This is a genomic window from Aliiroseovarius sp. S2029 (assembly GCF_023195575.1).
GTDB classification, from domain to species: Bacteria; Pseudomonadota; Alphaproteobacteria; order Rhodobacterales; family Rhodobacteraceae; genus Aliiroseovarius; species Aliiroseovarius zhejiangensis.
Map to the genome: position 1 here is coordinate 1 of NZ_JALPQE010000003.1, position 56247 is coordinate 56247.

Here is a 56247-nt window from a genome sequence, read left to right on the forward strand (position 1 = left end):
GCGGTTGTAGCTCAGTTGGTTAGAGTACCGGCCTGTCACGCCGGGGGTCGCGGGTTCGAGCCCCGTCAACCGCGCCACTTCACCACATCGTCAGCCCGTGGTCCGGGCGATATTCTGCCTTCGTTGGCGACCAATAGTCAGGGAAGCAGGATTGTGACGGGCATGGAGAAGCGGGGAATGATGTCGATCTTCGACGACATGCCATTTCCGATCGTCATCATTTTCTGCCTGACCATCGGTCTTGCCCCCTTTGCCCCGCCTCATATCTGGGAAAAGCTGGTGATGCTGTTCTCCGGCACTTTGGTGCGCCCCTTGGACATTCTGGACCTGCTGATGCATGGCGGGCCGTGGGTGATCCTGCTGATCAAGCTGGCGCGGTATTATCGGACCGGTCCGACATCGCGCGAAGGATAAGGATAGGGGGCGGCCCGACACGCCGGGTGCCGGACCAGAGGTTCGCGACCGCTTAGCTCAGCTCCGCCAGAATGCGCGCCCAGCTACGGATACCCTTGTGGAAGCTTTCCAGGTCATATTTCTCGTTCGGGCTGTGGATGTTGTCGTCATCCTTGCCAAAGCCGATCAGCATTGCATCGACGCCCAGAATATCCTTGAAATACCCGGCTATGGGGATCGAGCCACCACACCCTGCGAAGGCCGCCGGAATGCCCCATTCATCTGTCAGCGCCTTGCGGGCCCGTTCAAACATCGGATTGTCGGTCGAGACCTGCGCGGCAGGTGAGCCCTTTTCCGTGCGGTATTCGATGGTGAACCCCTCGGGCAGGCGGTCTTCCAGATAGGCGCGGAAGGTCTTGCGGATCGCGTCGGGATCTTGCTTGCCCACCAGCCGGAAGCTGACCTTGGCCGAAGCTTTGCTGGGCAGCACGGTCTTGAACCCGTCGCCTGTATAACCGCCCCAGATGCCGTTCACGTCGCAGGTGGGGCGTGACCACAGCATTTCGATCGGCATACGGTCCTGTTCGCCCGCCGGGTCTTTCAGCCCGACATCGGCGAGAAAGGCCGCATGGTCGAAATTCAGCCCCTGCCACTGGGCGCGCATGTCGTCCGACAGCTCTTCGACCCCGTCATAAAAGCCGGGCAGGGTGATGCGCCCCGTGTCGTCATGCAGGTCGGCCAGCGCGCGGGTCAGGACGCGGATCGGGTTCATCGCGATGCCGCCATACATTCCCGAATGCAGGTCGCGGTCAGGACCGGTGATGGTGAAATCCTCGCAACTCATGCCGCGCAATTGGGTGATGATCGCGGGCGTTTTTGATTCGAACAGCCCCGTGTCGCAGATCAGAGCGATGTCCGAGGTCAGTTCCTCGCGGTTTTCTTCCATGAACGGAATCAGCGAAGGCGACCCTGATTCTTCCTCGCCCTCGAAAAACAGTGAAATGCGGGCGGGCAGGGTGCCGTGGACGGCAATCCAGGCGCGACAGGCTTCCACGAAAGTCATCAACTGCCCCTTGTCATCCGACGACCCGCGACCCCGGATGACCTTACCTGCGGGCGTGTCTTCCACGGCGGGTTCAAAAGGCGGGCTGTCCCAAAGGTCCAGCGGGTCCACAGGTTGCACGTCATAGTGACCATAGAACATCAGATGCGGCGCATCCGCCGGACCCTCGGCGTGCGCCACCACCATTGGGTGGCCCGGTGTTTGCCGTTTAGAGGCCTGAAAACCAATGGATTTCAGGTCTTCCACCAACCAGTCTGCGGCCTTCTGACATTCAACGGCATAGGCTGGGTCGGTGGAAATGGACGGGATGCGCAGCAGGTCCAGCAGGCGATCCGTTGCGGCGTCAAGATCCGCATCAATGCGGTCCAGAACAGGGTCGAGCGTCATGGAAAGCTCCCATTTCAGGTCATATCGGCGCTGACCCTACCAGCCCGTTTGTCGCTGTCCACCCCGTCCGAAAAGGGGGGCGTGGTGTCGCGGACATCCCAAAAAGGGTTTCGTTTGAGATGGATCAATGTAAAACCCGCGTGCAAACCGTTAACACGGCAAGAAGTGGCATTCGGGGAAAAACATATCTGATTTTCGAATATGTTTGTGAGGTGATACCCTGTATGTTGAGCGAACGAACAGGATCAGACCGGCCAGGAGGGAACCTTGGATTACAATCACGAGCTTGATGCGGCGCTTCAACGCCTGCATGACGAAGGCCGCTATCGCACGTTCATCGAGATCGAACGCCGTCAGGGCCAGTTCCCCCACGCCACCTGGAAGAAACCCGACGGGTCTGAGACCCCCGTGACCGTCTGGTGCGGCAATGACTATCTTGGCATGGGTCAGCACCCCGCCGTGCGCGACGCCATGCACGAAGCGATCGAGGCGACCGGCGCTGGATCGGGCGGGACACGCAACATTTCCGGCACGACCGTGTACCACAAGCGGCTTGAGGCCGAGATCGCGGATTTGCACCGGAAAGAAGACGCGCTGATCTTCACCTCGGCCTATATTGCCAATGACGCGACCCTGTCGACATTGCCCAAGCTGTTTCCCGGCCTGATCATCTATTCCGATGCGCTGAACCATGCCTCGATGATCGAAGGGGTGCGCCGCAATGGTGGCGCGAAACGCATCTTCCGCCACAATGACGTCGCCCATCTGCGTGAATTGCTGGAAGCCGACGATCCTGCTGCTCCCAAGCTGATCGCGTTTGAAAGCGTCTATTCCATGGATGGCGATTTCGGCCCAATCGAAGCCATCTGCGACCTGGCCGATGAGTTCGGCGCGCTGACCTATATCGACGAGGTTCACGCCGTGGGCATGTACGGCCCGCGCGGGGCAGGGGTGACAGAGCGTGACAACCTGGCCAACCGGATCGACATCATCAACGGCACGTTGGCCAAAGCCTATGGGGTGATGGGCGGCTATATCGCGGCTTCGGCCAAGATGTGCGACGCCGTGCGTTCCTATGCGCCGGGCTTCATCTTCACCACCTCGTTGCCACCTGCGGTCGCCGCAGGGGCTGCCGCATCGGTCAAGCACCTGAAAACGGACCAGGCCCTGCGCGATGCACACCAGACCCAGGCCAAGGTCCTGAAAACCCGCCTGAAGGCGCTGGGCTTGCCGATCATCGACCATGATTCGCACATCGTTCCGCTGATTGTCGGCGACCCGGTCCACACCAAACAACTGTCCGATATGTTGTTGGAAAACTTCGGAATTTACGTCCAGCCGATCAACTTCCCGACGGTACCGCGTGGCACTGAGCGGTTGCGGTTCACCCCGTCCCCCGTGCACGGGCCGAAAGAGATGGATGCGCTGATCAACGCGCTTGACCAACTATGGTCACATTGTGAGCTAAATCGCGCCGAACTGTCAGCTTAAGCTGGATCACTGACTGCACATTTTGTGAGAATATGTTAACCTCCGTTCAGGGAAGGCAGCGCACACGAATCGTTGGCTTCAAACGGGACACATGAGGCACGAGGAGCAGCTGTATGATCGGGCGTTGGAACACGCCTCGGGTCGAGGAAGAAGACAAGCCGACGGGCTTTGATTCTTATGACCTGCGGCTAGGCGATGTCATGCGAGGCGAACGCGCCACGCTTGGCAAATCGCTGTTGGATGTCCAGCGTGAATTGAAGATCAAGGCCACCTATATCGCCGCCATCGAAAACGCCGATGTTTCCGCGTTTGAAACGCAGGGTTTCATCGCGGGTTATGTGCGCTCTTATGCCCGCTATCTGGGGATGGACCCGGAATGGGCCTACAAGACCTTTTGCAAGGAAAGCGGATTCACGACGGCGCACGGCCTGTCGGCAAGTGTCTCGAAGCAGACGGATAAATCCAAACCCGTCGCGAAACGGGCCGATCACAGCGGCGACCCGCTGGCAAATCCGAATGCGAACTGGGTGCCCCAGTCCGAAAGCATCTTTGCTGGGATCGAACCCGGTGCAGTCGGATCGGTTGCCGTGCTCGCGGCGCTGATCGGATTGCTTGGCTTTGGCGGATGGTCGGTGCTGCAGGAAATCCAGCGCGTCGATTTCGCGCCGATAGAACAGACACCGGGCGTGCTGGCCGAGTTGCCGGATGTGGGCGATGGGCCCGCATCGTTTCGGGATGAGGACGGGTCTGAGCTGCTGGCCGCAGCGGGGGCGGGTCTGAGCCAGCCGCCATCGGCCGAAGCTCTGGATCGGCTTTACCGCCCGCAGGCCCTGGAGGTTCCTGTCCTGACCCATCGGGATGCGCCGATCTCGACGCTCGATCCGGCGAATGTTGGCGTTCTGGCCGGTGTGACCACGCCCGATCTGGGGGTGGCGCCGACTTCGTTCGGGACGCCCATGAACGGCGCGACGATTGCTGATCGTGATACCCAGCGGCTGGCTGTGAACGAAACGTCGGCGACTGCCGAAGACGATCCGGCCACTGCGGCACCAGCCGTACAGGTGCTGGGCGCGCAAGCCGCCGAGGTCGCGGTGTTCGCCGTGCGTCCCTCGTGGATTCGCATCCAATCGGCGGACGGCACCGTGATCTTTGAGAAAATTCTGGATGCGGGTGAACATTATGTGCTGCCCAAGACCGAACAGGCCCCTGTGATGCGCACCGGCAATGCCGGGTCCGTCTATTTTGCCGTGAACGGCACGGCCTATGGTCCTTCGGGGGACGGCCCGTCGGTGGTGAAAAACGTGGCCCTGTCGCAAGAGGCGCTGACAGAAGCCTTCACCGTCGCAAACATGGAAAACGACGCCGATCTGGCGACCTATGTGGCCGAGTTGAACCTGGCCCGGTAAGCACTGAAATCGCAGCCCGGTCGAGGCGTTGTGTGCTTGTCGCCACGCCCGCCGCGCGCTATCCCTGACCGCAAACCTGTCGGCGAAAGGGGGATCCCCATGTCTCACAATCCAATCCGTCCTTGGCGCAATATCGAACGTCGGAAATCGCGGCAGGTGATGGTGGGCCACGTGCCGGTCGGTGGCGGCGCACCGATTGCCGTGCAAACGATGACGAACACGGACAGCTCGGATGTAAAGGCAACTCTGGCACAGGTGTTGGCGGCGGCCGAGGCCGGGGCCGATATCGTGCGCATCTCGTGCCCGGACGTCGCGTCGACGAAAGCCCTGAAAGAGATCACCGCCGAAAGCCCGGTGCCGATCGTGGCCGACATCCATTTCCACTACAAACGCGCCATCGAAGCGGCCGAAGCGGGCGCGGCCTGTCTGCGGATCAACCCCGGCAACATCGGCGATGAAACCCGCGTACGCGAGGTGATCAAAGCCGCGAAGGACCACGGATGCTCGATCCGTATCGGCGTCAACGCCGGATCGCTGGAACGCCACCTGTTGGAAAAATATGGCGAACCCTGCCCCGAAGCGATGGTGGAAAGTGGGTTGGATCACATCCGCATCCTCGAAGACAATGATTTTCACGACTACAAGATCAGCGTGAAGGCGTCCGATGTGTTCCTGTCTGCCGCCGCCTATCACGGCATTGCCGAGGCAACAGACGCCCCGATTCACCTGGGCATCACCGAAGCGGGCGGGTTTGTGTCCGGCACCATCAAAAGCGCCATCGGTCTGGGCAGCCTTCTTTGGGCCGGAATCGGCGACACGATCCGCGTCAGCCTGTCTGCGGACCCGGTGGAAGAGGTGAAGGTGGGGTTCGAGATCCTCAAAAGCCTTGGGCTGCGCCATCGGGGTGTGAACATCATTTCCTGCCCGTCCTGCGCCCGCCAGGGGTTTGACGTGATCCAGACCGTCGCCACCCTGGAAGAGCGCCTGGCCCATATCCACACCCCGATGAGCCTGTCGATCATCGGTTGCGTGGTCAACGGCCCGGGCGAGGCATTGATGACGGATGTCGGCTTCACTGGCGGCGGCGCCGGGTCGGGTATGGTCTATCTGGCGGGCAAGCAGGATCACAAGCTCGACAATGAAAAGATGATCGACCATATCGTCGACCTTGTCGAAAAGCGTGCCGCGGAGCTCGACGCACAGGCCGAGGCCGCCGCTGAATAACGGGAACAGGGGGCGTCGCCCCCTCGAGCCAAGGGCTCTCACCCCCAGGATATTTTCAGCCAGAAGAACACGGGGGCGGCTTTCCAGCCGTTAAAGGATCGGCAGACTGAATGGTCATGTTTATGCCGCCTACCGCGCGGTTGCGTGTCATCCGCGCTTCTTCTGGCTGAAAATATCCTGGGGTGAGCACCAAGGGTGCGAGGGGCAAGGCCCCTTTGTTCGGGGCCGCCCCTGGTGGTCATTGTGAGATTTGTGTGATGGATCGGATCGGGAAGCGAAGCCCCTCCTGTGTAATCTGCACCAGATCGTTCTCATGCAATACGTACAGGTCGCAGCGGGACATCCCGGTTACGAAGGTGATGCAGGCCGTGCCATCCGCTTCGATCCGGTAGTGCCCGAACCACGTTCCCCCGCCGCCATAAGTGTAGGCGTACCTTCCGCCCGCGTGGAAGACCGACAGAGCCCCGTCATGGAACGTCAGGGTTTGGCCCGTGATCAGGCGGGTCAGGTCTGTTTGGTCAAGCCGGTTATCGGTCGGGCGCGTTTTCCAGTCGCTGGCGAAAAGGGGCGACGCAATCACCAGCATCGAAAGCGTGATCGCACATCGGATGAGTAGTGTCATGGCCCGTCCTTTTTTCGCATGCATTCTGAGCATCATAGCGGGCTGACCTGTCAGGCCGTTTCACGTTTCCGGTCGCAATGGTCACGTCTATGCGAGACGGCCCTTGCGACCCCCGCGCCGTGTTGTCACTTGGGGTTGTCGGCTTGGCAGGTCGGCCAGAACCGCGCGTCGGGCATCGGGTGACAGGCGGGACCAGCCGGCAATCTCGTCCGTCGTGCGATAGCATCCTGTGCAGATGCGCGCCGTCGGGTGAACGACGCAGATCTTGATGCAGGGGCTGTCCACCTCGTCCCTTTTCCAGATGTCGTCCGACATTACAGATGCCTCATTCGGTCCAATACACCTTGCAGGATATACCCGGCGGCAACGTGGTCGATCACCTCGGCGCGACGTTTTCGGGACGTATCCGCCTCGAGCAGAGCGCGCTCGGCGGCGACGGTGGACAGACGTTCATCCCAAAAGGTGATCGGAAGGTCGGTCAGTTTTTCGAGGTTGCGGGCAAAGGCGCGGGTGGATTGGGCGCGTGGGCCTTCGCTGCCATCCATGTTGCGGGGCAGGCCCAGGATCAGACCGCCCAGGTCACGCTCCTTTGCGATTGTCAGCACTCTGGCCGCATCGGCGGTGAACTTGGTGCGCCTGATCGTTTCCAAAGGGGTCGAGATTTGCCGCATCCGGTCGGACACCGCCACGCCGATGGTCTTGGTGCCAAGGTCCAGACCGGCAAGGGCGGTCATCGGGGGCAGGGCGCGGGCGAAGGCCTCGACCGAGTCAAGGATCACGGGGCGACCCCGGCCTGTCGGGCGGCATCGCGTACCATGGTCAGCGCCTCGGGGTGGTCCTTGAACCGGGTTTGTGCTTCGTCCCAGATGGCGCTGGCGCGTTCGGTGTTGCCGACGACGCCCAGCACGCTGATCAGGCGGGCCCATTCCTCGGGCGTGCCGCCTTCGGTGGCGAGCCGGTCAGAGAGCTGGTCGATCATCCCCTGGATCATCGCGGTGCGGTCTTCTTCGCTCATCTCCTGGGCGGCGGCGATGTCGTCGGCGCTGGGGCCGGACAGGTTCGGGGCCGCGGGGCGCGTTGGGGTTTCGGGTGGTGTGTAGTCAACACCGGCATAGGCCGCGAGGCTGCCGATTTGCGAGCGCACCGAGGTCCACCAGATCGCGGTTTCCGGCCCCTCCTCGAGCAGCCCGCGCCACAGGCGGAACGCCATGTCGGGGCGGCCGTTCTGGGCAAACAGCAGGCCGGTATAGTAACGCGCCAGCTGGTGATTGGGGTCACGTGCCATCGCATTTCTGAGCATCTCTTCCGCCTCGGGTGAAATGAAGCCACCGGCGGCGTTGACCAGAAGGTCGGCTTGCCTGACGTAATCATCCGCCGTGGCGGCGTCGCCTTTCACCTCAAGCAGATGTCCCATCGCTTTGCGGGCGGCGATCATGTTGCCAAGGGCGGCTTCGTGTTGGGCCAGCAGGTCCAGCCCCCGCACGTCGTCGGGGTTCTTGGCGACCGCATCGCGCAAGCCCTGAATCAGGTCAAGATAGTCGGCGGGCGCTTCGGCAGGGGGGCCGGGCCAGGGTGGCATGTCGGCTTCGACTTCGGCCTGGCTGGGACGGCTTTCGCGCATCTCCTGGCTCATCGCGATGCGCTTTTCACGTCCCAGATCCTGCAACCCCGGCGAGCCGAGCACCCAGTAAAGCCCGAACGCACCCGTGGCCAACAGAATGGCACAGAGTGCGATCGTGACCTGGCTGATTGTCTGGGGGGCATCCGTTGGCCGGGCCTTGGCCTGTGCGGCCTTGTCGGCTTCCAGCAAGCGGCGCGAAATCTCGACCCGGGCGCGGTCGGCGTCCTGTGCAGTCACGGTGCCGCGCGCCACGTCACGGTCCAGTTCGTTGAGCTGGTCGCGATAGACCTTCATGTCAGAGCTGAGCCGGGTGGCATCGCCATCGGTCAGGTTCTCATCGTTGCGCGGGCGCAGCATCTGCCGCGCCAGAACAAGAATGATGGCAAGGGTCAGCGCCCCGATGATCAGCCAGAAAACCATGTTTCCTCCGCGAGCTTGCGTTTCCCCATGATGTAATGCGCAACGAGGTCAGACAAAACCCTTAAAGACCCCCTGCGACAATCACGTTCTCGCGGGGAAAAGAAAATCGTCGGGCATGTCGCCTTTTTCTTTCCATATGACGCAGGAATACGCTTCGAAATCGTCGCTGAACGCTAAAAAACGACATGAACACTCTGCCCGATCGGGAGAATCGCATGCGACGTTATTCGGCATTTGCCATTGCGCGGGAAGCTGCGCGTTATCATCAGGGATGGGAGCGGGCCTGGGCATCGCCGAAACCCAAGAAGAAATACGATGTGATCATCGTGGGCGCAGGTGGCCACGGGCTGGCCACTGCGTTCTATCTGGGCAAGAATTTCGGCATCACCAATGTGGCGATCATCGAAAAGGGCTGGCTGGGTGGTGGCAACACGGGTCGTAACACGACCATTATTCGCTCGAATTACCTGCAAGACCCTTCGGCGGCGATCTATGAAAAAGCGCGGTCTCTGTACGAGACGATGAGCCAGGACCTGAACTACAACGTCATGTTCAGCCCGCGCGGTGTCATGATGCTGGCGCAGACCGAAAGCGAGGTACGCGGGTATGAGCGCACGGCGCATGCCAACGCGCTGCAAGGTGTGAAGACCGAGTTCATCAGCCCCCAGCGCGTGAAAGAGCTGGTGCCGATCATGAACATCAACGGCCCGCGCTATCCCGTTCTGGGCGCGTTGTGGCAGGACCGCGCGGGCACCGCGCGCCACGACGCGGTGGCGTGGGGCTATGCGCGGGCGTGCTCTGATATGGGCATGGACATCATCCAGAAATGCGAAGTGACTGGCGTGCGCCAATCAGGCGGCAAGGTCACGGGCGTTGACACGAACCAAGGCCAGATTGATTGCGACAAGCTGGCGATGGTGGTGGCGGGCAACGCAAGCCATCTGGCCGATATGGCGGGCTTCCGTCTGCCGATGGAAAGCGTCGCGCTGCAGGCTCTGGTGTCCGAGCCGATCAAACCCTGCATCGACGTGGTCGTGATGGCCAATACTGTGCACGGCTATATGTCTCAGTCCGACAAGGGCGAGCTTGTGATTGGCGGCGGTACCGACGGGTATAACAACTACACCCAGCGCGGATCTTTCCATCACATCGAGGAAACCGTGCGCGCCTTGGTCGAGACCTTCCCGATCATCTCGCGCCTGAAAATGCTGCGCCAATGGGGCGGCATCGTGGACGTGACAGGCGACCGCTCGCCCATCATTGGCAAGACGCCTTTGGGCAACTGCTTCATCAACTGCGGCTGGGGCACCGGCGGCTTCAAGGCCATCCCCGGATCGGGCTGGGCCATGGCCGAAACGGTCGCCAAGGGTGAACCCGGCGCGCTGGCCAGCGCGTTCGGCCTGAACCGCTTCACCGAAGGGCGCTTTATTGATGAAAGCGTGGCGGCGGGGGTGGCGCATTGATGTGGAACCTTTTTGCCTTGCACCGCGTTAAGGGGTTAGAAATGGAAAACAATGGAGCATTCCAATGGCTGACCACAGCAACGTACATCACACCACGACCCGCGAAACCACCCGCGAGGGCGGCAACAGCGGCATCGCCTTCATCGTCGGCGGCCTCGTCGTTGCCGTCATCGTTCTTGCCTTCCTGTTCATGGGCGGGGATGCGGACCGCGCATCCGGCGACCTTAACGTCAATGTCGAAGGCAGCGAAGCAGCGCAACAGATCGAAGGCGCTGCGGAAGGCGCGGCAAATGCTGTTGAAGACGCTGCCCAAGGCGCCGCAAGCGCCGTCGAAGGCGCTGCTGAAAGCGCTGAGCAAGCCGTCGACGACGCAACCAACAACTAACACCCGCACTCAACTGCGCGCAACAGGGCGGCCCCATTGGGGATCCGCCCTTTTGTCGTTGGCAATCTGGGCGGGTGTGGCCCCGAGTTCTACACAGGAGATCGCCCAATGCTGATCCTTGAATGCCCCTATTGCGGCGTGATGGCCGATGAAACGGACCTGCATGGCGGCGGCGAAGCGCATCTGAAGCGTTTTGGCCCCGGATCGTCGGATGATGAATTCGAGACCTATCTGTTTCACCGCAAGAACCCTAAAGGGGTTCATTTTGAGCGCTGGCGGCATGTCTCGGGCTGCGGCAAGTGGTTCCACGCCGCGCGCAACACCGTGACGCTTGAGGTTTACGGCACCTATTCCGCCCAGACCTATGAGCCGCCCAAGGCGATCATCAACGCGGTCAAAAAGAAACACCCTGAATGGGAGGGCTGGACATGAGCACCCGTCTGGCACAGGGCGGTCGTCTGATCGACCGGTCGAAACCGAAAAACTTTACCTTCAACGGCAAACGCATGAAAGGCTACGAAGGCGACACGCTGGCCGCGGCCCTTCTGGGCGAAGACCAGATGCTGGTGGGCCGGTCGTTCAAATATCACCGTCCGCGCGGGATCGTCGCCTCGGGCGCGGAAGAGCCGAACGCCTTGGTCAATCTGGGGCAGGGCGGGCGTTTTGAACCCAACCAGCGCGTCACCACGACCGAGCTGTTTGACGGGCTGACCTGCACCTCGCAAAACCACTGGCCGAGCCTTGAGTTCGACGTGGGCGTTGTGAACAACTATGCCGCGCGCTTCCTGCCGGCAGGGTTCTATTACAAGACCTTCATGGCGCCGCAGGCGGCTTGGAAACACGTGTTCGAGCCGATCATCCGTAAATCCGCTGGGCTGGGCCAGGTGCCGACCGAGGCGGACGTGGATCGGTATGAGCATTACTATCACCACACGGATGTGGTCGTGATCGGTGGCGGTGTCGCGGGTCTGGCCGCTGCTTTGGCCGCTGGTCGGTCGGGCGCGAAGGTTCTGGTGATGGAGCAGACCCACCACTGGGGCGGACGTGCGCCTGTGGATGGCGGCGAGATCGACGGGCAGACGCCAGACGACTGGATCGCCGCGACATTGGCCGAGCTGGAGGGCATGGACAATGTTACCCTGCGCACCCGCATGATGGGGTCCGGGGTATATGACCACGGCTATGTGCTGGGCTATGAACGTGTGGCCGATCACACGCCGGGCGACGAACGTCCGCGTCACCGCCTGTGGCGCATCCGGGCCAAGCAGATCGTCACCGCAACGGGTGCGATCGAACGGCCGTTGTCTTTTGCGGGCAACGACATTCCCGGCGTGATGCTGGCCTCGGCCGTGCGTGATTATGCCGTGAACTGGGGCGTGTCCGTAGGCGACCGGACCGTGGTCGTGACCAACAATGACGACGCCTATCGCACCGCGCTGGCGTTGAAAGAGGCGGGGCTTGAAGTGCCTGTGATCCTCGATGCACGCGCCGAGGCCACCGGCCCACTTGCCGAAGCGGCCCGTGCTGCGGGCATCCGGGTGGAACCCGGCCGGGCGATTGCCAAGGTCAATGGTGGCAAGCGCGTCACCGGGGTTTCGATCTGCCTTCAGGCGGGCGAGGGCGCCGCACTGGAAGAAATCGCCTGTGACGCGGTCGCCATGTCGGGCGGCTGGTCGCCAGTGGTGCACCTGTGGTCCCATTGTGGCGGCAAGCTGGTCTGGGATGAAACGCAGTCGCATTTCCGCCCCGATCCCGACCGTGCGCCGACCAGCCATGACGGTAAACCCTTCGTGGTGACGGCTGGGTCGGCATCGGGCGCAATGAGCCTTTCGGATAGCCTGACTGATGCTTACGAGGCAGGTAAGGCCGCGGCGAAGGCGGCTGGCGGCAAAGCCGTGCGCAAGGCTGGCCCCAAAGCCAAGGCCGAAGAGGCGCAGCCGATGGCCCCCGTCTGGATCATGCCGCAGGGTGCGGGGCATCAGAAGCGCATGAAAATGTGGCTGGACTATCAGAACGACGTGAAGGTGTCGGACGTGCAACTTGCAGCCCGCGAGGGTTACGAGAGCGTCGAGCATACCAAGCGTTACACCACCTTGGGCATGGCCACAGATCAGGGGAAGCTTTCCAATATCAACGGCTTGGCCGTTCTTTCTGATGCATTGGGTCAACCCATTCCGGCGACCGGCACAACCACATTCCGCCCGCCTTACACGCCGATCAGCTTCGGTGCGATTGCAGGCGAAGCCCGCCACGAAATCTTCCAGCCGATCCGTCGCACGCCGATGCATCAGTGGCACGAAGACGCGGGCGCTTATATGGAACCTGTCGGCCATTGGCGTCGCCCCTACTGCTATGCCAAGCCGGGTGAAACCAACGAACAGGCTGTGCATCGCGAGGTTCTGAACACCCGCGAAAATCTCGGGCTACTGGATGCCTCGACGCTGGGCAAGCTGATCGTGAAGGGGCCGGATGCAGGCAAGTTCCTGGACATGATGTATACCAACATGATGTCAAACTTGGCGGTGGGCAAATGCCGCTATGGTCTGATGTGCTCGGAAAACGGGTTCCTGTCGGACGACGGCGTTGTGGCCCGGATCGACGAGGACACTTGGCTCTGCCACACCACGTCCGGTGGCGCTGATCGCATTCATGCGTGGATGGAGGAATGGCTGCAAACCGAATGGTGGGACTGGAAAGTCTATGTCGCCAACGTGACCGAGCAACTGGCACAGGTCGCCGTGGTCGGTCCCAACGCGCGCAAGCTGCTAGAAAAGCTGGGCGGCATGGACGTGTCCAAGGACACGCTGCCCTTCATGCAATGGAAGGACGGCACCATCGGCGGGTTCGATGCGCGGGTCTATCGCATCTCGTTCTCGGGCGAACTGTCGTATGAAATCGCCGTGCCCGCCAGTCAGGGCCGTGCTTTTTGGGATGCGCTGCTGGAGGCCGGGGAAGAATTTGGCGTCATGCCATACGGCACCGAATGTCTGCACATCATGCGGGCCGAGAAGGGCTTTATCATGATTGGCGACGAAACCGACGGCACCGTGATCCCGCAGGATCTGGTGCTGAACTGGGCGATTTCGAAGAAGAAAGAGGACTTCCTTGGCAAACGCGCGCAGCAACGCAGTCATATGACCGACCCGGATCGCTGGAAACTGGTGGGGCTTGAAACGCTGGACGGGTCCGTCCTGCCCGATGGTGCCTATGCGGTAGGCGAGGGTGATAACGAATACGGTCAACGCAACATGATTGGTCGCGTGACCTCGACCTATTATTCGCCGATGCTGAAGAAAGGCATCGCGATGGGGCTTGTGAAACACGGTCCCGACCGCATGGGCGAGGTCTTGGACTTCCCCACAGTCGATGGGTCCAACACGGTGATCAAGGCGCGGATCTGCGATCCGGTCTTCTATGACAAGGACGGGGAGAAGCAGAATGTCTAATGCTGTTTCCGCGCTGCAAGGCGCGTCGTTTGATGGCTATTGCAAAGTTGAAGAGGCAGGATTGGTCGGCATGATCACCCTGCGTGGTGATCTGTCGTCGCCTGCGGTCGCCAAGGCGGTCAAGGCCGCCACCGGGGCCGAACTGCCGGGGCAGGGTGAGATTACCGAAGGCGCCAAGGGGCGCGTCGGTTGGATGTCACCGGACGAACTGCTGCTGATCGTCGATCACGCCGAAGCCTCTGCCATCGTAGAAGCTGCGACCAAGGCTGTGGGGAACGAGCATTCCTTGGTGGTCAATGTCTCGGACGCGCGCGCAGTCTTTCGTGTGACCGGGGCAGCCTGCCGAGAAGTGATCGCCAAACTGGCGCCTGCCGACACCTCGGTCATGCAGCCGGGCATGCTGCGCCGCACTCGGATCGCCCAGATCCCGGCCGCGTTCTTTCTGGAAGATGATGAAACCGCCGTGCTGGTCTGTTTCCGCTCGGTCGCGCAATACGCGTTTGACATCCTGTCCGATGCCGCCAAGCGAGGGGGCGAGGTGGTCTGACTCACCTGTTTCACCCGCGACAAGGGTGATAAGCGTATCTGAGGGCAGGGTTTTCCGCCTTGCCCCTTGACCTTCCCCCGCCTGCTACCCCATCTAGGACGTAACGGAAACACGTATGAACAGGGGGCTAGAAATGGCTTTTGAACTTCCCGATCTTCCTTACGCACACGACGCGCTTGCCGATTTGGGCATGTCGGCGGAAACGCTGGAATATCACCACGACCTACACCACAAGGCCTATGTCGACAATGGCAACAAGCTGATTGCCGGGACCGAGTGGGAAAACAAGTCGCTGGAAGACATCATCACCGGCACCTATGACAAGAACGCCGTGGCGCAGAACGGCATTTTCAACAACATCAGCCAGCTGTGGAACCATAACCAATTCTGGGAAATGATGGGTCCGGGCAAAACAGCCATGCCGGGTGAGCTTGAAAAAGCGATCACAGAAAGCTTTGGCTCGGTTGACGAGTTCAAGTCGCAATTTGCTGCGGCTGGTGCGGGGCAGTTCGGCTCGGGTTGGGCCTGGCTGGTGAAGGACACGGATGGTAGCCTGAAAGTCACCAAGACCGAAAACGGCGTGAACCCGCTGTGCTTTGGTCAGACCGCGCTGCTGGGCTGCGACGTGTGGGAGCATTCCTATTACATCGACTTCCGCAACAAGCGTCCGGCCTATCTGGACAACTTCCTGAACAACCTCGTGAACTGGGAAAACGTGGCCTCGCGCCTGTAACCCAATGACGGGCAGGCGGCGGAAGCCGTGGCCATGCCCATCACGAAATGTCATGGCGGTCGCCCCTTGGGCGGCCGCTTTTTTTGTGCCAAGACAGATCGGTGACCAAAGGGGGGGGCGCGGAGTGACCGATACCATGAAAGGGGTGGTGGCGATTGTTGCCGCCTGTGTTGTCTGGGGCCTGTCGCCACTGTTTTACAAGCTGCTGGAGCATGTGCCACCGCTGGAACTGCTCAGCCATCGCACGATCTGGTCGCTGGCGATTTTTGGAACCATCCTCGCCGTGCAGGGTCGTTTGGGCGAACTTCCGGCCCTGCTTCGGGGCCGCTCTGCGTTGCTGGTGGTGTTGGCCGCGCTTGTGATCTCGGTCAACTGGGGCGGGTTCATCCTGTCGGTTCAGATCGGAATGGTGGTTCAGGCCAGCCTGGGCTATTTCATCTTTCCACTGATCATGGTGGTGCTGGGGCGCATCTTGTTCGGTGAACGGATCACACGCGGCAAGGCGATCGCGCTGTTTCTTGCCGGGACGGCGGTGCTGACGCTGACCTTGGGGCTGGGCGTGGCGCCGTGGCTGTCGCTGCTGCTGGGTGGAACATTCGCGATCTATGGAGTGATCAAGAAGACGCTCACCTCAGGGCCGATCCTGTCCGTCACCGCCGAGGTGCTGTTGCTGGCGCCCTTCGCCATGGTCTGGCTGTTCGGCACCCACATGGCGGGGTGGCAGGGGATCGTCGGACGCACGGGCGGCGTGTTCGGCACCCATCTTTGGGACAGCGCGCTGCTGGTCGCGTCGGGTCTGATCACGGCGGTGCCGCTGATGCTGTTCAGCTTCGCGTCACGCCGGCTGGCCTTGTCCACGGTGGGGCTGGTGCAATACCTGAACCCCAGTCTACAGTTCACCTGCGCGGTCGCCATTCTGGGCGAGCAAGTGACGCTGTGGCACATGATCGCCTTCCCCCTCATCTGGCTTGCGCTCGCGATTTACTCTGCCGAGGCCTATCGTCAGGACAGGGCGGCGCGCAGGGCCGTGATTGCCTGATCCACATCCGACACGACGGTGATGAAGCCGCGCAGGCTGTCTTCGGCGAACCCCTGGTCGATCACGTGATCCATCAGCGTGATCAGCGGATCCCAGAACCCGTTTACGTTCATCAGCAGGATTGGCTTGGCATGCAGACCAAGCTGGCGCCATGTCAGAACCTCGAAAAACTCGTCCAGCGATCCGGCCCCGCCGGGCAGGACCACAACGGCGTCCGAGTTCATGAACATGACTTTTTTGCGCTCGTGCATGTTCTCGGTCACGATGAAGGTGGTCAGGTCGCGCTTGCCGACCTCCCATTTCATCAGGTGCTGAGGTATGACGCCAAACGTCTCGGCACCCTCGATCTGGGCGGCAACGGCGACCGTGCCCATCAACCCGACATCCCCGGCCCCATAGACCAGCCGCCACCCGTTCTGTGCCAAGGCGGTGCCCAGTGTTGTTGCCATCTCGCGATAGGCGGGATCAGCGCCGAAGCGCGAGCCGCAGTAAACGCAGACCGATGCCGTGTGCTCTGTCATGGATGTCCCTGTTTGTTGCTGCCAGAATGATCTTTTGACCGGTGTTAGCGGTATTGCTACTGTCGAACAAGCGGCGCGGCGAAAAGATCGCCCGACAGGGGACGCATATGACGACCGAGACAGGCAACACCGGGAACAGGACCGGATATTTCGTGGTGGCAGGGGTTGTTCTGGCCCTTGGCGCGGGCTTGGCCTTGTATTTTGGGACAAGAGACCGGGATGCCGTCGACCCAAACCCGGTCGCGCAGACGCCGGTCCCGACGAATACGCCCCAAGCGGCCGAGACATCCCCGGCAGATACAGTGCCCACTCCGGCGCCTGATACAGATGCTGCAGCCGCGCTTCCCCCAAAAAGTGACGATCAAGCCAAGGAAATGGCCGGGGATTCGCCGGGATCAGAGGATGCCACGCCGGGTTTTGACGTGGTTCGCGTCGATCCCGAAGGCAATGCCGTGATTGCCGGGCACGCTGCCCCCGGAAGCACCGTTCAACTGACCCTTGATGGCGCACCACTGGAAGACGTGACAGTCGGCAGCGACGGGAACTTCGTGGCGCTGCTGGACTTGCCGATCACCGCACCCGGTGCTCTGGGCCTGACGATGCTGGATGACAGTGGGCAAGCGATCGAAAACGGCCAAAGCCCGCAAACCGTGCTGATTGCCCCGACCCGTCCTGTCCCGGATACAGCAGCCGTTGCAGAAGCCGAAGAGGTGGCCGAGGCGCCGGAAACGGGCGACACGCTTGCGCCGTCCGGGGAAGGCGCGTCCAGCCCGGACGGCTCGGACACCGTTGCCTCAGCGCCTCAGGTGCTGCTGGCGGATGATGAGGGTATCGCTGTCTTGCAGGATGGCACCGGCCGACCGCAGGTCGACAATATCGTCATTGACGCCATCACCTACGATGATGCAGGCGATGTGGCCCTGTCCGGACGCGGGCAAGGCGGTGCCAATCTGCGCGTTTATCTGGACAACGAGCCGATTGAGATCGGGGAAGTGTCGGAAAGTGGCCAATGGCGTGTGCCGCTGCCCGAGGTGGACGGCGGCGTTTACACGCTGCGCGTCGATGAACTGGCCGCGGACGGAACTGTCACATCGCGCACTGAAACACCCTTCAAACGTGAAGAACCCGCCCAGTTGACCACCGCCAATTCAGGTTCAAAGACGCCCACAACACGGGTCGCAGCGGTGACGGTACAGCCAGGATCAACCCTGTGGGCCATCGCGCGCGAACATTTGGGCGAAGGGCCGCTTTACGTGCGCGTCTTTGCCGCCAATCGCGGGCAAATCCGTGACCCCGACCTGATCTATCCCGGGCAGGTCTTTACCATACCGGACCCGGAGTGATCCATGCACGGGCGGGGGTTATGCCCCTGCCTGCTCGGTCTGGCGGGCTTCGTCCGTGCAGGCGCAGATATCCGGGTCGCGCGCGCAGCAATCGTTCAGAAGATAGGCAATGACGGCACCCAGAGCCTTGCAGTCGGCCGCGTAAATCACATGGCGCGACGCCTTGCGCGAGGTCAGAAGCCCCGCTGCTTCCAGTTGTGACAAATGGAAGGACAAGCCCGACGCCGACACGCCAAGCGCCTCGGCGATGGCACCTGCGGCCAGCCCGTCTTTGCCACGCGGAACCAGCAGACGCACGATTTCCAACCGTGTGTCATGCGCCATCGCGGACAGGGATTTGAGGACTCGACTCTGCTCCATATTTCAAATATCGGTGAAATATTGAAATGACGCAAGCCCCGTCTGCCTCCGCCCTGTGCGGGCGGCGCGGGCCAGCCCAGACAAGGTTACTCATGGCTCCGTCCCGTATCACCTCGACCGAAGCGCCCAAGAACGGGTGGCGCACGATCAAGCGCGTCGCGCCGTATCTGTGGCCCGACGATCAGCCCTGGGTGAAACGGCGTGTGGTCATCGCGCTGGTGATGCTGCTGGCGTCCAAGATTGTGTCGGTGCTGACCCCGTTTCTGTACAAGGGCGCGGTGGATGTGCTGAGCGGCGAGGCGACCGGCGAAGCCTGGGCTTTGGGGGCCGGCGCGGTGGGACTGACGCTGGCCTATGGTATGGCGCGGATCATGACCAACGGGTTCCAGCAATTGCGCGACGCGGTGTTTGCCCGTGTCGGCCAGCGCGCGTTGCGGCAGCTGGCGTTGGAGACCTTCACCCACATTCACCGCCTGTCCATGCGCTATCACATCACGCGCAAGACGGGCGGGCTGTCGCGGATCATCGAGCGCGGCGTGAAGGGGGTTGAGTTCCTTTTGCGCTTCATGTTGTTTTCCATGGGGCCGCTGGTGCTGGAGCTTGCGCTGATCTCGGCCATCCTGTTTTTCGTTTTTGATGTCTGGTACTTGGCCGTCGTTGTTGGAACGATCGGCGCCTATGTCTGGTTCACCTTCAAGGTGACAGAATGGCGCGTGCGTATCCGCAAGGAAATGAACGATCAGGACACGGACGCCAACCAGAAGGCCATCGACAGCCTGCTGAACTTTGAAACCGTCAAGTATTTCGGCGCCGAACGGCGCGAGGCAGATCGGTATGACGTTGCGATGGCGGGGTATGAGAAAGCCGCGCTCAAGACCTCGTATTCACTGGCCTTCCTGAACTTCGGACAGGCCTTGCTGATCACGCTGGGTCTGGTGGGCGTCATGGTTCTGGCGGCGGTCGGGGTGCAGCGTGGAGATCTGACGGTGGGCGATTTCGTCATGGTCAACGCCTATATGATCCAGATCACCATGCCTCTGAACTTCCTGGGCACGGTCTATCGCGAAATCCGCCAGTCGCTTGTTGATATGGGCGAGATGTTTGACCTGCTGGAACAACCTGCCGAGGTGACGGACAAACCCGGCGCGCCCGACATCAAAGTCACGGGCGGGGCCTTGCGGTTCGAGGATCTGCGCTTTGGCTATGACCCTAAGCGGCCGATCCTGAAAGGTGTTTCCATCGACGTGCCTGCGGGCAATACGGTTGCGATTGTCGGCCCCTCGGGCTCGGGCAAGTCCACGATTGGCCGGCTTCTGTTCCGCTTCTATGACGTGAATGGGGGCCGCTTGCTGATCGACGGGCAGGACGTGCGCGATGTGACGCAAGACAGTCTGCATGGGGTGATTGGCGTGGTGCCGCAGGACACGGTGCTGTTCAATGACAGCGTTTATTACAACATCGCCTATGGGCGTCCCGAAGCCAGCCGGGACGAGGTGGAAGGCGCGGCGAAAGCTGCCAGGATCCACGAGTTCATCATGAGCTTGCCGGACGGGTATGACACTCAGGTGGGCGAACGCGGTTTGAAACTGTCAGGCGGCGAGAAGCAGCGCGTTGGCATTGCCCGGACGCTTCTGAAGAACCCGCCGATCCTGTTGCTTGACGAAGCCACCTCGGCATTGGACACCCAGACCGAGCGGGACATTCAGGAAAGCCTGCGCGAGATGGGCGAAGGCCGCACCGTGATCACCATCGCCCACCGCCTGTCCACCATTGTCGATGCCGATGAAATCATCGTGCTTGAGGCCGGCGAGGTGGTTGAGCGGGGCAGCCATGATACGTTGCTTGCGCAGGATGGCCGCTATGCCGCGATGTGGGCGCGTCAGGCCAGCGAAGCGGCACGGGAAGCCGCAGACGACCCCGAACAGCAGGTCGCGTCAGGTCATCTGAAACTGGCGGAGTAAGACCGTCCCTCACAGGGTCGCGCGGATGCGTTCGACGTTTACTCTGCGGCATCCTTTCCGCCGGGCGGACGATCATCCGCCGGGTCGGGGTCCCAGGTTGAGGCCGGGTTTGCCGCCGTGGCCCGCGGCGATAGCACCCGTTTGATGTCTTCCACATTGGGTGACATGTAGCCGGTCTCCGCTTCTACGCCGGGTGGTGCCTGATCGTCTGGCTGATCCCAGACCAGATCGTGCAGCGTCGTTTTGCGGGCGGCCTTGTCCAGTGCCGCATCGCGGGCGGTCTGGCCCGACCTGCGGGCCAATGCACGCAGGCCGTTGGCCGAGCGGTAGGCGCCCGCCGATATCCAGACCCGCAAGGCCAGCATCGACGGTGTAAAGACCAGCGTCAGCACTGTTGCAATCCCCAGCCCGAATACCACTGCCGTCGCCAGTTGCTTCCACCAAAGCGCCGTCGGTGCATCCAGCGAATAACCACCGTTGAAGAAATCCAGCGACAGGCCCAGCATCATGGGGGCGAGGCCCGCCATGGTGGTGATCGTGGTCAGCAGGACGGGGCGGATGCGCGCCTCGGCGGTACGGGTGATTGCCTCGATCCGGGGCATGTAACGGGCATAATCCTGATAGGTATCGATCAGCACGATGTTGTTGTTCACCACGATCCCCGCCAGCGCCACGATCCCGGTGCCGGTCATGATGATCGAGAAGGGTTGTTGCATCACCATCATCCCGATCAGAACGCCCGTGGTGGACAACACCACCGCCAGCAACACCAGGACCGAGTTATAAAAGCTGTTGAATTGCGCCAGAAGGATGATGAACATCAACCCAAGCGCGCCGATGAAAGCCTGCCCCAGAAACGCCTGGCTTTCGGCCTGGTCTTCCTGATCGCCGGTCCATTCATAGCTGACCCCGGCTGGCAGATCGGCCGTTTCAAGCCATGTGGTGAGCGTGGCGATCAGATCGTTGGGAGTGACGGGGGTGCGTTTCAGGTCGGCACCGTCCTCAGAGGCCATGATCCGATCGGCATCCGCCGCGTTCATGTATTCCTCGGTCCCATCGGGACCCGTCAGGCGGACCAACCCGTCCTGCACGCCCGCCTTCACGTCATAATACCGGCTTTGATCCACCCGGTCGATCTGCGCGAGGCTTGGTACCGGTTTGCGGGTGACGAAGTTGGACATTGGCACCAGTCCGGTATTGGTGCGGATTTTCAGCCCGTCCAGCGTGGACAAGACACGGTCTTTCCGGGGCAGACGCACACGGATCTCGATCTCCTCGTCCGAGCTGTCGACCCGCATCGTGTCCAGCAGAATGCCGTTCGTGACAAGCTGCACCATGCCGCCCACTGTGGCCACATCCGTGCCATATCTGCCGGCTTCTTCCACGTCGACCTCGATCTGCCAGTCGATGCCGGGCAGGGGCAGGGTGTCTTCGATGGCGGTCAGGCCGGTTGTGGCATTGAACCGGGCAATCGCCATATTGGCCGCCTGTTCCAGATCATCCCAATCATCGCCTTTCAGGCGCAGATGCACGGGTTTTGCCGAGGCCGGGCCGCGGTTCAGGTTCAAGACTTCGCTGCGAATGCCGGGCAGGGTGGCTAGCCGCTCCTCCAGCCGGGCCATGACGTAATCACCGTCATATTCGGGGTCGATCTCGGTCGTGGTGAAGGGGATCAGGCCGAAGAGCTTGATGTTTTCCTCGATTGACGGGCGGTCGGCCCAGGCGACAAGTTCGATCTGCAACTGCCCGATGCTGTCACGCGGCCCCATGGCGCCGCCGGTGTTCTGGTTCAGCCCGCCCGCTCCGGCGAAGGCAAAGACGCTGTCGATGCCTTTGGTGGACAGGGCGATCTCTTCCGCCTGTTTGACCATGGCATCCTGTTCTTCAAGGCTCAGATTGCCGCGGGCACGGACATAGACAATGGCCTGTTCCGGTTCGCTTTCGGCAAAGAACTCCACCCCCAGATTGTTGCGGCCATACATCATGAAAGTCGACACGACGAAGCCGATCACCAGTGCAATCGACACAAGCGGCATGACCGGGTTGCCGGAGATGAAGTGGATCAGATGGCCGAACCACGTGCGACGATATCCGCCCTGAACGCGCTGCGCCTCGCGATGCCAGCTGAGCGAGCCCAAGGTGATCGACGTGGCCACCGCCCCGAGCAGGAACATCAGCGCGCCGGGCAGGATCGCCATTGCACCCTCAAACGGGGGCTGGCCGCCGAACAGATAGCCGGGGTTCAGTAGCTGGAAGGCCGACAGGAACAGCACATAGGCCGATGGCAACACCAGAAACGCGCGCAGCCACACCGGGAACCCGCGCAGCGCGTCGGACATCAGGCCGATGGCGCGGCTGATCCGGCCCGACACGCCCCCGACCACCGGCAAATAGATCAGCGCCACCAACAGCGACGCCATCAGCACGAAGATCAGCGTTTTGGGCAGCCAGCCCATGAACTCGCCCGGAATGCCGGGCCAGAACAGCATCGGCAAAAAGGCACACAGTGTCGTGGCGGTTGAACTGACGATAGGCCAGAACATCCGCTTCGCCGCCGCCGTATAGGCCGACATCGGACCCACGCCTTCACGGATTTTCTTATCGGCATACTCCACCACCACGATGGCCCCGTCCACCAGCATCCCAACGGCGAGGATCAGGCCGAACATCACGATGTTCGAGATCGTGACCCCCAGCGCGCCGAACAGCGCAAAGGTCAACAGAAACGAGGTCGGGATGGCGAACCCAACCAGCAGCGCGGGCCGTGTGCCAAGCGCGCCCAGGACCACGATCATCACCAGCGCAATCGCCGTGATGACCGAACCTTCCAACTGGCGCACCATGCTGTCGACCACATAGCTCTGGTCGTTCGAGGTGCCGATCTTGACGGCTTGTTGCAGCTCTTTGGGCCAGCTGTCGCGGGTCTCATTCACAAGGTCGCGCACCTCGGCGGCGGTGTCGATCAGGTTATAGCCTTTCCGCTTCACCACTTGCAGCGCCACGGTGGTGTCGCCGTTGAACCGCGCCGTGCCCTCGCGGTCTTCAAAGGTCAGGCGGATCGTCGCCAGATCGCCCAGCGTGACGACGCTGTCCTCGTTGACCTTGACCGGCAAGTCATAGACATCCTGCACCTCGTCGAAGGACGACGGGATCTTGACCGCCGTGGACCCGGTCGGTGTCTTGATATCACCTGCAGCAATCAACTGGTTGTTGTTCTGTACGACCTGAATCAGCTCGCCCGCCGTGACGTTGTAAGCTTCCAGCTTCAACGGGTCGATTTCGACCTCCAACATCTCGTCGCGATAGCCTGTCAGGGACGCCTCAAGCACGGCATCAAGGCCTTCCAACCTGTCCTGCAAATCGCGCGCCATCCGCACCAGCGTGCGTTCAGGGACGTTGCCGGTCAGGTTCACGATGATGATTGGAAATTCCGAGAAGTTGATTTCATTGACCGTGTAGCTGTCGAAGCCCTGCGGAAACTTCCCTTCGGCCGAGTTCATGGCGTCGCGCACATCGGCCATGACATTGGTCTTGTTCCAGCCGAACTCGAATTCCAGCGCCACGCCTGCATAGCCTTCGGCCGCGGTGCCCGACATGGTTTTCAACCCGTCGATATCGGCCAGCTCGGTCTCCATCGGGCGCAGAAGCAGCTGTTCGGCGTCGGCGGCGGAAATGCCGGGGAAGGGGACCGAGACGAAAAGAGCCGGGATTTCGATGTCCGGCTCGCCTTCCTTGGGAAGGCTGACATAGGCGATCGCGCCGGACAGGACCGACAGGATCACAAAGGCAATGACCATTCGGGCCCGGTTTGCGGCCCAATCAATGATCCCGATCATATGCCAGGCTCCCGATAGGTTACGTCAAGGGCCACGCCATCGGTGACATAGTGGTGACCGACGATGATGACCTCGGCAGTGGCAGGCAGGCCGGTGATCCAGACCCCGTCGATGCTGTCACGCACCATCGCCACGGGGGCGAAGCTGGCCACCCCCCTGTCGACCACGATCCGAACCCCCAACTGGCCGTCGTCATCCAATGTCAGCGCACTTTGCGGCACCAGATGGGCCAGCAGTGCGTTGCCGGTGATCACCACCTCGGCGGTTTGCCCCGCGCGGATGATTGCTGCATCGTCGGGACGCGTGATCTGGACCTCGACCCGGAAGGTGCGTGTGATCGGGTCGGCGGTATCCGCCACAAACGTCACACGTCCGGTCAACTCAGCGCCCGCCGCAAGACGCACTTCGGCCGGAAGCCCGATGGTCAACTTGTCGACCTGAAGCTCGGAGACATAGCCGACAACTCGCACCGGATCATATTGCACAACCGTGGTGCAAACTGCACCTGGTTGCAAAAGCGTGCCAATATCGGCGGTATCCGTCTCAAGCGTGCCGGCGAATGGGGCGCGAATCTGCAACCGCTCGATCTCGCGTTCTGCGGCGGCCACGGCGGCTTCGGCGGACTGGATCGCGGCGGCTGAACTGGCAGCCCCGGATTGCGCGGCGATGAAGCTGGCGCGGGCCGCTTCGACGGCGGCGCGTGTGTTGGCCACCCGCGTGTCCGACGCAAATCCGCCTTCGGACAGCTTGGTGGCGGCGGTCAGGTTGAACATCGCTTCGTCCAGCCTGGCCTGCGCTTCGATCACGCGGGCCTCGGCTTCGGGCGCGCGCGCCCTGGCTTCGGCCAGCCGGGCGGTGGCTTCGGCCAGGCTGGCCTCGCGGGTGCCGGCATCAAGCTGGCACAGGATGTCGCCCTCGTCCACAATGCTGCCCTTGGCAATCTTGGCCGAGATCACTTGCCCGGTCGTCTCTGAACGCAGTTCGACCCGGCGGTTTGCTTCGGTCCGGCCGCGCAGAAGCACCGGCATTTCAATCTCGCGCGCGGTGGTGCGCAGGGCCACGACCGAGACACCCCGGTCCGCCTGCGACGTGGTTTCCCCGGTCGGGGCAGCACTGTCTGCGCCTGCCTCGGTGGGCGGTGTTCCGGCGGCGGTTTCCAGCGTATCGCGCTGAAACACCAGAAGATACAAACCCGCCACCACAAGGATCGCCGTGAGAATGGGGAATAGGCGCATGAAAAATCCTGCCGAAGTGAAACAAACTGGAAAAAGACTATGTCGTGTCGTGCCGCGGAACAAGTGCGGCTTGCCTGACCCGCGCAACCCTTGGGGGAGCGTCAGGCCTTCGTTGACACCCGGTGACACGATCCGGGCAGGGGATCGGGCCGCGGTATGACGCACCCCCTTGGCAACCGGGAGTCCTTCGGGCAAAAGGAGGTCAGATTTTGACCCGGAGGCCAGACCGTGAGCGAGACCGATACTTTCATCGACGAAGTCAGCGAAGAGGTGCGTCGCGACAGGCTGTATGCCTTGATGCGGAAATACGGCTGGATTGCCGTCTTGCTGGTAGTCTTGCTGGTGGGTGGGGCGGCTTTCAACGAATGGCGCAAGGCCAGCGCACGGGCCGAGGCGCAGGCGCTGGGCGATGCGATCCTGGCGGCTGAAGAACAGGCCGATCCGGCAGAGCGCGCCGCCGCCCTGGCCGCGCTTGAGGTCGACGGTGACGCGGCAGCAGTGGTCGCGATGCTGGCCGCCACGGATGGTGAAGACGGGGCTGCGGCCCTGCGCGCTCTGGCTGATGACGCAAGCATTGACAGCCTGTATCGCGACCTGGCCCAGTTGAAGCTGGTGACAGCGGCGGATTCCGGGCTGGACAATGCCGAACGCCGTGCCCGGCTTGAGCCGCTGGCCGTGGCCGGGGCACCGTTCCGGGTGCTGGCCGAGGAACAACTGGCACTGATCGACATTGACGACGGTCAGACCGACGCGGCCATTGCCCGGCTGCAATCCCTTTTGGTCGATGACGAGGCGTCTGGGGCCTTGCGTCGGCGCGCGTCTCAGTTGATTGTGGCGCTGGGTGGGTCACTGGAAACGTCGTGACGGCCCGCACCGGGCCCTAACCGGTGCGAACAAAGATATTGGTATCCCGGGGGGCATATTTTGAAGTTCACACACAGCGCCGCTTTCTTGATTTCGTTGAGCCTTGTGTCCGCCTGTTCCCAACAGGAATACATTCTGCCGGGCGAACGTGAGGACCTGCGCAGTCTGAATCCACAAACCATGGACGCCGCCGAGCTGTCCGAGGCGGCAGCCGCCGTCGAAGGACCCGCGCGCGCCGATCGCGCACAGCCGATTTCCCTGCCCGCCACGGTCAATCACGCAAGCTGGACCCATCTGGGTGGCAGTCTGACCCACCGCGTGCAACATCCCGCCCTGTCGCCCACGCCAAGCCTGCGGTTCGCGGCATCAATCGGGCAGGGCAACGATCGCAAGCACCGGATCACCGCTGAACCGGTCGTGGCGAACGGACGCGTGTTCACGCTGGACAGCCGGGCGCAGGTGGTGGCGACTTCGACCGCTGGTGCAACACTGTGGTCGCGTGACCTGACGCCTCCGTCGGACAAGTCGGATGATGCGTCAGGCGGTGGTCTGGCCTATGCCGATGGGACGGTCTATGTGACCTCGGGTTTTGGGCTGGTCAGCGCGCTGGATGCCGCGACCGGCCGCGTCAAGTGGCAGCAAAAAATGGATGCCTCTGGGTCAGGCGCGCCGGCTGTGTCTGGTGGGCTTGTTTACGTGGTCAGCCGCGACAACAGCGCCTGGGCGATCGAAACCGGAACAGGCCGCGTGAAATGGCGCCTATCCGGCACACCCAGCCAGGATGGTATCGTAGGCGTGTCATCGCCGGCCGTCACAGATCGCCTCGTGCTGCTGCCTTTCGCCTCGGGCGAGGTGGTGGCCGCCCTGAAAAAAGGCGGTGCGCGCACGTGGTCCAGCCTGATCGCCGGGGAACGCGCAGGGCGCGGATATTCCATTGTCACCGACATCACCGGCGAGCCTGTGGTGAAGGATGGTGTGATCTATACCGGCAACCCAGTGGGTCGCACCGTGGCCATCGACCTGTCGGGCAATCGCCTGTGGACGGCCAAAGAAGGCGCGGTCAGCCCGGTTTGGGTCACGGGCGGGTCGGTCTTCCTTGTCTCGGACGAGGCACAGCTGGTGCGTCTGGATGCCAAGACGGGCGAGCGCATCTGGGGCGTGCCGCTGCCCTATTACACCAAGGCGAAAACCCGGAAACGCAAGGCGATCCATGCCAATCTTGGCCCGGTTCTGGCGGGGGGAAAGCTGTGGGTTGCCTCGTCCGACGGGGTAATGCGCGGCTTTAATCCCGTGAACGGCGCGCTGGTCGGACAGGTGGCCATTCCGGGTGGGGCTGCGACACGTCCCGTCGTGGTGAATGGCACCGCCTATCTGGTGGCGCGCAACGGCAAACTTCTGGCTTTGCGCTGACCCGTAAACCGTGTATGCGGGGCGCTTGATGTGACCCGGAGACCGATATGAGCTTCACCCTTGCCATTGTGGGGCGCCCGAATGTGGGCAAATCCACCCTGTTCAACCGCTTGGTTGGCAAGCGCCTTGCGCTGGTCGATGATCAGCCCGGCGTAACCCGCGACCTGCGCGAAGGCGAGGCGCGGCTGGGCGATCTGCGGTTTACCGTGATCGACAGCGCGGGACTGGAAGAAGCGACAGACGAAAGCCTTCAGGGCCGGATGCGCCGGCTGACCGAACGGGCCGTGGAAATGGCCGATGCCTGCCTGTTTCTGGTGGATGCGCGCGCTGGCATTCTGCCCTCGGACGAGGTGTTTGCCGACATTCTGCGCCGCAAGAACGCCCATGTGATCCTTGCCGCCAACAAGTCCGAGGGCAAGGCGGGCGAGGCCGGGTATCTGGAAGCCTTCTCGCTGGGTCTGGGCGAGCCGATCCGCCTGTCCGGCGAGCACGGTGAAGGTATGGGCGAGCTGATGGATGTGCTGCGCCCGATCTCGGAAAAATTCGAAAAACGCGCCGCAGAAATGGCCCCCGAAACGGATGTTGATTTTGACGAGGGCGCGGATGATGGCCCGCGCGTGCCGACGCAGGACAAACCCTTGCAGGTGGCTGTGATCGGACGCCCCAACGCGGGTAAGTCCACGTTGATCAACAAGTTGATCGGGGAAGAACGTCTTCTGACAGGGCCGGAAGCCGGAATCACCCGCGATGCGATTTCGCTGCGCTTCGATTGGGGCGGGGTGCCGACACGCATCTTTGATACCGCCGGGATGCGCAAACGCGCCAAGGTGCAGGAAAAGATCGAAAAACTCTCGGTCTCGGATGGATTGCGTGCGGTGAAGTTTGCCGAAGTTGTCGTGGTGCTTCTGGACGCGGCCATCCCGTTTGAACAGCAAGACCTGCGCATCGCTGACCTTGCCGAACGCGAAGGGCGCGCGGTGGTGGTTGCGGTCAACAAATGGGATGCGGAGCCTGAGAAACAGGCCAAGCTGAAAGAACTGAAAGAGGCGTTTGACCGCCTGTTGCCGCAGTTGCGTGGCGCGCCCCTTGTGACCATCTCTGCCAAAACGGGGAAGGGGTTGGAGCGTCTGCAAGCGGCTGTCATGCGCGCGCATGAGATCTGGAACCGCCGGGTGAAAACCGCACAGTTGAACGGCTGGCTGGCCGAAATGATCGCCGCCCACCCGCCGCCCGCGCCGGGGGGACGGCGGATCAAGCTGCGCTATATGACTCAGGTGAAAACCCGCCCGCCGGGATTCGTCGTGATGTGCTCGCAACCCGACAAACTGCCCGACAGCTACAGCCGCTATCTGGTCAATGGCCTGCGCGAGGATTTTGACATGCCCGGCACGCCGATCCGCCTGACCATGCGCGGGCAGGGGGATCAGAACCCCTATAAAAACCGCAAGAAGTCGACGCCGTCGCGGTTGCGCAAGCATCTGGGCAAAGGGCGCGCAGACGAATAACCGCCCGTAAGGCATTGGAAACACAAACTGAAAGCGCCTCGCCGTCCTGAATGACCGGCGGGGCGTTGCGGTTTCGGACAAGTGAAATTTGCCAAACTGGCCCTTTCGCTGTCATGATGTTGTCCTAGCCTGTTTCCATTCCTGTCATAAGCGGAGGTTCCCATGTCTCTTACCCTATCGCGTCGCGGCTTTCTGGCTGGCACAGCGGGGTTCATTGCCCTGCATCCCTATTCCGTTCATGCGTCGCAGAATCAGGCGCATCTGCGGATCATGGAGACGACGGACCTTCATGTTCACGTCTTCCCCTATGACTACTACGCGGATCGCGAAGTTGATACGGTCGGCCTGGCGCGCACCGCGTCCCTGATCGGCGAGGTGCGGGCCGAGGCGACCAATTCTCTGCTTCTGGACAACGGGGATTTCCTGCAAGGCAATCCCATGGGCGACTACATTGCCTATGAGCGCGGCATGAAGGATGGCGACACGCATCCGGTCATCAATGCCATGAACGCCCTGGGGTTTGACGCATCAACTCTGGGCAATCACGAGTTTAACTATGGTCTTGATTTCTTGATGAAATCCGTGGCTGGGGCTGGTTTTCCCATCGTCTGCGCCAATGTTGCCAAGAAGATGGGCGCCACGCCGCGCGAAGATGAAACGCTGCTGCCGCCCTATGTGATCGTCGATCGCGAGATCACCAATGGCGGAGGCACCGTTCAGCCCATTCGCATCGGGTTCATCGGCTTCGTGCCGCCCCAGATCATGAACTGGGACCGTCGCCACCTGGAGGGCAACGTGATGGCCCGTGACATCGTTGAAGCCGCGCGCGCCTATGTCCCGCAGATGCGCGAGGAAGGGGCTGATCTGATCATCGCGTTGTCTCACTCTGGCATTGGCGCGGCTGAGCATAGCGATGGGATGGAGAATGCCTCGATCCCGCTGGCGGCGGTCGAAGGGATCGACGCAGTGCTGACGGGTCATTCCCATCTTGTGTTCCCCTCTGACACCTACGCCGATTTTGCTGGCGCGGATGTCGAAGCGGGCACGCTGATGGGGATTCCGGCTGTGATGGGCGGGTTCTGGGGTTCGCATATGGGTCTGATCGACCTGATGCTGGAACATGACGGCGGCGCGTGGCGTGTGGTATCGCACAGTTGCGAGGCACGCCCGATCTACAAACGCGAGGAAGATCGTTCGATCACGGCGCTGGTGGAAAGCGACCCGGCCGTGCTGGCCTCGGTGCAGAAAGAACATGACGAGACCCTGGAATATGTGCGCCGTGCAGTCGGCAAGACCGACGCCCCGTTGCATTCCTATTTCGCGCTGGTCGCCGACGATCCGTCGGTGCAGATCGTCTCGAACGCCCAGACCTGGTATATTGAACAGATGATGAAAGGGACCGAGCACGAAGGTCTGCCGATCCTGTCTGCCGCAGCCCCGTTCAAGGCCGGAGGGCGCGGGGGGCCGGATTACTATACGGATGTGGCGGTCGGTGATGTGGCGATCAAGAACGTGGCGGACCTGTATCTCTATCCCAACACGGTGCGCGCGGTGCGGATCAACGGCGCGACCGTGCGCGAGTGGCTGGAACGGTCAGCCACGATCTTCAACCAGATCGAGCCGGGGGCCGAGGACGCTGTGCTGCTGAATCCCGAGATGCCGTCCTATAATTTCGATGCGATCGACGGCGTGACCTATCAGATCGACCTGAGCCAGCCTGCCAGATACAACAAGGACGGCGAGGTGATCGCCCCCGATGCCCACCGGATCATCAACTTGCAGTTTGACGGACAACCCATTGACGATGAACAGGAGTTCATCGTCGCAACCAACAACTACCGCGCGGGTGGCGGCGGACATTTCCCGGGCGCCGGCGGTGATACGACCATCTTTGAAGGGCCGGATACCAACCGCGACGTGATCGTGCGCTATATCGTTGAAAAGGGCACAATCAACCCGAAGGCGGATGGCAACTGGACTTTTGCGCCGATGGAGAACACAAGCGTTCTGTTTGAAACCGGACCCGCTGCTGCCAAACACGCCGCCAATGTGCCCGGTGTGACAATCGAAGAGGCGGGCATGTCCGACAGCGGCTTTGCCTTGTTCCGCATCACGCTTTAGGCTTGAAACGCATCAGGGGCGGCCAGTTGGCCGCCCCTCACACTGAAAATCCGATCTGTCTTAATTCAGGTACGGCATCGGGTCGACCGGCTCGGTGCCCTTGAACACAAGAAACTGGATTGCATTATACTGGTTTTTCGAGGCCGAAGCGATCTGCTGGCCACGTTTGACCGACTGACCTTTCTTGACCTTGATCCCTTCGATGAAGCTATAGGCGCTTTGGGTGCCGTTGCCGTGGTCGATCACCACGATCTCTTCGCCCTCGACGTCCTTTGATACCAGCCGGACGGTTCCGTTGGCGGCTGCCTTGACCGGATCGCCGGGTTTGGCCGAAACCAGAATGTATCCGGCCTTTTCGGCGTCAAACAGGCTTGTCACCTTGCCGGAAACCGGCAGCGACATGCGCGCGGTGCTGGCCGGGGTGCGGCTTTCCTCCAGTTTCGGCGAAGCGGGTGCGGCCACTTTCTCGGGCACGGCTTCGTCCTTTGGCAAGGGCTTGGTCGACGAGGGCGGGATCGGGGCCGCCGAGCCCTGGCCAGGTTGGGTCACGCTGGCGGTCTGAACCGATGCATCCACCTTCACGGGGATCATCAGATGTTGCCCTTCGCGCACCGTCAGGCTGGAGCCAAGGCCGTTCCAATCCGCCAATGCGCGGACCGACACCCCATAGTTGCGCGCGATCGAATAGGCGGTTTCGCCCCGCGCGACGCGATGGCGGGTCGGTTGTTCACCCGATGTCACCACGGCTGCGGGTTTGCCAGACGGGCTGTCCGCACGGTCAATCGCGTCGCCCGCCAAGGTGGTGATGTCGATGTTGTCATTGGGTTGGATCACGCCGGTCGCCGGTTCCGCCACACGCCGGGGCAGGGCCAGCACCTCGCCTTCGCGCAGGCGGGCATCGACCGCGATACCGTTATAGCGTCCCAGCTCGGCTGGCGCCATTCCGATGCGGCCGGCCACCTGCGCGACCGTGTCGCCGCGCCGGGCCACCGCCACCTGATAACTGGGGTAAGAGATCACACCTCGCGCATCAGCCTTGGGCCGTGCGGCGGTGGTGGCCCCTTGCGCCGCCTCGGCGGTGGAAAGCCCGCCGGGTGCGAAACGTCGGAAATCCATGTCGAAATTGCCATCACAACCCGTCATCCCCACCAAAAGCCCGATCAGGGCGGCAGAGCGCAGGGGGCGGCGGCGCATGTCGCGGTGCGCACCAAATTTGGTCGTGCTTGAAAGTGGCATTGCTCGTTCCTCAATCCGTTTGCCCGTGGTCGGGCTCTGGTTGCGACCCTGTTGCCGGGTCTTTTCACTGCTGTGCGGGGTCGGCCCCGCGGCCCGGTGTTCCGGATCATCTTCTATGTCAGTCCTGCCCAAGCCCCTCCAAAAGGGGCACGAACCGCACCGGCAGAAGCTCTTCATATTCGAACCCGTCTTCGGTCCGCGTCACCTTGATCAGGCTTTGTACCGCGTCGGACTGCCCCACCGGCACGATCATGATACCGCCAATGGCAAGCTGCGCCAAGAGGGGACCGGGCGGATCCTCGGCGGCGGCGGTGACGATGATGCGGTCAAACGGCGCCTGATCTGGCAAGCCCCGCGATCCGTCGCCGGTGATTGTCGTGATGTTGTGCAGGTCCATTGCCTCGAACAATTCGCGCGCCGCGCGCACCAGTTTCTGGTGCCGATCGATCGTGTAAACCCGGCGTGCCAGCCGCGACAGGATCGCCGCCTGATAGCCCGACCCGGTGCCAACCTCGAGCACCTTGTCACGCGGATTGATCTGCGCAGCCTGTGTCATCAACCCGACCACAGAAGGCTGCGAGATCGTTTGCCCACAGGAGATCGGCAGCGGCATATCATCATAGGCGCGTTCAGCGAACAGCCCGCGAACGAAAGGTCCACGGTCGATCTCTTCCATGGCGGACAGAACGCGCGGGTTCGTCACCCCCTTTGAGCGCAGGGTGTATAGGAACTGCATTTTGCGTTCCGCGTCTGAGATGCCCGCATCACTCATTCAAACAGTGCCCCCAGATGGTCCAGATGGTCATGGGCGGTCAGATCTGCGCGCATGGGTGTGACAGACACAAAGCCATCCAGATTGTGGGTCACGTCCATATTGGGGGCCGCGCGATTGGCCTGCGGTCCGCCCTTGATCCACAAGAACTTGCGGCCCGAGGGGCTGTTCTGCGCCTCGATCCTGAAAAATGCATCATTGCGCCAGCCCTGCGGGGCGGCCTTGACGCCCTTGACCTGATCTGACCCGACAGGCGGGAAATTTACGTTGTAGAACAGGCGGTAATCGGCACCGTGATCCCATGGGGCATCGGCCAGAAGGCGACGCACCACCTCACCGCCATATGCCGCCGCCGCATCGAACATATTGGCCAGCCCCTTGGTTCCGTGACCCATATATTGCGACAGGGCGATGGCGGGCAGGCCTTGCAAGGCGGCTTCCATCGCGGCCCCCAGCGTGCCGGAGTACAGCGCATTTTCGGCTGAATTGTTGCCCCGGTTCACGCCTGAGATCACAAGGTCGGGCCGGTCGGGCATCACGTCATAGATCGCCGCAATCACGCAATCGGCCGGGCTGCCTTCGGCGGCAAAGCGGCGGGGGCCATGTTCGGCAATCATGAAGGGATGCGTATAGGAAATGCAGTGACCCACGCCGGATTGTTCGAAAGCCGGGGCGACGGTCCAGATCTCGGCCCGTTCGCCCGCAAGCTCTTGTGCGACCTCTTGCGCAATGGCTTCGGCGATCTTCAGACCCGGCGCGTTGATCCCGTCGTCATTGGTGATGAGAATGCGCATTATCTGGCCCTTCCTGCCCGTCTGCCCAGCCCTGGATCGGCACGGTATTGCCTTCTCAATACGGCAGCTTGGCGCGCGCGGCAAGCGCAGCGCGGCCTGTGCCGATGGCATATCGGGCGATGGGGTGTCAGGCCAGCCCGGCTTCGGTCAGAATGCGGCGGGCTTCTTCGTCGACCGGGGCCAGTTTGCTGCGATCTTCGCCGGGGAAAAAGCGTGCACGCATCGAGGTGGCAAGGGGCTTTGGTTCGGCGATCACAACGCGTGGCCCGATCTTTGCATTCTCGGCAGCCCAACTGCGGACCAGCGCCATCTGCGCGGCCTTGGTGGCGCCGTAGCCTGCAAAAAACTTCTCGCCCGCGTGGTCGTCGGCAAAGAAAAGCGCGGTGCTGTCATCGGTCATCAGCGCGTTGACCATATGGATCAGGTTCCGTGTGGCTTCGACATTGGTGTTCAGCGCCTGCGTCCACCCCTTGTCGTCCAGATCGGGCGTCGGCATCAAGGCCGGGCCGTAAATCGCGGTGTGCGCCCAGATATCCACTGGCCCCCATCGGTCATGGACCGAACGGCACAGATGCGCCATCGCATCGCGGTTGGTGATGTCCATCGGCGCCAGCGTGGCCGTGCCGCCTTGGGCCTTGATCTGGTCGTCCAGTTCCTCCAGTGCACCGGTGGTGCGGGCCACGGCAACGACGTGGTGGGTCTTGGATAGCTCAAGTGCCAGAGCGGCGCCCAAACCGCGCGAAGCCCCCGTCACAAGGGCGATTTTCTGTGTCTCAGTCATGCTGCCGTCTTTTCATTCCCAAGCGCCGAGGGCAAGGCCAAAGCCGTTTGCCCGGGCGCGGGCGTCATTCTGCCGCCGCTTTCAGTTCAAACCCGCTGTCCACCTTGTCTGACGGCGTGACCGGGTATTCGCCTGAAAAACAGGCGTCGCAATATTGCGGGCAGTCGTTCTTGCGGCCCGACGCTTCGCCCACCGCACGGTAAAGACCGTCCAGCGAGATGAATTTCAGGCTGTTCACCTTCAGATGCTCGCGCATTTCATCCTCGCTCATCGTGGCGGCGAGCAGTTTTTCGCGTTCGGGCGTGTCGACGCCGTAAAAACAGGGCCAGGCTGTGGGGGGGGAGGCGATGCGGAAATGCACTTCCTTGGCGCCGGCGTCCAGCATCATGTCCTTCACCTTGCGCGTCGTCGTGCCGCGCACCACACTGTCATCGACCAGCACCACGCGCTTGCCCTTGATCAGGGCGCGGTTCACGTTCAGCTTCAGGCGAACGCCCATATTGCGGATCTGTTCGGTCGGTTCAATGAAGGTACGGCCCATATACTGGTTGCGGATGATCCCCATCGCATAGGGAATACCGCTTTCCTGGCTGTAACCGATCGCCGCAGGCGTGCCGCTGTCAGGGACGGGACAGACGATGTCGGCGTCCACGGGGTTTTCGCGGGCCAGTTCGACACCGATCTGGCAGCGGGTTTCATAGACTGACCGTCCGCCATAGCTGCTGTCGGGGCGCGAGAAATATACATGCTCGAAAATACAGAACTTCGACGGTTTCGGGCGGAAGGGAAAGCGGCTTTCAACGCCCTCGGCGCTGATCACCACCATCTCGCCGGGTTTGATTTCGCGGACGAACTCGGCGTTCATGATGTCCAGCGCACAGGTTTCCGAGGCCAGCACCCAGCCTTCACCCAACCGGCCCAGCACAAGCGGGCGCACCCCGTGCGGATCGCGGACGCCCATCAGCTTGGTCCGGGTCATGGCAACGACCGAGAACGCGCCTTCGACACGACGCAGCGCGTCCTCCATCCGTTCGGGGATGTTGCGTTGTAGCGAACGGGCCATCAGGTGAATGATGCACTCGCTATCCGACGAGCTTTGGAAGATCGACCCGCGCTCGACCAATTCGCGGCGCAGGGCCAAGGCGTTGGTGATGTTGCCATTATGGGCAATGGCCGCCCCGCCCATCGCAAATTCACCAAAGAACGGCTGCACGTCCCGAATGGCCGCGCCCTTCGATCCTGCGGTGGAATAGCGCACGTGCCCGATGGCGATGGGGCCGGGCAGGGTTTCCATCACGCTGGCCTTGGTGAAATTGTCGCGCACATATCCAAAACGGCGGACAGAGTTGAAGCCAAGTTCGGGGTCATGGCAGACGATGCCCCCGGCCTCTTGCCCGCGATGTTGCAGGGCGTGCAGGCCAAGGGCCACGAAATTGGCGGCGTCCGCCAGGCCGATCACCCCGAAAACGCCGCATTCTTCCTTGAGCTTGTCGTCATCGAAAGGATGTGCGGGGGGCAGGGATTTGGTGGCGGCTGACAAGGTGTCGGACATGGGCAGCGGGCTCCGATTCCGTGGCGTTGGCCCTGTCTTACTGGACCCGCCCTGGTATGTCACGCGGCGATCTTCAGGACGGCGCGCAACCCATGCGGCCAGATGCGAAACGCGCCCGGTTGGGCGCGCTGTCACGTTACTCTGTCGGCGCTTGTTGGAACGGCGAGCTGCAGGCACCAACCAGATCTTCATATTTCTGGACAATCCAGCCCGGCGCGTCCTCGGGGATCTGTTCATTGATCTTGTCTTGCGTGCGGGCAAAGATCTTGGCGGTGCGGCTGTCGTCGACCATCGCGATCGTGTCCGTGGTCACGATGCGGTCATAAACGACAAGCGCGATGGCAACCAGCAACAGGCCGCGCGCGACGCCAAAGATGAAACCAAGCGCCTGATCCAGCCCGCCAAGCGCGGATCGTTGGATGGCAGAGGAAAAGAGCGGCGTGAAGATCGACACGATCACCAGCGCCAGCGCAAAGACACCGGCAAAGGCCGCGATCATCGACAATTCGCAACTGTCGGCAATGAAGTCCTTCAGCACCGGTATTTCCTTGACCAGCGGCAGGGCGCGGGGGGCAAAGATATAGGCCAGAATGGCCGCCGCGATCCACCCGAGGATGGACATGCCTTCGCGCACGAACCCACGCGAATAGGCCAGAATGGCCGAAATCAGGATGACCGCCGCAACGATCCCGTCAATCAAGGTGAAGCCTTCCATGTCGTCTCACTTCGGTTCAAGCGTGGCTTGCCACCGTCCCTTTTTGTGGGGCTAACCGGCCCCGAAAATCTCACCAACGAACCCGGTCAGGTCCGCCATCTTCTGTATCTTCAACCCGGAGCCCGAGCCTGTTTTGCTGCGCGTGGGCGCAATTGCGGCTGTGAAACCAAGTTTTTGCGCTTCTTTCAACCGGTTTTCGGTCTGCCCCACAGGGCGCAAAGCCCCTGATAGACTGATTTCGCCAAAAACCACAGTCTCTTTCGGGATTGCCGCATCCTCGCGCGCGGAAAGTAGCGCCGCCGCCACAGCAAGGTCGGCGGCGGGTTCCGAAATTTTCATGCCACCGGCGACGTTCAGATAGACGTCCAGCCCGGCGAAAGGGATACCGCAGCGGGCTTCCAGAACCGCCAGAATCATCGCCAACCGCCCGCTGTCCCAACCCAGAACGGACCGGCGCGGCTGGCTGAGGGAGGAGGGCGCGACCAGCGCCTGAAACTCGACCAGTACGGGGCGCGTGCCTTCGATACCCGCAAACACGACAGAACCGGGGGCGGGGTCTTCGCGGTCGGACAGAAACAGGGCCGACGGGTTCAGCACTTCGGCCAGCCCTTTGCCCGTCATCTCGAACACGCCGATCTCGTCCGCTGGACCAAAGCGGTTCTTGACCGCGCGCAGGATGCGGAACTGGTGGCCGCGTTCGCCTTCAAAATAAAGCACCGTGTCGACCATGTGCTCGACAACACGCGGGCCAGCGATCTGGCCTTCCTTGGTGACGTGCCCGACCAGAACGACCGAAATGCCGCGCTTCTTGGCGAAGGTTGTCAGCTCATGCGCGGCGGTGCGGACCTGACTGACCGACCCCGGCGCGCTGTCCACATGGTCGGCCCACATGGTCTGGATGGAATCGATGATCGCAAGCGCCGGGCGTTCCGCGTCCAGCGTCGTCATGATGTCGCGCAGGTTGGTCTCGGCAGCGAGCCGAACCGGGGCATCGGTCAAGCCCAGACGCCCTGCGCGCATCCGCACCTGCGCCGAGGCTTCTTCGCCCGAGACATAGATTGTGGGTAACCCGGCGCGGGCAAACTTTGCGGCGGCTTGCAACAGCAAGGTCGACTTGCCAATGCCGGGATCGCCCCCCACAAGGATGGCCGATCCGGGCACCAGCCCACCGCCCAAAACCCGGTCAAGCTCGGCCATGCCGCATTCGGTGCGGGGTGGCGGCGTTTCTTCCGTGGACAGGTCGGTCAGCCTGATCGCCGTGCCGCGCTTGCCGCCCAGGGATTTCGAGGCAGGGCCGGCACTTAGCGGCACATCTTCAACGATGGTGTTCCATTCTCCGCACGCTTCGCACCGCCCCGACCATTTGGACGAGGACGCGCCGCAAGCATTGCAGGTGAAGGATTTCTGAGTTTTTGCCATGGGGCTTTTTGCCCGACCCAATCAGGGCTTGCAAGAGGGCTCAGACCCTCTGGCGTTTGGCCGTTGCGAAGCTGATCGCAATCGAGGTGAGAATACAGGCGGTGAAAAGATACAAGCCCCATCCGGTCTCGATCTTCGCCATACCGATGCCCTTCACGATCACGATGTAAAGCGCGATCAGGAAGATGTCAGCCATGGCGAGTTTGCCGAGGATATTGAACACCGGCAGCATCTTGCGGCGCATCATACCGAACTGGATCAGCGCGAGGCCAAGCACCTTCATGATCGGCGCAAAGACCGCGAAGAAGGTGACAAGCAGGGCGAGGATCACGTCCGTGTCCCACAGGGCTTGCAGGCCAGAGATCACGCTGACTTCCTTCAGGCCAAAGAGCGGCAGGTTGATCCCCGCGCGCATGAGCGGGGCGAACCACGCGATGGGGAAGGCGATGAGAAGGGCGAGGTTGAGGTATTTGAGCATGGTGACTCAGTGTCCGAATTGGCGAGGTTAAGAGAGAGACAGAGGGCTGCAGAGACCCGCGCGGTGGCGCGGCCCGGCAGGACTGCCGGGCATCTTTCCTTAACGCACCGCCTCAATCGGCCCTTCCGCACTGCCCGAAATGAACTGCGTCAGGTAAGGGTCGCCCGAGGCATCCATCTCACTCACCGGTCCCGTCCACTGGACCTTTCCCCCGTGCAGCATCGCGACTTTGTCGGCGATCACGCGGACCGAGGACATATCGTGGGTGATGGTCATGGCGGTGGCGCCCATTTCCACGACGATTTCGCGGATCAGGTCGTTGATGACGCCGGACATGATGGGGTCAAGGCCGGTAGTGGGCTCGTCAAAGAAGATGATCTCGGGTTCGGCGGCGATGGCGCGGGCAAGGCCCACGCGTTTTTGCATCCCGCCCGACAGTTCGGCTGGGTAGAGGTCGGCGACATCGGGGGTCAGGCCGACCCGGCGCAGTTTCTCAACCGCGATTTCGCGCGCCTCGGGCCACGGACGGGCCAGTGAGCCGCGCAACAAGCGGAATGCCACGTTTTGCCAGACGGGCAGGCTGTCAAACAGCGCACCGCCTTGAAACAGCATTCCGAAGCGGGCCAGAAACGCGTCGCGTTCGGCTTTTTGCGTGTCTTCACCGTCCAGCGTGATCGTGCCGCTGTCCTGCGTCATCAGGCCCAGAACACATTTCAGAAGCACGGATTTCCCGGTGCCGGACCCGCCGATCACCACCATGCTTTCGCCACGCGGAATGGTCAGGTTCACACCTGTTAGTACCTTCTTGGGGCCGAAACTTTTATGGACGTCTGTCAGTTCAATCATGAGGTAAAGAAGAAGCTGGTGAGAAGGAAGTTGGCGGCAAGGATCAGGATCGCGGCCGCCTCGACCGAGGTTTTGGTTGCCCGGCCCACGCCCTGCGCGCCGCGACCGGAATTCATCCCGTGATAGCAGCCCATCACGGCGGCAATGAACCCGAACACCGCGCCTTTCACAAGGGATGACACGATGTCGGCGGTTTCAAGGAAGTTCCATGTGTTGTTGATATAAGCGCCCGGCGCGAAACCCAGTTGTTTGGTGCCGACGACATAGCCGCCCATGATGCCGATGATATCGCCGATACCCACCAGCGCGGGCACGACGAGGATCGCGGCCAGCACACGGGGCGCGGTCAGGTATTTCATCGGGTGGGTAGACAGGGTGACAAGGGCGTCGATCTGCTCGGTCACTTTCATCGTCGCAATCTCGGCGGCGATCGAGGATGTCACGCGGGCGGCGATCATCAAGCCCACAAGCACCGGACCGAGTTCTCGCACCATACCGATGGCGACGATCTGGGGCACCACGGCTTCTGCCGAGAAACGTTGCCCGCCGGAATAGATTTGCAGGGCGAGGGCGGCACCGGTGAAGATCGCGGTCAGGCCCACCACGGGCAGGCTGAAATAGCCGATGTTCAGAAGCGCGTTCAGAAACTCGCGCGGATAAAAGGGCGGGCGGATGATATGGCTGAGCGATTGCCCGGCGAAGATCGCCACACGTCCGACCATGGCCAGAAAGCCAAGCGTGGCGCGGCCCAGGGCGGCCAGAGGATACGTAAGCGGCTTCATCCGCGACCTCGCGCGTAATAGCGGGCATAGCGCGCGCCAAGCTGTGTCAGCACTTCATAACCGATTGTCCCGGCCACGTCAGCCAAATCATCCGGGGTCTGGTGCGTGCCCAACAGGGTCAGTGCTTTGGGGTCTTCCTTCAGATGCCCGACATCGACGGTGATCAGGTCCATCGACACGCGGCCCACAATCGGGCAGGGGGTGTCTTCGTGAAACAGCACGGCCTTGTTCGAGATGTGACGGGTGATGCCATCTGCATATCCACCGCTTACGGTGGCCACGCGCGTGGCGTGCTCTGCAACCCATGTGTTGGAATAGCCAACGCTTTCTCCTGCTGCCAGATCGCGAATTTGCACAACCGGCAGGTCCAGCGTCACGACAGGGGTCGCGTTGTCAAAAGGCAGGCCGCCATAAAGGCCGATGCCGGGTCGCGTCAAGTCGAAATGATAATCCGGGCCCATCAGGATGCCACCGGTTGCCGACAAGCTGCGCGGCACGTCCACGCCCTCGGTCATTTCGTGGAATGTGTCGAGCTGCTGGCGGTTCATCAGGTGGGTGGGTTCATCCGCGCAGGCCAGATGGCTCATGATCAGGCGCGGGTTCTGCGATAGAATCAGATCGCGCAGCGTGGTCCATTCGGGTGGCTCCATTCCCAACCGGTTCATGCCTGTGTCCAGCTGGATGCCGAACGGGTGACCCGGCAGGGCTTCGAAATGGCGGGTCAGTTGTTCGACCGAATTCAGCATGGGCACAAGGCCAAGGTCGTGGATCATGTCAGTATCGCCCGACATATGGCCCCCGAAGACGCTGATTTCCGGCCCCGGACCAAGGGCTTCGCGCAGGGCGGCGCCTTCCTCGGCCACGGCGACAAAGAACCGGCGCGCGCCAGCCGCGGCCAGCGCACGCGCCACCTTGCCCACGCCAAGCCCATAGGCGTCGGCCTTGACCACCGCGGCGGTTTGCACCTCGGGGTCGGATTTCGCGTCCAGCGCCCGCCAGTTGGCGGCCACGGCGTCCAGATCAATGGTTAGTCTGCCTGTACTCATACGGGGGGTTTTTGACGCGTGGGTGGCGCAGGTCAAGGCCAAAAGCCGTTCCGGTCGGTCGGTGTGCCTCTTTCCGCGTCAAGTGTTGTCAGGAACCGCACATCGGGGGTCAGTCAACCAGCCGGGTCACCACCTTGCTGGAGCCTTCCAGGGTGCGGTGCACAGGGCAACGATCGGCGATTTCCAGCAAACGGGCGCGTTGATCAGCGTCCAGCGCGCCCTCAAGGCAGATTTCGCGCTGGAACTGGTCGACCCGGTCGCGGGTGCCGGTTTCGGCATCCTGGGCATGCACCTTGTCGTGGCTCACATCCACGCGCACATGGTCGAGCGGCCAGCCTTTGCGGCGGGCATACATGCGGATGGTCATCGAGGTGCAGGCCGCCAGACCTGCCGACAGGAACCCATAGGGCGACAAGCCCTTGTTGGTGCCGCCATAAGCCAAAGGCTCGTCGGCATACATATGGTGGTTCGGTCCGGATTGTATGTCTTGCAGGAACCCGCGCGGGTCGGCTTCGCTGGCACGCACGATACCTTCAGGGGCGCCGGGTGGTGGGGCGGGCGGGGTCAGTTCAATGTATTTTGCAGCCCATGCCGCGATCACTTCCGCCACATATTCAGCATCTTCGGCGCGCGTGATCAGGTGATCGGCGTCATCCAGGGTCACGAAACTTTTCGGATGCTTGGCGGCCATGAAAATACGAGCGGCGTTGTCGATCGAGACGACCTCGTCGCGCGGGGCATGCAGCACAAGAAGCGCGGGTTTCAGATTGCCAAGGATCGTTTCCAGGTCACTGCTCTTGACGTCCTCGAGGAACGCGTCGCTGACCCGATAGGGCCGACCACCCAAACGAACCTCGGCACTGCCTTCGGCGCGGATGCGGGGCAGGGCCTCGCGAAAGGTTTCGATCACATGGGCCGGATCGGCAGGGGCACCGATGGTCACGACCCCCTTTGTGTCCGGCAAACGGCTTGCCGCCTTGAGGATGGCCGCCCCACCCAGCGAATGCCCGATCAGCAGGCTGGGCGGCATGTCACGATCCGACAATGCCTGCGCCGCCAACAGAATATCGTCGACATTGGACGAGAAATGGGTGTTTTCGAACTCACCCTCGGAATGGCCCAGCCCGGTGAAATCAAAGCGCAGCACGGCAATCCCCAGCGCGGCAAGGCGGGCCGCGATCCGGCGGGCCGCTATGATGTCCTTGCTGCAGGTAAAACAATGGGCAAACAGGGCGGTGGCCAGATGCGGCCCTTCGGGCACGTCCAGCCGCGCGGCCAATGCGTGACCCGCATGGCCGGTGAAGGTAAATTTCTCGGTCGTCATTGGCAAACCCCCTTGATGCGTTCTTGCAGATTGGGCATCCAGCGCGTAGCTCACAAGCTTGGCGGAGCGTCGCTCACGCAGTGGTGATTGAATGTGCCATTCGAAGTTGATCCGGGTATCACGAACGCATGATTAAGCGCGGTCTTAGAAATCTGTTGTTGCTGGCCCTAGCCGCGTTGGGGGCAGGATATCTGGGGCGGTTCCATCCGGCAGGGGACAGTGTCGCCGTGTTCCGACCGCAAATTGCCCTGGCGATCCTGCTTCTGGCCGTGCTGCTTTGGGTGGCACGGGCACGGCGCTGGGCGGTTGTCGGAGGGGCTGCGGCGCTGATCGCCTTCGGCCCGATCTTCTGGATGAGCGGCGCGCTGAGTGCATCGGGCGGATCAGGACTGAGCCTGTATCAGAAAAACATGCGGTTTCGCGTCGAAGACCCCGGGCTTTTGGCGGCAGACATACTGGCCCGTCGCCCCGATTTCCTGACCTTGCAAGAGATCAGCGGCGCAAACATGGTGGTGTTTGATCCGCTGGAGGCGACCTATAAGGCGCGGCAGTTCTGCCCCTTCGCCACCGTGGGTGGCGTGGCGGTGGCCTCGCGCTGGCCGATGGTGCCGGGGTCGGGGTTCTGCGCCGAAGCCGATGGCCTTGCGGCGATGCAAGTGACCACGCCACGCGGCCCGGTCTGGGTGGTGTCGATCCATCTGCACTGGCCCTGGCCGAAAAGCCAACCGGCCCATATCGCGCGCCTGTCTCCGGTTCTGTCCAGACTTGCAAATGACGATAGCGGCGCGCCGCTGGTGATTGGCGGTGACTTCAACATGGTGCCGTGGAGCCATGCCATGACCCGGCTGACCGAGATCAGCAGGACCGAAAGGATCGGGCCGCCCCATGTGACTCTGACCAAGATGCGGGGCTGGATGCGGGTGCCGATTGATCATGTTCTGGTCAGTGGCGGCGATGGCAGCGTGCAGCGGCTGGAGCGGCTCGGCTCGGATCATTTCGGCTTGTTTGCACGCTTTGACTTGCCATTCGGTGCGTGAACGGGCTTGATCCGGGCGCCGCCCCGACAAAGTGTTGACCCACCTGTCTGACGGAGCATTCCATGGTCGAAATCTGCCAGTCAGCCCTGCCGATCCGCCCCTGGGAAGACGCGCGATTGACGCGACTTCCCGGCTTGCAGCCGATCGCACCGGGCGAATGGCTGGTGCAGGACGATGCCTATGCCGCGCAGATGGCCCATCGCATTGCGTTGATCCATTCCAGACGCGATGCCGTTCACAAGCTGAGCGAGGCTGCACGGCCCGCAGCCGAGGAATTGCTGGACACCGTTCTGGACGCGCTTGCAGTCAGTCAAGGTTTCGAGGTTTCCGATGAGAGGGTGACATGCCCGGACGGGCGCAACGTCGTGATTGACCGCGACGCGCCGCTTCTGACATGCGGGCACCTTGTGCAGGAAGATCTTGTTTTGATGCAGAAGCAAGGGGACGAACACGTTCTGACCGGGGCCATCCTGTGCTTTCCTGCCAGTTGGTCGCTTGAGGAGAAGTTCATGAAACCCCTGATCCGCATTCACAAGCCGGTGACGGATTATACACCGGATATCGCAAAACGCGTGCAACGCCTGTTCGATGGGATTCAGGTCGGACGGCCGATGTGGCGGGCGAACTGCCTGACCTATAATGATCCGGAACTGCACCAACCCCGGCGCGAAGTCGATCGGTGAGAGATGGCGCCGGACGGCCCCACATGGACCCGGGTCGAGCGTCAGGGGATGCGGCGTCTGCCGGTGACGGGGGCGGTGGTTTTTTCGATCCACACCTATGTCGTGCGCAATGAGGCGTGATTCGCGACCCGGCGACCGTTAACGGTAATGACAGAAGCATGGCGCCCCTCTGGCCTAAGCAAGGCATCCGATCCCCGATCGGTTGAACGGGTGTGATGGATGCCATCATTTGGTGCGAAAACCTGCCGTTTTCGTCAATTCAAGTCAAAATATCTTGAAAAATACGTGCTTTAGACTATCGCTGGACTGGAATTTAATCGTTGGTGAAGACGGCTTGTCGAAGCTGAGCCAATGGCGGCTTCGTTGGTCGGTAACTTGGTATGAAAGGTAAATAAGATGATCCGGACAGGTTTGGTTGTTCTGAGCATGGCTGTTGTGTTGTCGGGCTGTGGGCGGTCCAGTTATGAAAGCACACCCGTCGAAGTGAACACTCCGAAAGGGAAAGTGACCTGTCAGCTTTACACCCCCGAACGTGTACAATGGGACGAGGCTGTGGCGAAACCCGAAAGCATGTCGAAGAAGGAAGCTGACAATATCTGCATCGAGCGGGGCGCGAAGCAGTTGGAAGCCTATCGCGCGGCAGGCGGGCGCGTCTGATCCTTTAGGGGAAAAGCAAGCGGAAGAAATGTGGTCTGCGGAACGTTTCAGAATTTCAGAAAGTGACATGAAAAAGGGCGCCATCATCGGCGCCCTTTCTTTTGTTCAGTGTTGGGATCAGCAGCTGTAGTAAAGCTGATACTCGATCGGGTGCGGGGTTTGCTCATACGCATAGACCTCTTCCCATTTCAGGGCCAGGTAGCCTTCGATCTGATCCTTGGTGAACACGTCACCGGCCAGCAGGAAGTCGTGATCCTCTTTCAGGCTGTCGAGTGCTTCACGCAAAGAGGCGCAGACCGTGTCGATGCCTTCCAGCTCTTCCGCCGGCAGATCATACAGGTTTTTGTCCTGTGCAGGGCCGGGGTCAATCTTGTTCTTGATGCCGTCAAGCCCGGCCATCAGAAGCGCTGCAAAACACAGATAGGGGTTGGCGGCGGGGTCGGGGAACCGGGCCTCGACGCGCTTGGCCTTCGGGCTTTCGGTCCACGGAATACGCACGCAGCCCGACCGGTTGCGGGCCGAATAGGCGCGCAGGACGGGGGCTTCGAAGCCCGGGATCAGACGCTTGTAGCTGTTGGTCGACGGGTTGGTGAAGGCGTTCAGGGTCTTGGCGTGTTTCAGAATGCCACCGATGAACCACAGGGCTTCCTGGCTGAGGTCGGCGTATTTATCGCCAGCGAACAGCGGTTTGCCGTCTTTCCAGATCGACATGTTCACATGCATTCCGGTGCCGTTGTCACCCGCGATGGGTTTCGGCATGAAGGTTGCCGTCTTGCCATAGGCATGGGCCACGTTGTGAATGACGTATTTGTACTTCTGCAGCTCGTCAGCCTGTTTGGTCAGGGTGTCGAAGATCAACCCAAGCTCGTGCTGGCACGAGGCCACTTCGTGGTGGTGCTTGTCGGTCTTCATGCCAAGCTGCTTCATCGTGGTCAGCATTTCCGAGCGCAGATCCTGCGCGTCGTCAATCGGGTTCACCGGGAAATAGCCCCCTTTGACGCCCGGACGGTGGCCGGTGTTGCCCATTTCATATTCGGTGTCCGAATTCCACGCCGCATCCACCGCGTCCACTTCGAACGAGACCTTGTTCATGGTGTTCGAGAATCGCACATCGTCAAACAGGAAAAACTCGGCTTCCGGCCCCATATAGGCCACATCCCCGATGCCCGAGGATTTCAGATAGGCTTCGGCTTTTTCGGCGGTGCCACGGGGGTCGCGTCCATAGGCTTCGCCGGTGTCCGGCTCGACAATCGAGCAATGCAGACACAGGGTCTTTTCGGCATAGAACGGGTCGACATAGGCGCTGGCGCAATCCGGCATCAGTTTCATGTCCGAGTTTTCGATCGACTTCCATCCTGCGATGGAGGAACCGTCGAACATGAAGCCTTCTTCCAGGAAGTCTTCGTCGACAAGGTCGCAATCCACGGTGACGTGTTGCAGTTTGCCGCGCACGTCGGTGAAGCGGATGTCGACATAGGCGATGTCTTCATCCTTGATCATGGAAAGTACGTCAGTTGCACTCATTTCAAGTATCCTTTGGTTCGTGTCTTGTCTGGATGTTGGGTCAGATCGCGTCGTGGCCGGATTCACCGGTACGGATGCGAATGGCTTGTTCGACGGGGGTGACGAAGATCTTGCCATCGCCGATCTTGTCGGTCTTGGCGGCGTCGATGATCGCCTCGATCGCTTCGTCGACCTGATCTTCGGGCAGCACGACTTCGATTTTCACTTTGGGAAGAAAGTCAACGACATACTCGGCGCCGCGATACAGTTCGGTATGGCCTTTCTGGCGGCCAAACCCCTTGACTTCGATCACCGACAGGCCCTGCACCCCGATGTCCTGAAGGGCCTCTTTGACTTCATCGAGTTTGAACGGCTTGATGATCGCTTCGATCTTTTTCATCTGCATCCCCATCTGGCTCATGCGTGTTGCGACCCAAAGACCACTTTCCCGTGGGGGGGACAATTGGATAGGCTGGTGCAGGGCGGTGTGTTTCGGCCAATATCCAGTCGATTGCACAAAAATTAGGCGGTTGGTTGGAAATTTATGCACTTGTTGAAAGGCGACCCATGACGGAATTGCTGACAGCGGCCCAAATGCGGGCGATAGAGCAAGCGGCCATCGAGTCGGGCGCGGTCACCGGGCTTGAGTTGATGGAGCAGGCCGGGCGGGGAGTGGTCGAGGCCATCTTCGAGGAATGGCCTGAATTGGCGAGGGTGGACCGAGGGGCCAGCCCCTCGGGCTCCCCGGGATATTTGGCGCCAGAAGAAACAGGGAAGGTGTTCAGGGCCGTGGTGCTGTGCGGCCCGGGGAACAACGGTGGCGACGGATTTGTCGTGGCGCGGTTGTTGAAAGAGCGGGGCTGGGACGTGGAGGTGTTTCTGTATGGGGATGCGTCGAGGCTACCGCCAGATGCGCGGGTGAATTATGAGCGGTGGGCGGAGATGGGGGAGGTTGCACCTTGGGACGAAGGCCGCATTGCAGAGCGGGATGGTGATCTGTTCGTCGATGCGGTTTTCGGTGCAGGCTTGACCAGGTCACCGGAGGACAAAGTGCTTCGGCCGCTCGAAGGATTGTATGTTCGAGGGGCGACTTTCGGAAAAATGGTGGCGATAGATGCCCCGTCCGGGTTGTGCATGGATAGTGGTGTTGCCTTGTCGGCCAATTATGGTGCGGTTCGGGCTTTTTTGACAGTGACATTCCACAAAGCACGGATCGGTCATTTTTGCGGGGATGGTGAAACGTATTGCACGAAGCTGGCTGTGAAAGACATTGGTCTGGAGACCAGTTCGCCACGGTGTGAGCAGGCTGGTATCGGGAAGGTCAAGCTTCAGGATAGACCCAGCGGTCTTGGAAAACTCGGCGATGGTCATAAATACGCTCACGGCCATGCCATGATCCTTTCCGGCCCATCCGGTAAAGGGGGTGCGGCACGGCTGGCCGCGCGTGGGGCGCTGCGGATCGGGGCAGGGCTTGTCACCGTTGCGCCCACGCCCGGCGCGCTTCAGGAAAACGCGGCGCGGCTGGATGCGATCATGTTGTCTCCGGTTGGGGATGCACAGGCGTTGGAGGCGGTGTTGGCGGACGCACGGCTGAACGCGCTTTGCCTTGGCCCCGGATTGGGGCTGGAGCGGGCGCGGGACTTGGTGCCGGTGGCGTTGGCGGCGGGGCGCGCAACGGTTCTGGATGCGGATGCGTTGACGGCGTATGCCGATGCGCCGCAGGCATTGTTCGATATGTTGCATGAAAACTGTGTGCTGACGCCCCATGCCGGTGAGTTTGCGCGGCTGTTCCCGGATATTGCCGAGAAGCTGAACGCCCCGGCCACGAAAGGCCCGGCCTATTCGAAGGTTGACGCGACGCGCGAGGCGGCGGCACGGGCAGGCTGTGTGGTCCTGTTCAAGGGGCCGGATACGGTGATCGCGGACCCGGATGGAACGTGCGCGGTCAACCCGGCAGCTTATGAGCGGTCTGCCCCATGGCTGGCGACGGCCGGGTCAGGGGACGTGCTGGCGGGCTTCATCACCGGGTTGCTGGCGCGTGGGTTCGACCCGATGCAGGCGGCGGAATCGGCGGCGTGGCTGCATGTGGAATGCGCGTTGGAATTTGGTCCCGGCCTGATTGCGGAAGACCTGCCCGAGATGTTGCCGAGAGTGTTTCGTAAACTGGGTGTCTAGAAGCTGTGCTGCTTTTGCGCTGCGCCAAGCATTTGTAATCCGCCTGCGCGAAACAGGGCAGGCGTCTCGAAATGCAACTGGAACAGCGGAAGTTCGGCGTCCAGCTTCATGTGCCGGATCAGTTCTCCGTCAACCATCGCACAGACTGGCACCAGCGCCTGATTGCGCCTGAACATGGCGCGGGCCAGCCAACCCGAAACCTGTATGATCTGTTGCGATGCGAGGATCAGAGGGCTTTTTTGTCCGCCCCTTCGTCCTTCGATGAGCGCGTCGGGAGATATTCGACACAAAGCTCGCGCCGGGGCGACAGCCACCGTGATCGCCGATATGCGTGCGCTGCTGCCGTCAGCGGTGATGATGCGATCGCCAGCGGCAAGTGTTTCAATCAATCGGTTGCCGTGATGGGTCTGAATCACTGCGCCGGGGCCAAGGCCTGCGGTTGGGGGTGTGCTGCGCACATCTCCAGCCACCACGCCGCCCGGATAGGGGTTGGGTGCCATTAACGTCCTGCCTTCGTCTGTGGCCCGGTGTCCGGGCTCTGCTTTTGTGTTTTGCAGGCTAGCAAGGTCGCGGGCAAAAGCACTTGTTTTCTGGTCGCGTGCGTCTGCTCACTGGCAATCCTTCGCAGCCTGTGACCAATAGAACGCGATTTGGCACCCGTCGAAGGGCTTGGCGCGCGTTTTTCCTCTCGCATCCTGCCTATACTGGTGTTAGAAGGGCGCGAATTTGGGCGGCCCCTGCGAAACCAGTGCGGGCTGCCCACGGTTTTTGCGGGTGTGGCGAAATTGGTAGACGCACCAGATTTAGGTTCTGGCGCCGCGAGGCGTGGGGGTTCAAGTCCCTCCACCCGCACCATAGACGGAAAAAGGACGAGATGATGCAGGTCACCGAGACCCTGAATGAAGGTCTGAAACGCGGCTATAAGATTGTGGTTCCGGCCGCTGATCTGGATGCCAAAGTCAACGAAAAGCTGGTCGAGGCACAGCCCGAAGTCGAAATGAAGGGCTTCCGCAAGGGCAAGGTGCCGATGGCGCTGTTGAAAAAGCAGTTTGGTCAGCGCCTGATGGGCGAAGCCATGCAAGAAGCCGTTGATGGCGCCATGAACAAGCATTTCGAAGACAGCGGCGACCGCCCGGCGATGCAGCCCGACGTGAAGATGACCAATGAAGATTGGAAAGAGGGCGACGACGTTGAGATCGAGATGAGCTATGAGGCTCTGCCCGAGATCCCGGACGTTGACCTGAAAGGCATCAAGCTGGAAAAGCTGGTTGTGAAAGCCGGTGAGGCGGATATCGAAGAAGCGCTGGGCAGCCTTGCTGAAACCGCGCAGGATTTCAAAGACCGCAAGAAAGGGTCGAAAGCCAAGGACGGTGATCAGGTTGTGATCGACTTCTTGGGCAAGGTTGACGGCGAAGCCTTTGACGGCGGTGCGGCGGAAGATTATCCGCTGGTTCTGGGGTCGGGGTCGTTCATTCCCGGTTTCGAGGAGCAGCTGGTCGGTGCGAAAGCAGGCGATGATGTGGAAGTGAAGGTTTCCTTCCCGGCCGAGTATGGGGCTGAGAACCTGGCCGGCAAGGACGCTGTTTTTGAGTGCAAGGTGAAAGAGGTTAAAGAACCTGTCGCCGCCGAGATCAACGACGAGTTGGCGAAGAAGTTTGGCGCAGAAGATCTGGAGGCTCTGAAAGGGCAGATCAGTGAACGTCTGGAAGCCGAATTTTCAGGGGCCGCGCGCGCGGTCATGAAACGCGGGCTGTTGGATGCGTTGGACAAGCTGGTCGATTTCGACCTGCCGCCGTCGCTTCTGGACGCGGAGGCCAAGCAGATCGCGCATCAGCTGTGGCACGAGGAAAATCCTGACGTGCAGGGGCATGATCACCCCGAGATCGAACCGACGGAAGAGCACATCAAGTTGGCTGGACGCCGCGTGCGCCTTGGCCTGCTGTTGGCCGAGCTGGGCCAGAAGGCCGAAATCGAGGTGTCGGATGCCGAGATGACTCAAGCCGTCATGAACCAGGCGCGTCAGTACCCAGGTCAGGAACGCCAGTTCTTTGAATTCGTTCAGCAGAACCCACAGATGCGCCAGCAGATCCAGGCACCGCTGTTTGAAGACAAGGTTATCGACTATGTCTTTGAACTGGCCGAAGTGTCGGAAAAAGAAGTGTCCAAGGACGATCTTCAAAAGGCTGTCGAGGCGCTGGAAGAAGAATAAGACCGGCGCCGCCGTTCAAGGAGAAAGCCGCCCGATTGGGCGGCTTTTTTCGTTTGGGGGTGTCAGCCGGGGCGCAATCCGGTTTCGACCAGAAGACCCTTGCGCTTGGCTTCGTAATAATAGCCCTTGGCATACCACTTCATCGCCCCTTCGATGCTGCCACCCGACACGATGTAGGCACCGCGCAGGTATTTGCCCGCATATTTCAGGTTCACGTCCGGATTCAGAAGCTCTTTGGGCGGGCCGCGATGCCCCATGGTGCGGGCGGTTTGAGGCAGGATCTGCAGCAACCCCCAATAGGGTCCGTTGCGAGCCCATGGGCGATGGGTGCTTTCGCGCACGGCCTGTCGGTGCACAAGTTCGCGCGGGATCTGGTAGCGATCAGCCCATTTGTTGATCAGGCCGCGCAACTCGGGCGTTTCGTTGGGATAGAGCGGTGGGTTGAACGTCCCGCGCGCGCCGTCGGCTTCCTTTTTCTCGCTTCGTCTGCCGGAGCAGGCGCTTAGCGCGACGGCGGGCAGAAGGGCAAAGATCGTGCGACGGGAATATTCTTTCATGTCCAGATGTGTAGGCCGGATCATGAGAACCGCATAGCGCCTTCTCGTAGGTCGGCGGTTGCGTGCTGATCTGCAAGCGTAGGGTCTGGCGGAACAATCAGCCTTCTTGTGCGTTGAAATGTTAAAGGAGCCGAAAATGACCAATCAAAACCGTATTTCGTCACCTTCGACAAACCACGCAGATCACCCTGCGACAGAGAAACCGCCCGAACGTCTACAGCAGATGCAAGGAAGCTATGGCCGGTTTCTGGCGATGATCGTCACGTCGACCGTGGTGATGTTTGGCCTGATGTATCTGAACACTTACGCGATGGATCACGTCTTTTTCTTGCAAACCCGGATGTGGATGGCGCTTTACATGGGGGGCATGATGGCCATCGTGATGCTGGCGTTCATGTTGGGCATGTACACGAACCGGATTGCCAACATCGCGGTTTTGTCGGGGCGTTGATCGCTTTCGGTCTGGGGGTAACCCTGGTCCGGTCACAGGCCACGGTCGAAGACGTGGCGTGGATGAAAGCGATGATTCCGCACCATTCGATTGCGGTTCTGACCAGTGAGCGGGCGGATATTTCAGACCCTCGGGTGCGTGCGTTAGCAGATGCAATCATCGAAGCGCAGCGCAGCGAAATCGAAGAGATGAAACGCTATATCGCGGATATCGAGGCCAATGGCGATGCGCCAGCGGGCGCGCCGCGTATGACGCAGGGCGATTGATGCACGCGTGAACGAAAGGGAGTTCCATGGCACACATAGTCGACGTTGATGGCCCGGAAACTGCGCGGGCCAAAAGCCAAGGCGCGGAGTTGCGTGCCGCGCTTTACCGAATGGCGATGCCAGGGCATTTGTGTCCTTTTGGTTTGAAATCGAAGTCACTGTTGGAGCGGAAGGGATATGTTGTTGATGACAACTTGCTGGAGACACGCGAGCAAGTGGATGCCTTCCAGGCGGCGCATGATGTGGATGAAACCCCGCAGACCTTCATCAATGGCGAGCGGATCGGGGGCTATTCTGATCTGAAGGAGCATTTTGGGTATCGCGTGCTGGGCGAAGACGACACGACCTATCAGCCGGTCATCGTGATCTTTGTGGCAACGGCGCTGATGGCCTTGGCAATTGTTCTGAACCTGTATGACGGGTTTCTCTTCCTTACGTGGCTGAAGTGGTTTTTCGCATCCTCGATGGTGGTGCTGGCAATCCAGAAGCTGCGCGATGTGGAAGCCTTCGTGAACGGGTTTCTGGGCTATGACCTGCTGGCGCGCCGTTACGTACCTTATGGCTACGCCTATCCCTTTGCCGAGCTTTACACCGGCGTCGGGATGATGGCGTTGATCGGCACCGGCAGCGCACTGATCTGGTTGGTGGCGCCAGTGGGCATGTGCATCGGGACGATCGGGGCGACCAGCGTGATCAAGGCGGTCTATATCGACAAGCGGGAACTGACCTGCGCCTGCGTGGGCGGGGGGTCAACCGTGCCGCTTGGGGCTATTTCATTGACCGAAAACCTTGTGATGCTGGGCATGGGGGTCTGGATGCTGGGTGCGTGGATGGCGAGTTGATCCGCCTGTCGTGACCCGATCGATCACACGGAACGAAAAAGGCCGCCCCGAACAGGGCGGCCCTTGATCTTTCCGACAAGAAAGGGATCAATCCTCTTTCTCGGCCTCGTCAGTGGCTTCAGCTTCTTCTTCGACGGCTTCGGCCAGGTCTTCGTCTTCCGACGCGGCTGCACCGATGTCGTCGAACAGTTCGGCGATCTCGAACTCGGCTTCGGCCTCGGCTTCAGCGGCCAGTTCCTGGATCGACTTGCCCGAGGCTTGCAGTTCGGCTTCTTCGGCAGAACGGGCGACGTTCAGCTGAATCTCGACCTCGACCTCGGGGTGCAGGACGACATGCACGGCGTGCAGGCCCAGTTCCTTGATCGGGGCTTTCAGGGCGACCTGTTTCTTGTCGACGGTGAAGCCGGCTTCGGTGGCAACGTCAGCGGCGTCACGCGGGGTGACAGAGCCGTAAAGCGCGCCAGCGTCTGAGGCGGAGCGAATCACGACGAACTGTTCGCCGTCCAGTTTCGCGGCCAGGGCTTCGGCTTCTTTCTTGGTTTCCAGGTTGCGCGCTTCCAGCTGCGCTTTCTGGGCTTCGAAATTGGCGATGTTGGCGTCGGAGGCTGACAGGGCCTTGCCCTGGGGCAGAAGGAAGTTGCGGGCAAAGCCCGGCTTCACGTCGACGACATCGCCCATCTGGCCAAGTTTGGCCACACGTTCCAGAAGGATAACTTGCATGATCAGATCTCCTTACTTCACGGCATAGGGAAGCAGGGCGAGGAAGCGGGCGCGTTTGATGGCGCGCGACAGTTCGCGTTGCTTCTTGGCCGACACAGCGGTGATCCGCGAGGGGACGATCTTGCCACGCTCGGAGATGTAACGCTGCAGAAGGCGCGTGTCTTTATAGTCGATCTTCGGCGCGTTGTCGCCCGAGAAGGGGCATACTTTGCGACGGCGGAAAAATGGTTTGGCTGCCATGGGTTAGATCCTTTCGAACTTAGCGGTCACGGCCACGGCGGTCGCCGCGTTCGTCACGCTTTTGCATTTGGATCGACGGGCCTTCGGCGTGTTCGTCAACCTTGATCGTCAGCGTGCGCATCACGTCATCGTGCAGGCGCATCAGGCGTTCCATTTCCTGAACGGCCGGTGCAGGCGCGTCGGTCTTCATGAACGCATAGTGACCCTTGCGGTTCTTGTTGATCTTGTAAGACATCGTCTTGACGCCCCAATACTCGCTGTCAACGACTTTACCGCCGTTGTCGGCCAGCACGGTGCCAAAATGTTCGATGAGGTTTTCAGCTTGCGTATTGGACAAGTCCTGACGCGAGATGAAGACATGCTCGTAAAGCGGCATGTGAGCTCCAGTTCTATTTTCAGGCGCGCTTCAAAGGATGGGGCTTCACCTTTCCGCCCCCATCCACGAGAGGCCACGCGGTTCTCAGACACACGGAAAGGACGGTGCCTTATACACGTCTGCGCCCATGGTGCAAGGCTGATTCCGGCTTGTGTGCCGGTCTCGTGATACCCGTGCAGCGTTCCGGCCCGGATCCCTGCATTTGCCCGCGAATGACCAGACCTGCGCCCTAATCCCGTCACAGTTGCGTGGGAGCGTTCGAATACAGGGAGGGCGTCGGTCCGGGTACGGAAATCGCACGGTTGATCCCGGTGATATTGAACTGAAATGGGCGGCACACGGATGCAGGGCAATATTGAGAATATCAAGTCTTCGGAAACAACCGAACAGGGCAAGGGCGGACCAGGGGTCGTGCAGACTCCGTGGGGGTATCGTTTAAGCGCGATTGGCACAGAGGCGGGGCTGTTGCGGCTGACACATGCAGCGGGACGGTTCGTCGGTCTGGTGCTTCTTTTGATCATTGCAGGCGTCTGGTCTTTTTCGGCCGACACGTTTGCCGATCCGTTGACCATGGCGATGAAGCTTGGCCTGACGGGTCTGTTGTTCGTGGTGGGCTGGATGCTGTTCTGGTATGGCCGCGACGCGCGTCAGGTCGAAGCGCAGGTTGATCTGGATGGCTGTGAATTGCGGATCGGGTATCGGGACGGTTTGAACCGGTTCCGGCACGAAACGCGCATTCCCTTCGCGGATATCGGATCATTTCTGATCCTGCGCAACGACGACAACCCGGAAGATGCAGCGCTCTATGCGCGGATCGGCAGCGGCATGGACGCCTATGAGGTCATCGCGGGGCCCGAGGCGGCGTTGGAACGCATTCAGGCACGGCTTGTTTCGGACCTGACCGGCGAGCGGCGCAGACGCGATCCGAGAAACCGCAGGATCGCACGGGTGACGGGCAATGCCATTTCGCTGGCGCGGGTATCGGCCCCGTAAGCGACACTCAATTACAGTTGGATCGGTACGGCGTGCGTCTTGTCAGGCGGGCGCCGATTTTCATTTCCGGCAAAGCGATTGCGCCAAACGTCCCTGCGCGCTATGCCCTTTGGGAAAGGCATGACAACAGGAGAGCCCATGAGCCGCGCATTCGTATTCCCCGGGCAGGGCGCCCAAAGCATCGGAATGGGCAAGGCCCTTGCTGACGCATATCCAGCGGCGAAGGCCGTGTTCGACGAGGTTGACGAGGCGCTTGGCGAAAAGCTGTCCTTGCTGATCTGGGAGGGCGAGCAGGAGGCCTTGACGCTGACGCAGAATGCGCAGCCAGCGCTGATGGCCACGTCGCTTGCCGCGATGCGGGCATTGGAGGCGGAAGGCGTTTCTGTGGCGGCAGCGT

At 61.3% G+C, this 56247-nt stretch carries 54 protein-coding genes, 2 tRNA genes and 1 pseudogene (1 of these 57 only partly in view); 29 read left to right on the top strand and 28 right to left on the bottom strand.

The features are described 5' to 3' along the window. Window positions 1-77, top strand: a tRNA-Asp gene (locus tag MUY21_RS06895). 100 nt (window positions 78-177) lie between these two features. Beyond that, window positions 178-414: an RND transporter gene (locus tag MUY21_RS06900; protein ID WP_248409599.1), complete on the top strand. Its 237-nt coding sequence runs from the start codon at window positions 178-180 to the stop codon at window positions 412-414. A 52-nt stretch (window positions 415-466) separates the two neighbouring features. Here the strand turns inward: MUY21_RS06900 and MUY21_RS06905 are convergent, their stop codons facing one another. Further along, a complete protein-coding gene (locus MUY21_RS06905) occupies window positions 467-1843 on the bottom strand; it encodes a M20/M25/M40 family metallo-hydrolase (RefSeq protein ID WP_248409600.1) in 1377 nt (458 codons plus the stop codon). A gap of 267 nt (window positions 1844-2110) precedes the next feature. Between MUY21_RS06905 and hemA the strand changes: the two genes are divergently transcribed. From hemA to ispG, 3 genes are all read left to right on the top strand, one after another. Next, window positions 2111-3334 (top strand): 5-aminolevulinate synthase, encoded by a 1224-nt coding sequence (gene hemA / locus MUY21_RS06910; protein ID WP_248409601.1) that lies wholly within the window; start codon window positions 2111-2113, stop codon window positions 3332-3334. A 113-nt stretch (window positions 3335-3447) separates the two neighbouring features. Then, window positions 3448-4740 carry a helix-turn-helix domain-containing protein gene (locus tag MUY21_RS06915; protein ID WP_248409602.1) on the top strand — a complete coding sequence of 431 codons (1293 nt, stop codon included), beginning with the start codon at window positions 3448-3450 and terminating at the stop codon, window positions 4738-4740. Between the two features lie 99 nt (window positions 4741-4839). Continuing rightward, a complete protein-coding gene (gene ispG / locus MUY21_RS06920) occupies window positions 4840-5964 on the top strand; it encodes a flavodoxin-dependent (E)-4-hydroxy-3-methylbut-2-enyl-diphosphate synthase (RefSeq protein ID WP_248409603.1) in 1125 nt (374 codons plus the stop codon). A 238-nt stretch (window positions 5965-6202) separates the two neighbouring features. On the opposite strand, the gene MUY21_RS06925 is transcribed toward ispG, so the two are convergent. The 4 genes from MUY21_RS06925 to ccmI form a co-directional block, all read right to left on the bottom strand. After that, window positions 6203-6586, bottom strand: a complete 384-nt coding sequence (locus tag MUY21_RS06925; protein ID WP_248409604.1) for a hypothetical protein — start codon at window positions 6584-6586, stop codon at window positions 6203-6205. An 87-nt stretch (window positions 6587-6673) separates the two neighbouring features. Continuing rightward, a complete protein-coding gene (locus MUY21_RS06930) occupies window positions 6674-6901 on the bottom strand; it encodes a DUF1289 domain-containing protein (protein ID WP_248409605.1) in 228 nt (75 codons plus the stop codon). Further along, a complete protein-coding gene (gene ruvX, locus MUY21_RS06935; RefSeq protein ID WP_248409606.1) occupies window positions 6901-7365 on the bottom strand; it encodes a Holliday junction resolvase RuvX in 465 nt (154 codons plus the stop codon). The genes MUY21_RS06930 and ruvX overlap by 1 nt, the downstream gene beginning before the upstream one ends. Further along, entirely contained in the window at window positions 7362-8627 is a 1266-nt protein-coding gene (ccmI, locus tag MUY21_RS06940; RefSeq protein ID WP_248409607.1) for a c-type cytochrome biogenesis protein CcmI, read from the bottom strand. Before ccmI ends, ruvX begins: the two co-directional genes overlap by 4 nt. Window positions 8628-8842: 215 nt before the next feature. On the opposite strand from ccmI, the gene MUY21_RS06945 reads away from it, so the two are divergent. The 7 genes from MUY21_RS06945 to rarD all read left to right on the top strand — a co-directional run bounded on the left by MUY21_RS06945 (window position 8843) and on the right by rarD (window position 16240). Further along, window positions 8843-10090 carry a sarcosine oxidase subunit beta family protein gene (locus MUY21_RS06945; protein ID WP_248409608.1) on the top strand — a complete coding sequence of 416 codons (1248 nt, stop codon included), beginning with the start codon at window positions 8843-8845 and terminating at the stop codon, window positions 10088-10090. A 64-nt stretch (window positions 10091-10154) separates the two neighbouring features. Continuing rightward, a complete protein-coding gene (locus tag MUY21_RS06950; RefSeq protein ID WP_248409609.1) occupies window positions 10155-10475 on the top strand; it encodes a hypothetical protein in 321 nt (106 codons plus the stop codon). A gap of 108 nt (window positions 10476-10583) precedes the next feature. Then, a complete protein-coding gene (locus tag MUY21_RS06955) occupies window positions 10584-10907 on the top strand; it encodes a sarcosine oxidase subunit delta (RefSeq protein WP_248409610.1) in 324 nt (107 codons plus the stop codon). Next, window positions 10904-13921: a sarcosine oxidase subunit alpha family protein gene (locus MUY21_RS06960; RefSeq protein ID WP_248409611.1), complete on the top strand. Its 3018-nt coding sequence runs from the start codon at window positions 10904-10906 to the stop codon at window positions 13919-13921. Before MUY21_RS06955 ends, MUY21_RS06960 begins: the two co-directional genes overlap by 4 nt. Beyond that, a complete protein-coding gene (locus MUY21_RS06965) occupies window positions 13914-14468 on the top strand; it encodes a sarcosine oxidase subunit gamma family protein (RefSeq protein ID WP_248409612.1) in 555 nt (184 codons plus the stop codon). Before MUY21_RS06960 ends, MUY21_RS06965 begins: the two co-directional genes overlap by 8 nt. Before the next feature lie 133 nt (window positions 14469-14601). Further along, window positions 14602-15201 carry a superoxide dismutase gene (locus MUY21_RS06970; protein ID WP_191284707.1) on the top strand — a complete coding sequence of 200 codons (600 nt, stop codon included), beginning with the start codon at window positions 14602-14604 and terminating at the stop codon, window positions 15199-15201. Window positions 15202-15325: 124 nt separating this feature from the next. Continuing rightward, window positions 15326-16240, top strand: coding sequence for an EamA family transporter RarD (gene rarD / locus MUY21_RS06975; RefSeq protein ID WP_248409613.1), 915 nt, complete (start codon window positions 15326-15328; stop codon window positions 16238-16240). On the opposite strand, the gene MUY21_RS06980 is transcribed toward rarD, so the two are convergent. After that, entirely contained in the window at window positions 16204-16761 is a 558-nt protein-coding gene (locus MUY21_RS06980) for a TIGR00730 family Rossman fold protein (RefSeq protein ID WP_248409614.1), read from the bottom strand. The two genes, rarD and MUY21_RS06980, sit on opposite strands and share 37 nt — an antisense overlap. A gap of 107 nt (window positions 16762-16868) precedes the next feature. On the opposite strand from MUY21_RS06980, the gene MUY21_RS06985 reads away from it, so the two are divergent. Beyond that, on the top strand, window positions 16869-18104 hold the full coding sequence (locus MUY21_RS06985) for a LysM peptidoglycan-binding domain-containing protein (protein WP_248409615.1): 1236 nt from the start codon (window positions 16869-16871) through the stop codon (window positions 18102-18104). 18 nt (window positions 18105-18122) lie between these two features. Here the strand turns inward: MUY21_RS06985 and MUY21_RS06990 are convergent, their stop codons facing one another. Next, entirely contained in the window at window positions 18123-18464 is a 342-nt protein-coding gene (locus MUY21_RS06990) for a winged helix-turn-helix domain-containing protein (RefSeq protein WP_248409616.1), read from the bottom strand. A gap of 92 nt (window positions 18465-18556) precedes the next feature. Here MUY21_RS06990 and MUY21_RS06995 point away from each other — a divergent pair, with 92 nt between their 5' ends. Continuing rightward, complete coding sequence (locus tag MUY21_RS06995) at window positions 18557-20425, top strand: ABC transporter ATP-binding protein/permease (protein ID WP_248409617.1); 1869 nt, start codon at window positions 18557-18559, stop codon at window positions 20423-20425. A gap of 38 nt (window positions 20426-20463) precedes the next feature. On the opposite strand, the gene MUY21_RS07000 is transcribed toward MUY21_RS06995, so the two are convergent. After that, entirely contained in the window at window positions 20464-24261 is a 3798-nt protein-coding gene (locus tag MUY21_RS07000; RefSeq protein ID WP_248409618.1) for an efflux RND transporter permease subunit, read from the bottom strand. Further along, entirely contained in the window at window positions 24258-25496 is a 1239-nt protein-coding gene (locus tag MUY21_RS07005) for an efflux RND transporter periplasmic adaptor subunit (protein ID WP_248409619.1), read from the bottom strand. Before MUY21_RS07005 ends, MUY21_RS07000 begins: the two co-directional genes overlap by 4 nt. Before the next feature lie 228 nt (window positions 25497-25724). On the opposite strand from MUY21_RS07005, the gene MUY21_RS07010 reads away from it, so the two are divergent. From MUY21_RS07010 to MUY21_RS07025, 4 genes are all read left to right on the top strand, one after another. Then, window positions 25725-26360, top strand: coding sequence for a hypothetical protein (locus MUY21_RS07010; protein ID WP_248409620.1), 636 nt, complete (start codon window positions 25725-25727; stop codon window positions 26358-26360). Between the two features lie 60 nt (window positions 26361-26420). Then, window positions 26421-27770 carry a PQQ-like beta-propeller repeat protein gene (locus tag MUY21_RS07015; protein WP_248409621.1) on the top strand — a complete coding sequence of 450 codons (1350 nt, stop codon included), beginning with the start codon at window positions 26421-26423 and terminating at the stop codon, window positions 27768-27770. Window positions 27771-27817: 47 nt separating this feature from the next. Continuing rightward, window positions 27818-29275, top strand: coding sequence for a ribosome biogenesis GTPase Der (gene der, locus MUY21_RS07020; RefSeq protein ID WP_248409622.1), 1458 nt, complete (start codon window positions 27818-27820; stop codon window positions 29273-29275). Between the two features lie 162 nt (window positions 29276-29437). Continuing rightward, a complete protein-coding gene (locus tag MUY21_RS07025) occupies window positions 29438-31396 on the top strand; it encodes a bifunctional 2',3'-cyclic-nucleotide 2'-phosphodiesterase/3'-nucleotidase (RefSeq protein ID WP_248409623.1) in 1959 nt (652 codons plus the stop codon). A 60-nt stretch (window positions 31397-31456) separates the two neighbouring features. Here the strand turns inward: MUY21_RS07025 and MUY21_RS07030 are convergent, their stop codons facing one another. From MUY21_RS07030 to MUY21_RS07085, 12 genes are all read right to left on the bottom strand, one after another. Then, the gene (locus MUY21_RS07030) at window positions 31457-32632 is read right to left on the bottom strand and encodes a peptidoglycan DD-metalloendopeptidase family protein (RefSeq protein ID WP_248409624.1); all 1176 of its coding nucleotides are present in this window, start codon (window positions 32630-32632) and stop codon (window positions 31457-31459) included. A 118-nt stretch (window positions 32633-32750) separates the two neighbouring features. Next, entirely contained in the window at window positions 32751-33404 is a 654-nt protein-coding gene (locus tag MUY21_RS07035) for a protein-L-isoaspartate(D-aspartate) O-methyltransferase (RefSeq protein ID WP_248409625.1), read from the bottom strand. Continuing rightward, a complete protein-coding gene (gene surE / locus MUY21_RS07040) occupies window positions 33401-34198 on the bottom strand; it encodes a 5'/3'-nucleotidase SurE (RefSeq protein WP_248409626.1) in 798 nt (265 codons plus the stop codon). The genes MUY21_RS07035 and surE overlap by 4 nt, the downstream gene beginning before the upstream one ends. A 127-nt stretch (window positions 34199-34325) precedes the next feature. Continuing rightward, window positions 34326-34979 (bottom strand): SDR family oxidoreductase, encoded by a 654-nt coding sequence (locus MUY21_RS07045; protein ID WP_248409627.1) that lies wholly within the window; start codon window positions 34977-34979, stop codon window positions 34326-34328. Window positions 34980-35043: 64 nt separating this feature from the next. Beyond that, on the bottom strand, window positions 35044-36531 hold the full coding sequence (purF, locus tag MUY21_RS07050; protein ID WP_248409628.1) for an amidophosphoribosyltransferase: 1488 nt from the start codon (window positions 36529-36531) through the stop codon (window positions 35044-35046). A 136-nt stretch (window positions 36532-36667) separates the two neighbouring features. Then, window positions 36668-37246: a CvpA family protein gene (locus MUY21_RS07055; protein ID WP_248409629.1), complete on the bottom strand. Its 579-nt coding sequence runs from the start codon at window positions 37244-37246 to the stop codon at window positions 36668-36670. Window positions 37247-37297: 51 nt separating this feature from the next. Continuing rightward, window positions 37298-38665 carry a DNA repair protein RadA gene (gene radA, locus MUY21_RS07060; protein ID WP_248409630.1) on the bottom strand — a complete coding sequence of 456 codons (1368 nt, stop codon included), beginning with the start codon at window positions 38663-38665 and terminating at the stop codon, window positions 37298-37300. 40 nt (window positions 38666-38705) lie between these two features. Continuing rightward, window positions 38706-39143: a paraquat-inducible protein A gene (locus MUY21_RS07065; protein WP_248409631.1), complete on the bottom strand. Its 438-nt coding sequence runs from the start codon at window positions 39141-39143 to the stop codon at window positions 38706-38708. A 99-nt stretch (window positions 39144-39242) separates the two neighbouring features. Next, complete coding sequence (locus MUY21_RS07070) at window positions 39243-39989, bottom strand: ABC transporter ATP-binding protein (protein ID WP_248409632.1); 747 nt, start codon at window positions 39987-39989, stop codon at window positions 39243-39245. Further along, on the bottom strand, window positions 39986-40771 hold the full coding sequence (locus MUY21_RS07075; RefSeq protein WP_248409633.1) for an ABC transporter permease: 786 nt from the start codon (window positions 40769-40771) through the stop codon (window positions 39986-39988). The genes MUY21_RS07070 and MUY21_RS07075 overlap by 4 nt, the downstream gene beginning before the upstream one ends. Next, window positions 40768-41817, bottom strand: coding sequence for an alanine racemase (gene alr, locus MUY21_RS07080; protein WP_248409634.1), 1050 nt, complete (start codon window positions 41815-41817; stop codon window positions 40768-40770). Before alr ends, MUY21_RS07075 begins: the two co-directional genes overlap by 4 nt. Before the next feature lie 109 nt (window positions 41818-41926). After that, entirely contained in the window at window positions 41927-43141 is a 1215-nt protein-coding gene (locus MUY21_RS07085) for a bifunctional alpha/beta hydrolase/OsmC family protein (protein ID WP_248409635.1), read from the bottom strand. Window positions 43142-43269: 128 nt separating this feature from the next. Between MUY21_RS07085 and MUY21_RS07090 the strand changes: the two genes are divergently transcribed. The 3 genes and pseudogenes from MUY21_RS07090 to MUY21_RS07100 all read left to right on the top strand — a co-directional run bounded on the left by MUY21_RS07090 (window position 43270) and on the right by MUY21_RS07100 (window position 45518). Next, window positions 43270-44178: an endonuclease/exonuclease/phosphatase family protein gene (locus tag MUY21_RS07090; RefSeq protein ID WP_248409636.1), complete on the top strand. Its 909-nt coding sequence runs from the start codon at window positions 43270-43272 to the stop codon at window positions 44176-44178. Window positions 44179-44240: 62 nt separating this feature from the next. Further along, window positions 44241-44981 (top strand): annotated as a pseudogene (locus MUY21_RS07095) (DUF3445 domain-containing protein). 276 nt (window positions 44982-45257) lie between these two features. After that, window positions 45258-45518 carry a hypothetical protein gene (locus MUY21_RS07100; RefSeq protein WP_248409637.1) on the top strand — a complete coding sequence of 87 codons (261 nt, stop codon included), beginning with the start codon at window positions 45258-45260 and terminating at the stop codon, window positions 45516-45518. Between the two features lie 117 nt (window positions 45519-45635). On the opposite strand, the gene glnA is transcribed toward MUY21_RS07100, so the two are convergent. Beyond that, window positions 45636-47042 (bottom strand): type I glutamate--ammonia ligase, encoded by a 1407-nt coding sequence (gene glnA / locus MUY21_RS07105; protein WP_248409638.1) that lies wholly within the window; start codon window positions 47040-47042, stop codon window positions 45636-45638. Window positions 47043-47082: 40 nt separating this feature from the next. Then, window positions 47083-47421: a P-II family nitrogen regulator gene (locus tag MUY21_RS07110; protein ID WP_191284680.1), complete on the bottom strand. Its 339-nt coding sequence runs from the start codon at window positions 47419-47421 to the stop codon at window positions 47083-47085. A 167-nt stretch (window positions 47422-47588) separates the two neighbouring features. On the opposite strand from MUY21_RS07110, the gene MUY21_RS07115 reads away from it, so the two are divergent. Beyond that, window positions 47589-49196 (top strand): NAD(P)H-hydrate dehydratase, encoded by a 1608-nt coding sequence (locus MUY21_RS07115; protein ID WP_248409639.1) that lies wholly within the window; start codon window positions 47589-47591, stop codon window positions 49194-49196. On the opposite strand, the gene MUY21_RS07120 is transcribed toward MUY21_RS07115, so the two are convergent. Next, the gene (locus MUY21_RS07120; RefSeq protein ID WP_248409640.1) at window positions 49193-49696 is read right to left on the bottom strand and encodes a Hint domain-containing protein; all 504 of its coding nucleotides are present in this window, start codon (window positions 49694-49696) and stop codon (window positions 49193-49195) included. The two genes, MUY21_RS07115 and MUY21_RS07120, sit on opposite strands and share 4 nt — an antisense overlap. Window positions 49697-49966: 270 nt before the next feature. On the opposite strand from MUY21_RS07120, the gene MUY21_RS07125 reads away from it, so the two are divergent. Then, window positions 49967-50051: transfer RNA gene (locus MUY21_RS07125), tRNA-Leu, on the top strand. 22 nt (window positions 50052-50073) lie between these two features. Further along, window positions 50074-51405: a trigger factor gene (gene tig, locus MUY21_RS07130; RefSeq protein ID WP_248409641.1), complete on the top strand. Its 1332-nt coding sequence runs from the start codon at window positions 50074-50076 to the stop codon at window positions 51403-51405. Between the two features lie 62 nt (window positions 51406-51467). On the opposite strand, the gene MUY21_RS07135 is transcribed toward tig, so the two are convergent. Further along, window positions 51468-51986: a lytic transglycosylase domain-containing protein gene (locus MUY21_RS07135; protein WP_248409642.1), complete on the bottom strand. Its 519-nt coding sequence runs from the start codon at window positions 51984-51986 to the stop codon at window positions 51468-51470. Window positions 51987-52098: 112 nt separating this feature from the next. Here MUY21_RS07135 and MUY21_RS07140 point away from each other — a divergent pair, with 112 nt between their 5' ends. From MUY21_RS07140 to MUY21_RS07150, 3 genes are all read left to right on the top strand, one after another. Further along, window positions 52099-52413, top strand: coding sequence for a hypothetical protein (locus tag MUY21_RS07140; protein WP_248409643.1), 315 nt, complete (start codon window positions 52099-52101; stop codon window positions 52411-52413). Further along, complete coding sequence (locus MUY21_RS07145; protein WP_248409644.1) at window positions 52410-52679, top strand: DUF305 domain-containing protein; 270 nt, start codon at window positions 52410-52412, stop codon at window positions 52677-52679. Before MUY21_RS07140 ends, MUY21_RS07145 begins: the two co-directional genes overlap by 4 nt. Before the next feature lie 110 nt (window positions 52680-52789). Beyond that, window positions 52790-53521 (top strand): glutaredoxin, encoded by a 732-nt coding sequence (locus MUY21_RS07150; RefSeq protein WP_248410028.1) that lies wholly within the window; start codon window positions 52790-52792, stop codon window positions 53519-53521. 87 nt (window positions 53522-53608) lie between these two features. Here MUY21_RS07150 and rplI read toward each other — a convergent pair whose 3' ends face one another. Genes rplI through rpsF form a run of 3 tightly spaced genes read right to left on the bottom strand, consistent with a single transcriptional unit; the run spans window position 53609 to window position 54857 of the window. Continuing rightward, complete coding sequence (rplI, locus tag MUY21_RS07155) at window positions 53609-54241, bottom strand: 50S ribosomal protein L9 (protein ID WP_248409645.1); 633 nt, start codon at window positions 54239-54241, stop codon at window positions 53609-53611. Between the two features lie 12 nt (window positions 54242-54253). Beyond that, window positions 54254-54481, bottom strand: coding sequence for a 30S ribosomal protein S18 (gene rpsR, locus MUY21_RS07160; protein WP_068246410.1), 228 nt, complete (start codon window positions 54479-54481; stop codon window positions 54254-54256). A 19-nt stretch (window positions 54482-54500) separates the two neighbouring features. Then, on the bottom strand, window positions 54501-54857 hold the full coding sequence (gene rpsF / locus MUY21_RS07165; RefSeq protein WP_191284674.1) for a 30S ribosomal protein S6: 357 nt from the start codon (window positions 54855-54857) through the stop codon (window positions 54501-54503). Window positions 54858-55199: 342 nt separating this feature from the next. On the opposite strand from rpsF, the gene MUY21_RS07170 reads away from it, so the two are divergent. Together MUY21_RS07170 and fabD are read left to right on the top strand one after the other, a co-directional pair. Beyond that, window positions 55200-55850, top strand: a complete 651-nt coding sequence (locus MUY21_RS07170) for a hypothetical protein (RefSeq protein WP_248409646.1) — start codon at window positions 55200-55202, stop codon at window positions 55848-55850. Window positions 55851-55988: 138 nt separating this feature from the next. Next, a protein-coding gene (gene fabD / locus MUY21_RS07175) for an ACP S-malonyltransferase (RefSeq protein ID WP_248409647.1) crosses the window boundary here: on the top strand, window positions 55989-56247 show its 5' portion. 683 nt of this gene lie beyond the right edge of the window; 259 of the gene's 942 nt are visible here — the first part of the coding sequence; its start codon is at window positions 55989-55991; its stop codon lies beyond the right edge, outside the window.

Excerpts from the sequence above, each read along its gene's own strand:
- MUY21_RS06950 (WP_248409609.1), top strand. The coding sequence starts at position 10,155 with ATGGCTGACCACAGCAACGTACATCACACCACGACCCGCGAAACCACC.
- MUY21_RS07005 (WP_248409619.1), bottom strand. The coding sequence starts at position 25,496 with ATGCGCCTATTCCCCATTCTCACGGCGATCCTTGTGGTGGCGGGTTTG.
- alr (WP_248409634.1), bottom strand. The coding sequence starts at position 41,817 with ATGAGTACAGGCAGACTAACCATTGATCTGGACGCCGTGGCCGCCAAC.
- MUY21_RS07070 (WP_248409632.1), bottom strand. The coding sequence starts at position 39,989 with ATGATTGAACTGACAGACGTCCATAAAAGTTTCGGCCCCAAGAAGGTA.
- ispG (WP_248409603.1), top strand. The coding sequence starts at position 4,840 with ATGTCTCACAATCCAATCCGTCCTTGGCGCAATATCGAACGTCGGAAA.
- MUY21_RS07045 (WP_248409627.1), bottom strand. The coding sequence starts at position 34,979 with ATGACTGAGACACAGAAAATCGCCCTTGTGACGGGGGCTTCGCGCGGT.
- MUY21_RS06915 (WP_248409602.1), top strand. The coding sequence starts at position 3,448 with ATGATCGGGCGTTGGAACACGCCTCGGGTCGAGGAAGAAGACAAGCCG.
- tig (WP_248409641.1), top strand. The coding sequence starts at position 50,074 with ATGCAGGTCACCGAGACCCTGAATGAAGGTCTGAAACGCGGCTATAAG.
- MUY21_RS07110 (WP_191284680.1), bottom strand. The coding sequence starts at position 47,421 with ATGAAAAAGATCGAAGCGATCATCAAGCCGTTCAAACTCGATGAAGTC.
- MUY21_RS06960 (WP_248409611.1), top strand. The coding sequence starts at position 10,904 with ATGAGCACCCGTCTGGCACAGGGCGGTCGTCTGATCGACCGGTCGAAA.
- MUY21_RS07030 (WP_248409624.1), bottom strand. The coding sequence starts at position 32,632 with ATGCCACTTTCAAGCACGACCAAATTTGGTGCGCACCGCGACATGCGC.
- glnA (WP_248409638.1), bottom strand. The coding sequence starts at position 47,042 with ATGAGTGCAACTGACGTACTTTCCATGATCAAGGATGAAGACATCGCC.
- MUY21_RS07085 (WP_248409635.1), bottom strand. The coding sequence starts at position 43,141 with ATGACGACCGAGAAATTTACCTTCACCGGCCATGCGGGTCACGCATTG.
- MUY21_RS06965 (WP_248409612.1), top strand. The coding sequence starts at position 13,914 with ATGTCTAATGCTGTTTCCGCGCTGCAAGGCGCGTCGTTTGATGGCTAT.
- MUY21_RS06930 (WP_248409605.1), bottom strand. The coding sequence starts at position 6,901 with ATGTCGGACGACATCTGGAAAAGGGACGAGGTGGACAGCCCCTGCATC.
- rpsF (WP_191284674.1), bottom strand. The coding sequence starts at position 54,857 with ATGCCGCTTTACGAGCATGTCTTCATCTCGCGTCAGGACTTGTCCAAT.
- rplI (WP_248409645.1), bottom strand. The coding sequence starts at position 54,241 with ATGCAAGTTATCCTTCTGGAACGTGTGGCCAAACTTGGCCAGATGGGC.
- MUY21_RS07065 (WP_248409631.1), bottom strand. The coding sequence starts at position 39,143 with ATGCTCAAATACCTCAACCTCGCCCTTCTCATCGCCTTCCCCATCGCG.
- MUY21_RS07115 (WP_248409639.1), top strand. The coding sequence starts at position 47,589 with ATGACGGAATTGCTGACAGCGGCCCAAATGCGGGCGATAGAGCAAGCG.
- MUY21_RS07000 (WP_248409618.1), bottom strand. The coding sequence starts at position 24,261 with ATGATCGGGATCATTGATTGGGCCGCAAACCGGGCCCGAATGGTCATT.
- MUY21_RS07055 (WP_248409629.1), bottom strand. The coding sequence starts at position 37,246 with ATGGAAGGCTTCACCTTGATTGACGGGATCGTTGCGGCGGTCATCCTG.
- purF (WP_248409628.1), bottom strand. The coding sequence starts at position 36,531 with ATGTCCGACACCTTGTCAGCCGCCACCAAATCCCTGCCCCCCGCACAT.
- MUY21_RS06990 (WP_248409616.1), bottom strand. The coding sequence starts at position 18,464 with ATGGAGCAGAGTCGAGTCCTCAAATCCCTGTCCGCGATGGCGCATGAC.
- MUY21_RS06955 (WP_248409610.1), top strand. The coding sequence starts at position 10,584 with ATGCTGATCCTTGAATGCCCCTATTGCGGCGTGATGGCCGATGAAACG.
- MUY21_RS07135 (WP_248409642.1), bottom strand. The coding sequence starts at position 51,986 with ATGATCCGGCCTACACATCTGGACATGAAAGAATATTCCCGTCGCACG.
- MUY21_RS06980 (WP_248409614.1), bottom strand. The coding sequence starts at position 16,761 with ATGACAGAGCACACGGCATCGGTCTGCGTTTACTGCGGCTCGCGCTTC.
- MUY21_RS07090 (WP_248409636.1), top strand. The coding sequence starts at position 43,270 with ATGATTAAGCGCGGTCTTAGAAATCTGTTGTTGCTGGCCCTAGCCGCG.
- MUY21_RS06945 (WP_248409608.1), top strand. The coding sequence starts at position 8,843 with ATGCGACGTTATTCGGCATTTGCCATTGCGCGGGAAGCTGCGCGTTAT.
- MUY21_RS07035 (WP_248409625.1), bottom strand. The coding sequence starts at position 33,404 with ATGAGTGATGCGGGCATCTCAGACGCGGAACGCAAAATGCAGTTCCTA.
- MUY21_RS07025 (WP_248409623.1), top strand. The coding sequence starts at position 29,438 with ATGTCTCTTACCCTATCGCGTCGCGGCTTTCTGGCTGGCACAGCGGGG.
- MUY21_RS06905 (WP_248409600.1), bottom strand. The coding sequence starts at position 1,843 with ATGACGCTCGACCCTGTTCTGGACCGCATTGATGCGGATCTTGACGCC.
- ccmI (WP_248409607.1), bottom strand. The coding sequence starts at position 8,627 with ATGGTTTTCTGGCTGATCATCGGGGCGCTGACCCTTGCCATCATTCTT.
- MUY21_RS07100 (WP_248409637.1), top strand. The coding sequence starts at position 45,258 with ATGATCCGGACAGGTTTGGTTGTTCTGAGCATGGCTGTTGTGTTGTCG.
- der (WP_248409622.1), top strand. The coding sequence starts at position 27,818 with ATGAGCTTCACCCTTGCCATTGTGGGGCGCCCGAATGTGGGCAAATCC.
- MUY21_RS07075 (WP_248409633.1), bottom strand. The coding sequence starts at position 40,771 with ATGAAGCCGCTTACGTATCCTCTGGCCGCCCTGGGCCGCGCCACGCTT.
- MUY21_RS07120 (WP_248409640.1), bottom strand. The coding sequence starts at position 49,696 with ATGGCACCCAACCCCTATCCGGGCGGCGTGGTGGCTGGAGATGTGCGC.
- rpsR (WP_068246410.1), bottom strand. The coding sequence starts at position 54,481 with ATGGCAGCCAAACCATTTTTCCGCCGTCGCAAAGTATGCCCCTTCTCG.
- radA (WP_248409630.1), bottom strand. The coding sequence starts at position 38,665 with ATGGCAAAAACTCAGAAATCCTTCACCTGCAATGCTTGCGGCGCGTCC.
- MUY21_RS06970 (WP_191284707.1), top strand. The coding sequence starts at position 14,602 with ATGGCTTTTGAACTTCCCGATCTTCCTTACGCACACGACGCGCTTGCC.
- MUY21_RS07140 (WP_248409643.1), top strand. The coding sequence starts at position 52,099 with ATGACCAATCAAAACCGTATTTCGTCACCTTCGACAAACCACGCAGAT.
- MUY21_RS07170 (WP_248409646.1), top strand. The coding sequence starts at position 55,200 with ATGCAGGGCAATATTGAGAATATCAAGTCTTCGGAAACAACCGAACAG.
- MUY21_RS06900 (WP_248409599.1), top strand. The coding sequence starts at position 178 with ATGATGTCGATCTTCGACGACATGCCATTTCCGATCGTCATCATTTTC.
- MUY21_RS07150 (WP_248410028.1), top strand. The coding sequence starts at position 52,790 with ATGGCGATGCCAGGGCATTTGTGTCCTTTTGGTTTGAAATCGAAGTCA.
- MUY21_RS06995 (WP_248409617.1), top strand. The coding sequence starts at position 18,557 with ATGGCTCCGTCCCGTATCACCTCGACCGAAGCGCCCAAGAACGGGTGG.
- surE (WP_248409626.1), bottom strand. The coding sequence starts at position 34,198 with ATGCGCATTCTCATCACCAATGACGACGGGATCAACGCGCCGGGTCTG.
- MUY21_RS06925 (WP_248409604.1), bottom strand. The coding sequence starts at position 6,586 with ATGACACTACTCATCCGATGTGCGATCACGCTTTCGATGCTGGTGATT.
- MUY21_RS06985 (WP_248409615.1), top strand. The coding sequence starts at position 16,869 with ATGACGACCGAGACAGGCAACACCGGGAACAGGACCGGATATTTCGTG.